General features: G+C 62.1%; 57 protein-coding genes, 1 tRNA gene and 1 pseudogene (2 of these 59 only partly in view). 25 read left to right on the top strand and 34 right to left on the bottom strand.

The genetic code is table 11. The features are described 5' to 3' along the window. From ACNFIC_RS13815 to ACNFIC_RS13805, 3 genes are all read left to right on the top strand, one after another. Positions 1-385, top strand: the final stretch of a protein-coding gene (locus ACNFIC_RS13815; protein ID WP_138219449.1) for a LysR family transcriptional regulator. The gene continues 572 nt to the left of window position 1, outside the view; 385 of the gene's 957 nt are visible here — the last part of the coding sequence; its start codon lies beyond the left edge, outside the window; it ends in the stop codon at positions 383-385. A gap of 56 nt (positions 386-441) precedes the next feature. Continuing rightward, positions 442-897: a MarR family winged helix-turn-helix transcriptional regulator gene (locus tag ACNFIC_RS13810; protein WP_138219450.1), complete on the top strand. Its 456-nt coding sequence runs from the start codon at positions 442-444 to the stop codon at positions 895-897. 130 nt (positions 898-1,027) lie between these two features. Then, a complete protein-coding gene (locus ACNFIC_RS13805; protein ID WP_138219451.1) occupies positions 1,028-1,456 on the top strand; it encodes an organic hydroperoxide resistance protein in 429 nt (142 codons plus the stop codon). Positions 1,457-1,544: 88 nt separating this feature from the next. On the opposite strand, the gene efp is transcribed toward ACNFIC_RS13805, so the two are convergent. Together efp and earP are read right to left on the bottom strand one after the other, a co-directional pair. Then, on the bottom strand, positions 1,545-2,114 hold the full coding sequence (gene efp / locus ACNFIC_RS13800; protein WP_013971530.1) for an elongation factor P: 570 nt from the start codon (positions 2,112-2,114) through the stop codon (positions 1,545-1,547). A 48-nt stretch (positions 2,115-2,162) separates the two neighbouring features. Beyond that, the gene (gene earP / locus ACNFIC_RS13795) at positions 2,163-3,296 is read right to left on the bottom strand and encodes an elongation factor P maturation arginine rhamnosyltransferase EarP (RefSeq protein ID WP_138219452.1); all 1,134 of its coding nucleotides are present in this window, start codon (positions 3,294-3,296) and stop codon (positions 2,163-2,165) included. Between the two features lie 128 nt (positions 3,297-3,424). Here earP and ACNFIC_RS13790 point away from each other — a divergent pair, with 128 nt between their 5' ends. Both ACNFIC_RS13790 and ACNFIC_RS13785 read left to right on the top strand, forming a co-directional pair. Then, complete coding sequence (locus ACNFIC_RS13790) at positions 3,425-3,829, top strand: hypothetical protein (protein WP_138219453.1); 405 nt, start codon at positions 3,425-3,427, stop codon at positions 3,827-3,829. A gap of 2 nt (positions 3,830-3,831) precedes the next feature. Next, the gene (locus ACNFIC_RS13785; RefSeq protein ID WP_138219454.1) at positions 3,832-4,314 is read left to right on the top strand and encodes a GreA/GreB family elongation factor; all 483 of its coding nucleotides are present in this window, start codon (positions 3,832-3,834) and stop codon (positions 4,312-4,314) included. A 250-nt stretch (positions 4,315-4,564) separates the two neighbouring features. Here the strand turns inward: ACNFIC_RS13785 and ACNFIC_RS13780 are convergent, their stop codons facing one another. After that, positions 4,565-5,497, bottom strand: coding sequence for a LysR family transcriptional regulator (locus ACNFIC_RS13780; protein WP_138219455.1), 933 nt, complete (start codon positions 5,495-5,497; stop codon positions 4,565-4,567). A gap of 110 nt (positions 5,498-5,607) precedes the next feature. On the opposite strand from ACNFIC_RS13780, the gene ACNFIC_RS13775 reads away from it, so the two are divergent. Continuing rightward, positions 5,608-6,357, top strand: coding sequence for a 3-oxoacyl-ACP reductase family protein (locus tag ACNFIC_RS13775; protein ID WP_416781221.1), 750 nt, complete (start codon positions 5,608-5,610; stop codon positions 6,355-6,357). Between the two features lie 25 nt (positions 6,358-6,382). Here the strand turns inward: ACNFIC_RS13775 and ACNFIC_RS13770 are convergent, their stop codons facing one another. Beyond that, complete coding sequence (locus ACNFIC_RS13770) at positions 6,383-7,261, bottom strand: LysR family transcriptional regulator (protein WP_416781220.1); 879 nt, start codon at positions 7,259-7,261, stop codon at positions 6,383-6,385. Positions 7,262-7,369: 108 nt separating this feature from the next. Between ACNFIC_RS13770 and ACNFIC_RS13765 the strand changes: the two genes are divergently transcribed. The 3 genes from ACNFIC_RS13765 (at position 7,370) to ACNFIC_RS13755 (ending at position 11,367) form a co-directional block, all read left to right on the top strand. Next, a complete protein-coding gene (locus tag ACNFIC_RS13765; protein WP_416781219.1) occupies positions 7,370-8,560 on the top strand; it encodes an MFS transporter in 1,191 nt (396 codons plus the stop codon). Positions 8,561-8,665: 105 nt separating this feature from the next. Beyond that, positions 8,666-9,043, top strand: a complete 378-nt coding sequence (locus ACNFIC_RS13760; RefSeq protein WP_138219459.1) for a hypothetical protein — start codon at positions 8,666-8,668, stop codon at positions 9,041-9,043. A gap of 194 nt (positions 9,044-9,237) precedes the next feature. Beyond that, positions 9,238-11,367: a TonB-dependent siderophore receptor gene (locus tag ACNFIC_RS13755; RefSeq protein ID WP_416781218.1), complete on the top strand. Its 2,130-nt coding sequence runs from the start codon at positions 9,238-9,240 to the stop codon at positions 11,365-11,367. Positions 11,368-11,479: 112 nt separating this feature from the next. On the opposite strand, the gene ACNFIC_RS13750 is transcribed toward ACNFIC_RS13755, so the two are convergent. Next, a tRNA-Ser gene (locus ACNFIC_RS13750) sits at positions 11,480-11,569 on the bottom strand. A gap of 289 nt (positions 11,570-11,858) precedes the next feature. Here ACNFIC_RS13750 and ACNFIC_RS13745 point away from each other — a divergent pair. The 3 genes from ACNFIC_RS13745 to ACNFIC_RS13735 all read left to right on the top strand — a co-directional run bounded on the left by ACNFIC_RS13745 (position 11,859) and on the right by ACNFIC_RS13735 (position 14,442). Then, the gene (locus ACNFIC_RS13745; RefSeq protein WP_138219461.1) at positions 11,859-12,548 is read left to right on the top strand and encodes a crotonase/enoyl-CoA hydratase family protein; all 690 of its coding nucleotides are present in this window, start codon (positions 11,859-11,861) and stop codon (positions 12,546-12,548) included. Positions 12,549-12,641: 93 nt separating this feature from the next. Then, positions 12,642-13,361, top strand: coding sequence for a lysophospholipid acyltransferase family protein (locus ACNFIC_RS13740; RefSeq protein ID WP_138219462.1), 720 nt, complete (start codon positions 12,642-12,644; stop codon positions 13,359-13,361). 109 nt (positions 13,362-13,470) lie between these two features. Beyond that, positions 13,471-14,442, top strand: coding sequence for a magnesium and cobalt transport protein CorA (locus tag ACNFIC_RS13735; RefSeq protein ID WP_138219463.1), 972 nt, complete (start codon positions 13,471-13,473; stop codon positions 14,440-14,442). 42 nt (positions 14,443-14,484) lie between these two features. Here the strand turns inward: ACNFIC_RS13735 and ACNFIC_RS13730 are convergent, their stop codons facing one another. Then, entirely contained in the window at positions 14,485-15,219 is a 735-nt protein-coding gene (locus tag ACNFIC_RS13730; RefSeq protein ID WP_416781217.1) for an amidotransferase, read from the bottom strand. A 528-nt stretch (positions 15,220-15,747) separates the two neighbouring features. Here ACNFIC_RS13730 and ACNFIC_RS13725 point away from each other — a divergent pair. Then, positions 15,748-16,551, top strand: a complete 804-nt coding sequence (locus ACNFIC_RS13725; protein WP_138219465.1) for a c-type cytochrome — start codon at positions 15,748-15,750, stop codon at positions 16,549-16,551. Positions 16,552-16,554: 3 nt separating this feature from the next. On the opposite strand, the gene ACNFIC_RS13720 is transcribed toward ACNFIC_RS13725, so the two are convergent. The 4 genes from ACNFIC_RS13720 to ACNFIC_RS13705 all read right to left on the bottom strand — a co-directional run bounded on the left by ACNFIC_RS13720 (position 16,555) and on the right by ACNFIC_RS13705 (position 19,996). Next, positions 16,555-16,887: a ribonuclease E inhibitor RraB gene (locus ACNFIC_RS13720; protein ID WP_138219466.1), complete on the bottom strand. Its 333-nt coding sequence runs from the start codon at positions 16,885-16,887 to the stop codon at positions 16,555-16,557. A 179-nt stretch (positions 16,888-17,066) separates the two neighbouring features. After that, on the bottom strand, positions 17,067-17,303 hold the full coding sequence (locus ACNFIC_RS13715; protein ID WP_138219467.1) for a hypothetical protein: 237 nt from the start codon (positions 17,301-17,303) through the stop codon (positions 17,067-17,069). Between the two features lie 266 nt (positions 17,304-17,569). Beyond that, positions 17,570-19,639, bottom strand: coding sequence for an LTA synthase family protein (locus tag ACNFIC_RS13710; RefSeq protein ID WP_138219468.1), 2,070 nt, complete (start codon positions 19,637-19,639; stop codon positions 17,570-17,572). A gap of 165 nt (positions 19,640-19,804) precedes the next feature. Further along, positions 19,805-19,996, bottom strand: coding sequence for a PLDc N-terminal domain-containing protein (locus ACNFIC_RS13705; RefSeq protein ID WP_138219469.1), 192 nt, complete (start codon positions 19,994-19,996; stop codon positions 19,805-19,807). Between the two features lie 124 nt (positions 19,997-20,120). Here ACNFIC_RS13705 and ACNFIC_RS13700 point away from each other — a divergent pair, with 124 nt between their 5' ends. Next, positions 20,121-21,056, top strand: coding sequence for a ZIP family metal transporter (locus tag ACNFIC_RS13700; protein ID WP_416781216.1), 936 nt, complete (start codon positions 20,121-20,123; stop codon positions 21,054-21,056). A gap of 67 nt (positions 21,057-21,123) precedes the next feature. On the opposite strand, the gene ACNFIC_RS13695 is transcribed toward ACNFIC_RS13700, so the two are convergent. Together ACNFIC_RS13695 and ACNFIC_RS13690 are read right to left on the bottom strand one after the other, a co-directional pair. Further along, positions 21,124-21,654: a hypothetical protein gene (locus ACNFIC_RS13695; protein WP_138219471.1), complete on the bottom strand. Its 531-nt coding sequence runs from the start codon at positions 21,652-21,654 to the stop codon at positions 21,124-21,126. A gap of 58 nt (positions 21,655-21,712) precedes the next feature. Further along, entirely contained in the window at positions 21,713-22,210 is a 498-nt protein-coding gene (locus ACNFIC_RS13690; protein ID WP_416781376.1) for an ankyrin repeat domain-containing protein, read from the bottom strand. Positions 22,211-22,500: 290 nt separating this feature from the next. On the opposite strand from ACNFIC_RS13690, the gene ACNFIC_RS13685 reads away from it, so the two are divergent. Continuing rightward, a complete protein-coding gene (locus ACNFIC_RS13685; protein WP_138219473.1) occupies positions 22,501-22,773 on the top strand; it encodes a DUF3509 domain-containing protein in 273 nt (90 codons plus the stop codon). 83 nt (positions 22,774-22,856) lie between these two features. Here the strand turns inward: ACNFIC_RS13685 and ACNFIC_RS13680 are convergent, their stop codons facing one another. The 3 genes from ACNFIC_RS13680 to aroC all read right to left on the bottom strand — a co-directional run bounded on the left by ACNFIC_RS13680 (position 22,857) and on the right by aroC (position 25,712). Then, on the bottom strand, positions 22,857-23,393 hold the full coding sequence (locus tag ACNFIC_RS13680) for an oxidase (protein ID WP_416781215.1): 537 nt from the start codon (positions 23,391-23,393) through the stop codon (positions 22,857-22,859). Beyond that, the gene (locus ACNFIC_RS13675; protein WP_416781214.1) at positions 23,393-24,541 is read right to left on the bottom strand and encodes an MFS transporter; all 1,149 of its coding nucleotides are present in this window, start codon (positions 24,539-24,541) and stop codon (positions 23,393-23,395) included. The genes ACNFIC_RS13680 and ACNFIC_RS13675 overlap by 1 nt, the downstream gene beginning before the upstream one ends. Positions 24,542-24,620: 79 nt before the next feature. Then, positions 24,621-25,712, bottom strand: a complete 1,092-nt coding sequence (gene aroC / locus ACNFIC_RS13670; protein WP_416781213.1) for a chorismate synthase — start codon at positions 25,710-25,712, stop codon at positions 24,621-24,623. A 170-nt stretch (positions 25,713-25,882) separates the two neighbouring features. Between aroC and ACNFIC_RS13665 the strand changes: the two genes are divergently transcribed. Both ACNFIC_RS13665 and ACNFIC_RS13660 read left to right on the top strand, forming a co-directional pair. After that, a complete protein-coding gene (locus ACNFIC_RS13665) occupies positions 25,883-26,845 on the top strand; it encodes an alpha/beta hydrolase (RefSeq protein WP_138219477.1) in 963 nt (320 codons plus the stop codon). A 121-nt stretch (positions 26,846-26,966) separates the two neighbouring features. Beyond that, positions 26,967-27,749, top strand: coding sequence for a hypothetical protein (locus tag ACNFIC_RS13660; RefSeq protein WP_416781212.1), 783 nt, complete (start codon positions 26,967-26,969; stop codon positions 27,747-27,749). A gap of 31 nt (positions 27,750-27,780) precedes the next feature. Here the strand turns inward: ACNFIC_RS13660 and prmB are convergent, their stop codons facing one another. Continuing rightward, entirely contained in the window at positions 27,781-28,689 is a 909-nt protein-coding gene (gene prmB, locus ACNFIC_RS13655) for a 50S ribosomal protein L3 N(5)-glutamine methyltransferase (RefSeq protein ID WP_416781211.1), read from the bottom strand. A gap of 179 nt (positions 28,690-28,868) precedes the next feature. Here prmB and ACNFIC_RS13650 point away from each other — a divergent pair, with 179 nt between their 5' ends. The 5 genes from ACNFIC_RS13650 to ACNFIC_RS13630 all read left to right on the top strand — a co-directional run bounded on the left by ACNFIC_RS13650 (position 28,869) and on the right by ACNFIC_RS13630 (position 31,725). Then, positions 28,869-29,459: a cysteine hydrolase family protein gene (locus ACNFIC_RS13650; RefSeq protein WP_416781210.1), complete on the top strand. Its 591-nt coding sequence runs from the start codon at positions 28,869-28,871 to the stop codon at positions 29,457-29,459. Positions 29,460-29,548: 89 nt separating this feature from the next. Then, positions 29,549-29,869, top strand: coding sequence for a hypothetical protein (locus tag ACNFIC_RS13645; RefSeq protein ID WP_138219481.1), 321 nt, complete (start codon positions 29,549-29,551; stop codon positions 29,867-29,869). A gap of 222 nt (positions 29,870-30,091) precedes the next feature. Continuing rightward, a complete protein-coding gene (locus ACNFIC_RS13640) occupies positions 30,092-30,652 on the top strand; it encodes a Smr/MutS family protein (RefSeq protein WP_138219482.1) in 561 nt (186 codons plus the stop codon). A 70-nt stretch (positions 30,653-30,722) separates the two neighbouring features. After that, positions 30,723-31,268, top strand: coding sequence for a GTP cyclohydrolase I FolE (gene folE / locus ACNFIC_RS13635; RefSeq protein ID WP_138219483.1), 546 nt, complete (start codon positions 30,723-30,725; stop codon positions 31,266-31,268). Between the two features lie 85 nt (positions 31,269-31,353). Beyond that, complete coding sequence (locus ACNFIC_RS13630; RefSeq protein ID WP_416781209.1) at positions 31,354-31,725, top strand: glutaredoxin family protein; 372 nt, start codon at positions 31,354-31,356, stop codon at positions 31,723-31,725. A gap of 66 nt (positions 31,726-31,791) precedes the next feature. On the opposite strand, the gene ACNFIC_RS13625 is transcribed toward ACNFIC_RS13630, so the two are convergent. After that, positions 31,792-32,394, bottom strand: coding sequence for a glutathione S-transferase family protein (locus ACNFIC_RS13625; protein WP_416781208.1), 603 nt, complete (start codon positions 32,392-32,394; stop codon positions 31,792-31,794). 146 nt (positions 32,395-32,540) lie between these two features. Between ACNFIC_RS13625 and ACNFIC_RS13620 the strand changes: the two genes are divergently transcribed. Beyond that, the gene (locus tag ACNFIC_RS13620; RefSeq protein WP_138219486.1) at positions 32,541-33,731 is read left to right on the top strand and encodes a benzoate/H(+) symporter BenE family transporter; all 1,191 of its coding nucleotides are present in this window, start codon (positions 32,541-32,543) and stop codon (positions 33,729-33,731) included. A gap of 291 nt (positions 33,732-34,022) precedes the next feature. Here the strand turns inward: ACNFIC_RS13620 and ACNFIC_RS13615 are convergent, their stop codons facing one another. From ACNFIC_RS13615 to ACNFIC_RS13605, 3 genes and pseudogenes are all read right to left on the bottom strand, one after another. Beyond that, positions 34,023-34,886 (bottom strand): methyl-accepting chemotaxis protein, encoded by an 864-nt coding sequence (locus ACNFIC_RS13615; RefSeq protein WP_416781375.1) that lies wholly within the window; start codon positions 34,884-34,886, stop codon positions 34,023-34,025. Further along, positions 34,884-35,072: pseudogene (locus ACNFIC_RS13610) on the bottom strand (HAMP domain-containing protein); the annotation flags it as partial. The pseudogene ACNFIC_RS13610 and the gene ACNFIC_RS13615, both read right to left, overlap by 3 nt. 1,164 nt (positions 35,073-36,236) lie before the next feature. Beyond that, on the bottom strand, positions 36,237-36,998 hold the full coding sequence (locus ACNFIC_RS13605) for an SDR family oxidoreductase (RefSeq protein ID WP_138219487.1): 762 nt from the start codon (positions 36,996-36,998) through the stop codon (positions 36,237-36,239). Positions 36,999-37,174: 176 nt separating this feature from the next. On the opposite strand from ACNFIC_RS13605, the gene ACNFIC_RS13600 reads away from it, so the two are divergent. Then, complete coding sequence (locus ACNFIC_RS13600) at positions 37,175-38,176, top strand: NADP-dependent oxidoreductase (protein WP_416781207.1); 1,002 nt, start codon at positions 37,175-37,177, stop codon at positions 38,174-38,176. A gap of 65 nt (positions 38,177-38,241) precedes the next feature. Here the strand turns inward: ACNFIC_RS13600 and pyrF are convergent, their stop codons facing one another. Next, entirely contained in the window at positions 38,242-38,943 is a 702-nt protein-coding gene (gene pyrF / locus ACNFIC_RS13595; protein WP_416781206.1) for an orotidine-5'-phosphate decarboxylase, read from the bottom strand. A gap of 184 nt (positions 38,944-39,127) precedes the next feature. Between pyrF and ACNFIC_RS13590 the strand changes: the two genes are divergently transcribed. Next, positions 39,128-39,295 carry a DUF2897 family protein gene (locus tag ACNFIC_RS13590; protein WP_138219490.1) on the top strand — a complete coding sequence of 56 codons (168 nt, stop codon included), beginning with the start codon at positions 39,128-39,130 and terminating at the stop codon, positions 39,293-39,295. Positions 39,296-39,369: 74 nt separating this feature from the next. Here the strand turns inward: ACNFIC_RS13590 and ACNFIC_RS13585 are convergent, their stop codons facing one another. From ACNFIC_RS13585 to ACNFIC_RS13525, 13 genes are all read right to left on the bottom strand, one after another. Continuing rightward, on the bottom strand, positions 39,370-39,702 hold the full coding sequence (locus ACNFIC_RS13585; protein ID WP_138219491.1) for a ComEA family DNA-binding protein: 333 nt from the start codon (positions 39,700-39,702) through the stop codon (positions 39,370-39,372). 176 nt (positions 39,703-39,878) lie between these two features. After that, positions 39,879-41,906 carry a polysaccharide biosynthesis protein gene (locus tag ACNFIC_RS13580; RefSeq protein WP_416781205.1) on the bottom strand — a complete coding sequence of 676 codons (2,028 nt, stop codon included), beginning with the start codon at positions 41,904-41,906 and terminating at the stop codon, positions 39,879-39,881. 91 nt (positions 41,907-41,997) lie between these two features. Continuing rightward, positions 41,998-43,008, bottom strand: a complete 1,011-nt coding sequence (locus tag ACNFIC_RS13575) for an MraY family glycosyltransferase (protein ID WP_416781204.1) — start codon at positions 43,006-43,008, stop codon at positions 41,998-42,000. Continuing rightward, positions 43,005-43,973 (bottom strand): UDP-glucose 4-epimerase family protein, encoded by a 969-nt coding sequence (locus ACNFIC_RS13570; protein WP_416781203.1) that lies wholly within the window; start codon positions 43,971-43,973, stop codon positions 43,005-43,007. Before ACNFIC_RS13570 ends, ACNFIC_RS13575 begins: the two co-directional genes overlap by 4 nt. A 9-nt stretch (positions 43,974-43,982) precedes the next feature. Further along, positions 43,983-45,110, bottom strand: a complete 1,128-nt coding sequence (gene wecB / locus ACNFIC_RS13565) for a non-hydrolyzing UDP-N-acetylglucosamine 2-epimerase (RefSeq protein WP_138219505.1) — start codon at positions 45,108-45,110, stop codon at positions 43,983-43,985. Next, positions 45,103-46,113, bottom strand: a complete 1,011-nt coding sequence (locus ACNFIC_RS13560) for a polysaccharide biosynthesis protein (RefSeq protein WP_416781202.1) — start codon at positions 46,111-46,113, stop codon at positions 45,103-45,105. Before ACNFIC_RS13560 ends, wecB begins: the two co-directional genes overlap by 8 nt. 239 nt (positions 46,114-46,352) lie before the next feature. Next, on the bottom strand, positions 46,353-48,848 hold the full coding sequence (locus ACNFIC_RS13555) for a hypothetical protein (protein WP_416781201.1): 2,496 nt from the start codon (positions 48,846-48,848) through the stop codon (positions 46,353-46,355). Positions 48,849-49,532: 684 nt separating this feature from the next. After that, positions 49,533-50,390 (bottom strand): dTDP-4-dehydrorhamnose reductase family protein, encoded by an 858-nt coding sequence (locus ACNFIC_RS13550; RefSeq protein WP_416781200.1) that lies wholly within the window; start codon positions 50,388-50,390, stop codon positions 49,533-49,535. Positions 50,391-50,417: 27 nt separating this feature from the next. Next, positions 50,418-51,899: an oligosaccharide flippase family protein gene (locus ACNFIC_RS13545; protein ID WP_416781199.1), complete on the bottom strand. Its 1,482-nt coding sequence runs from the start codon at positions 51,897-51,899 to the stop codon at positions 50,418-50,420. Then, positions 51,896-52,264, bottom strand: coding sequence for a hypothetical protein (locus ACNFIC_RS13540; protein WP_416781198.1), 369 nt, complete (start codon positions 52,262-52,264; stop codon positions 51,896-51,898). Before ACNFIC_RS13540 ends, ACNFIC_RS13545 begins: the two co-directional genes overlap by 4 nt. Positions 52,265-52,310: 46 nt before the next feature. After that, positions 52,311-53,537, bottom strand: a complete 1,227-nt coding sequence (locus tag ACNFIC_RS13535; protein ID WP_416781197.1) for a glycosyltransferase family 4 protein — start codon at positions 53,535-53,537, stop codon at positions 52,311-52,313. 15 nt (positions 53,538-53,552) lie between these two features. Further along, a complete protein-coding gene (locus tag ACNFIC_RS13530; protein ID WP_416781196.1) occupies positions 53,553-53,963 on the bottom strand; it encodes an FAD-dependent oxidoreductase in 411 nt (136 codons plus the stop codon). Beyond that, positions 53,960-54,793: the 3' portion of a glycosyltransferase family 4 protein gene (locus ACNFIC_RS13525; RefSeq protein ID WP_416781195.1), read on the bottom strand. The gene runs 381 nt beyond the window's last position; 834 of the gene's 1,215 nt are visible here — the last part of the coding sequence; its start codon lies beyond the right edge, outside the window; it ends in the stop codon at positions 53,960-53,962. The genes ACNFIC_RS13530 and ACNFIC_RS13525 overlap by 4 nt, the downstream gene beginning before the upstream one ends.

The following is a 54,793-nucleotide window of genomic DNA, read 5'->3' as shown; positions in this document are numbered from 1 at the left end:
CGAGCACGATGGCCTGGACTGGGACGGCTTGGCACCGCCCTTCGCCTGGCGCTTCACGGTAGGCGGCCAGGCCCGCCTGTACCGACCGGCGCGCATGCGCATGACCGCCAACAACGCCGAAACCCTGCTATTCGGCGCCCTCGCGGGCCTCGGGGTAGCGCACCTGCCGACCTGGCTGATCAGCGAGTACCTGCTGCGCGGCGAACTGATCCCGCTGTTCTGCGACAACGGCCTGCCAGCAGCGGAATCCACCGGCATCTATGCGCTGCGTCTTGAACATGAAACGAACTCTCGCAGCCGCTTGCTGCTCGAATTCCTCAAGAGCCGTTTCAGCCCGGTGCCGCCATGGGACCTGGCCCTGCGCAGCGAGCTGCGCTGGCAATGAGCACGTACGCGCATTGGCGTGCTAGATTTTTCACCTGACCGAATTCAAGGACCTGCATGAACGCCACCTCCCAAGCCCCCTGCGATGAGCTGCTGCTGGACAACCAGGTCTGCTTCGCCCTGCACTCCACTTCGCTGCTGATGACCAAGGTCTACAAGCCCCTGTTGCAAGCCCTGGGCCTGACCTACCCGCAATACCTGGCGATGCTGGTGCTGTGGGAACAGGACGGCCTGACCGTGGGCGATATCAGCCATCGACTGCTCACCGATCCCGGCTCGCTCACCCCACTGCTCAAGCGCCTGGAAAGCGAAGGCCTGCTCAAGCGCAGCCGCAGCCGCGAGGACGAGCGAGTGGTGCTGGTACAACTGACCGACAAAGGCCGCGACCTGCAGCAACAGGCCCAACAGGTGCCGCCGTGCATCCTCAAGGCCTCTGGGCACAGCGCCGAGCAGTTGCGCAAGCTACAAGCCGACCTCTTGAAACTGCGCACACATCTGCAAGAAAACCTCTGAGCACTATGCTGTGATGTGGCCGCTTGGATGAATGGTCAAACATTTATCTTGCGCACTAATTAATTGTGCGCTAAATTAAATCCATACCCACCTAGCGCCCCCGGCGCACAGCACACATGCGAGGCTCAAGATGCAAAAGGTCACTCCGCTGTACATCGCAGAAGCCACCTCCACTGGCGGTCGCGACGGCAAATCACGCTCCAGCGACGGCAAGCTGGAAGTCAAGCTGAGCACCCCCAAAGAGCTGGGTGGCGCAGGCGGTGAAGGCACTAACCCCGAGCAGATGTTCGCCGCCGGCTACTCGGCCTGCTTCATCGGCGCGCTGAAGTTCGTCGCCGGCCAGGAGAAAAAAGCCCTGCCAGCCGACGCCTCGATCACCGCCAAAGTCGGTATCGGCCAGATTCCGGGCGGTTTCGGCCTGGATATCGACCTCGCCATCAACCTGCCGGGCCTGGCCCAGGCCGATGCCGAGGCGCTGGTGGAAAAGGCCCACAAGGTCTGCCCTTACTCCAACGCCACCCGCGGCAACGTGGATGTGCGACTGCACGTAACGGTGTGACAAAAAACGCCGACGCAAATGCGTCGGCGTTTTTGCATGCACAAAAAAACCGGCCGAGGCCGGTTTTTTGTGCTCATCGCAAGAAGTCTTACTTCTTGGAACGGCCTTTGAAGCTGTTGTCGCGAGTGTCGATATCGATCCACTCGTCGATCTGGATGAAGTCGGCAACCGAGATCTCGGTACCGTTCTTCAGCTTGGCAGGCTTCATGACCTTACCGGAGGTGTCGCCACGGGCAGCGTTCTCGGTGTAGACAACCTGACGGCTGATGGTGGTCGGCAGCTCTACCGATACCAGGCGGCCTTCGAAGAACACGGCTTCGCAGACGTCTTCCATGCCTTCCTCGATGTACGGCAGAACGGCTTCGATGTCCTCGGCGTTCAGTTCGTACATGGTGTAGTCGGTGGTGTCCATGAAGGTGTATTCGTCACCGTTGATGAACGACAGGGTCGCTTCTTTGCGATCCAGGATCACGTCGTCCAGCTTGTCGTCTGCACCGTATACGGTTTCGGTCTTGTAGCCGGTCAGCAGGTTCTTCAGCTTGGTCTTCATGATCGCGCTGTTACGGCCCGACTTAGTGAACTCAGCTTTCTGTACCAGCCACGGGTCGTTGTCGATACGCAGTACGGTACCGGGTTTCAGTTCTTTACCAGTTTTCATTACGAAGTATCCGAATCTGGATGGATTTATAAAAATCGAGGCCGCGTATCATAGCGAATTTCGATAAAACTGTACCAGCTTCGTGGCAAGGTCCGGCTGAGCGGCCTGAACGGCGCACCATTGGCGCGCGTGCAGGCACAGCTCCGGCCAGTGCGCCTGCAGGGCTCGCCAGGCCTCGCCCATGCCCTTGTGCGTATTCCACGCCTGCCACAACCCAGTCAGCGCCTGCCCGGCAGCGTCCGACAAACCACGCCGATAAAGCGCCAGGAACGCGTCGAGCTTTTCCAAGTGGGCGTTTTCTTGCTGCACATAGATATGCCAGAGCATCGGCGCCGCGGCCCATTGGGCGCGCACGAACGAGTCTTCGCCACGCACGGCATTGAAATCACAACTCCACAGCAGACGGTCATAGTCGTCCTGGCTAACGAACGGCAGCACCTGCACGCTCAGAGCGCCGCGCCGATGCACCGCGCCCACCGGCAAGTCTGCCTGCCCCAGCCACTGGCCAAGGTCGCCCAGGATACGCCCATGGGGCACCAGCAGATGCGTCGGATCAGGCGCCGCTGCCAGCACATCGAGCCATTCGCCCAGTTGCGGGTTTTCGTAGGCGAACAACGAGATCAGCCGTGCTGCGCCCTGCACCTGCACGCCCAGCCCCTGGAGGAACGCCGTGCGCGCCTCAGGACTCTGGCAAAAGGCTTCACGCCGCGCGAGCAACGACGCCTCGCGCAACAGCCCGCCGGTTTTTTCGCTAAAGCCCGGGAAGAAGAAGATCTTGCGCAGGCCGTTGGCTTGAGGCGATGGCAGCCCATGGCAACCCTCGACCCAGGCCTCGGCGCTGAGGTAATCGAGATTCAGCCAAAGCGGCGGCTTGGGTTGCGCGGCCATGGATTGCACCAGGCCTTCCGGCAGTTGGCAGGCGAACGCCCCGATCACTACATCGCCAGGCACCTCGTCCTGCCAGCACGCCGGCCAACGGCGCACATCGACGCCCTGTTGCCACTGCTGGTCGGCATCGTTGTCGGCTTCAGGACACAGGCGCGTGAACGCTTGCAACTCATCCACCCACAGGCGCACCGCCAGCCCGTGTTCGTCTGCCAACTGGCGCGCCAGGCGCCAGGTGACACCGATGTCACCATAGTTGTCGACGACCGTGCAGAAGATGTCCCAGGTGGTTCTCATCGTGATACCTGCCAAAAAACGAGCGCGGATTCTGCGCACAAATGCCGACGGTTTAAAGCACCGCGCTGAAAATTCCTGCCACGCCATGCGACAATGCCGCCACCAAACTGCCTTGCCAGGAGGCCGCCATGGCCCGTCGCCGCGAACTTACGATCACCCTCAAGCCCGTGCAACTGATCCTGTGCGTCGCCTTTGGCCTGTGGCTGGGCGCCGTGGCCATTGCCTTGAGCCTGTGGCTGGCGCTGCGCCTTTGGCCCGAGCAGGTCCAGCCACTGGCCCAGGCCGTGGCACCGTCGGTCGTCCAACCCGCGACGGCCCCCACGGCAGCGCCCAACCAGACACAGGATGCCCAGGCGCAGATGTTCGAACGCTACAAGGACATCCTGCACAAGCAAGAACTGCAACAAGCCGCCGAAGCCGCCCAAGGTAACCCGCGTAACCTGAACGACCCCAAGTGCCAGTTCTGGCTGCAACAGAACCGCACCGCCCCGACGCCCAAGAGCCAGGCCAATGTGCTGGAGCTGTGCTACTGAACATGGACAAGGCCGCCCTGCTGCAACGCATCATCGCCACCCTGGAACACGACATGGACGTGTCGCGTCGCGCTGCGCAGACCGCCTACGAAGCGGCAACCGCCGAAGAGAACATCGCCGAGAACAAGTACGACACCCTCGGCCTGGAAGCGTCCTACCTGGCAACCGGACAAGCCCGACGCACCGCCGAGATTCGCCAGGCACTGCTGACCTATCAGCAATGGCGACTGCGCGACTACGATCCGGCGCGCGGCATCCAGATCGGCTGCCTGGTGACCCTGGAGGACCAGGCCGGGCAGCAGCGACGGCTATTCCTGGGCCCGGAAGGTGCGGGACTGAAGATCGGCGAAGGCGACACGCTGGTGACGGTGATCACCCCACGGGCACCGCTGGGTCAACAGTTGATGGGCAAAAAACCAGATGACGAAGTGAGCCTGGCAATCAATGGGATGGCCCAGGTTCAGTTCATCATCGATGTGGCCTGAACGCAGGATGCCAGTCAGTTAAGCCAATGGGGCCGCTGCGCAACCCATCGCGGCACAAGGCCGCTCCTACAGGTGCGGCGGTGGATTCAGGCTATGCACAATCCTGTGGGAGCGGGCTTGCCCGCGAAGCAGCCGACTCGGTGGGTGGCACCGGCTACGCCGGTGTTCGCGGTGGTCCGGCACTCCGGCCGGAAAGGGGCGCGCAGCGTCTCCAACTACTGCAAAAAAGGCTTGACTGGCTGGTATTAGCCTATGCCCCCTGCAACGCATCGAAGCGCTGCGCCAAGCCCTGCTCGGCAAAGCGCTCCACCACAAAATCGATGAACGCCCGAGTCTTGCCCGGCAGCAGCTTGTGCCCGGCGTAGTACAGGCTGATGTGGCCATCGTCCACGTACCAGTCGGGCAATACCCGCAGTAGCCTTCCGGCCGCCAAGTACGGCACGGCGAACGGCAGGCTCACCAGGGCGACGCCCAGGCTTTGCTCGGCCACCGCGCATGCCGCGTCGGAGTCGCTCATGGTCATTGCCTGGCGCAGTTGCAAGGGGCACTGCGCCTGCCAGCGGCTGGTCAACGGCCAAGCCCGTACCCGCCCCGTCTGCGGCGAGCGAATCAGGATACCGTCATGCCGTTGCAAGGCCTGTGGGTCGTCGATTGGACCATGCTCCTCGAGGTATCCGGGCGAGGCTACCAGGACGCGATGCGCCGGCGTCAGCTTGCGCGCCACCACACCCGGCGGCAGGTCGAAACCACCACCAATGGCGGCATCGAAGCCTTGCCCGATCAGGTCCACCTGGCGATTGTCGAAATGCCAGTCCGGGGTAATCGCTGGGTAACGGCGCAAGAAGTCGCCCAACAGAGGCAACACGTACAGCCGCCCGAACACCGTGCCCATGCTCACCCGCAACTGCCCGGCCGGCTGGCCCTCGGCACTGGCCAGATTGGCAACGGCGTACTGGATGGTGCGAAAACTGTCGCTGACCTCTCCCAGAAAGCGCTGCCCAGCTTCGGTCAAGGTCAATTTGCGTGTACTACGCTGGAACAGCCGCACGCCCAGGCGCACCTCCAACTGGGCAACGTTCTTGCCGACCGCCGCCGGGGTCAGCGACAAACGCCGGGCCGCTTCGGCGAAGCTGCCGACTTCGGCACTGCGGATGAAACATTCGAGGCTGCTGAACGATTCCATACCAAAAGTTTACTCTGATGATCCTGATTGCCATCTTATCAACAGGTAATCGACGATCGATACTGCGCCCATCCAAGGCATCCGGCCTTGCTCATCAGCAGGAGATCAGCATGTCCCAGCAACTTCCCCTCAGCGGTAAAGTGGCCCTCGTCCAGGGTGGTTCGCGTGGCATCGGCGCAGCCATCGTACGCCGCCTGGCCCGCGACGGCGCCAAGGTCGCCTTCACCTACGTCAGCTCCGCCGAAACCGCCAACACCCTGGCAGCACAGATCGTCGACGGCGGTGGCCAGGCCTTGGCCCTGCGCGCCGACAGCGCCGACGCCAGCGCCGTGCAGCAGGCCGTCGAGGACACCGTCAGCGCTTTCGGTGGCCTCGACATCCTGGTCAACAACGCCGGCGTGCTGGCGGTGGCGCCTGTCGCCGAGTTCGACCTGGTCGATTTCGACCGGATCCTGGCGATCAACGTGCGCAGCGTGTTCGTCGCCACCCAGGCCGCCGTCCGGCACATGGGCCAGGGCGGGCGCATCATCAACATCGGCAGCACCAACGCCGAGCGCATGCCCTTCGCCGGAGGCGCGCCCTATGCCATGAGCAAATCGGCACTGGTCGGCCTGACCAAGGGCCTGGCCCGCGACCTGGGTCCTCAAGGCATTACCGTCAACAATGTGCAGCCGGGCCCGGTGGATACCGACATGAACCCGGCCAAGGGCGAGTTTGCCGACAGTCTGATCCCGCTAATGGCCATCGGGCGCTACGGCCAGGTCGAGGAAATCGCCAGCTTCGTCGCCTACCTGGCAGGGCCTGAAGCGGGTTATATCACCGGCGCCAGCCTGCTCGCCGATGGGGGCTTCGCAGCCTGACCCACAGCGCCTGGCGGGCTGCGTATCAGCCTGCCATCAGGCGTTGCTCCAGCACCTCCAGGAACGCTCGCGCAGCAGGCGTGGGGCTTTGTGACCATACCGCATAAAGATGCCGTACCGGCGCATCCACCAGCGGTACGCTGATCACCCCCTGGAAGCCCCGAGCGATGCGCGCGGGCACCAGCCCCACTGCCATGCCGCGTTGCACGAACTTCTCCACCAGGCGGATATGGCCGATTTCGAACTGCACCCGACGCACCACACCCGCCGCCTGGAACGCCTCGTCGGTCTGGCGACGCGCGCCAGTGCCCTCGGGAAAATCCACCAGCACTTCATCGGCCAGCGCCGCCAACGCCAGTTGCCCCCTGCCCTGCAGCGGGTGTTCGGGGGCCAGCACCGCCACCAGTTCCTCGCGAGCCAACAGACGGTGCTGCACGCCCTGCAACACCTCGCCCTGCCACAGGCCAATGAAACCCACGTCCAAGCGCCGCTCGATGACATCGGCGACCAGCCGTTCGCTCTTGGCGGTCAGCCAACGTACGTCCACCTGCGGATGCCGGTCGTGGAACACTTCCAGCAACTCGACCAGATCGAGCGCTGTCAGCGAACTGATCTCGCCAATCGACAGGCGCCCGCGCACCTGCCCGCAGGCTGCCGCGACATCATCGGCGATACGCCGCGCCGCCTCTACCGCTGGGCGCGCACTGAGCACAAAGGCTTCACCGGCAGGGGTCAAGCGTACCCGCCGCGAACTGCGCTCGAACAGGCTCACCCCAAGCGTCGCCTCCAGCCGCGCGACCTGGTGGCTGAGTGCCGACTGCACCACATGGCAGCGCTCGGCGGCGCGGGTGAAACTGCCGGTGTCAGCTACGGCGAGGGCATACTCGAGCTGCTTGAGGTTCATGCTGCTATCTGCTTTCAAGATGGATACCGTGAAAACTATACATTGGCGTCATGCCTGACACTTCCTGATACTTGTGCCTATTCCCTTTTTTCCTGCCACGAGACACCCATGAACACCCCCACTCTCGGTCGCGCCCTGATCTTGCTAATGGCCACCGCCACTGGCCTGGCCGTGGCCAGCAACTACTACGCCCAACCCCTGCTGCACAGCATCGCCGAGCACTTCGGCCTGAGCACCGCCAGCGCCGGCAGCATCGTCATCGCCGCGCAGCTCAGCTATGGCGCCGGCCTGCTGTTGCTTGCGCCACTGGGCGATTTGTTCGAGCAACGCCGACTGATCGTGAGCATGACGCTGATCGCTAGCGTCGGGCTGCTGATCAGCGCCTGCGCGCAAAGCCTGCCCTGGCTGATCGTCGGTACCGCGTTGACCGGGCTGTTCTCGGTGGTGGCGCAGATCCTGGTGCCGATGGCCGCCGCCCTCAGCGCCCCGGAGCAACGCGGACGCGCGGTGGGTACACTGATGAGCGGCCTGCTGCTGGGCATCCTGCTGGCCCGCACCGCGGCCGGATTCATGGCCGTGCTGGGCGGCTGGCGCAGCATCTACATCCTGGCCGCGGTGCTGATGGCGATCACGGCACTGGCGCTGTACCGCAGCCTGCCGCAGCACCACAGCCATGCCGGGCTCAAGTATCCCGCCTTGATCGGCTCGGTGTTCCGCCTGTTCGCCGAGGAACCCGTGCTGCGCTTGCGCGCGTTGCTAGGGCTGCTGTCGTTCAGCCTGTTCGCCTTGTTCTGGACACCGCTGGCGTTTTTGCTGAGCAGTGCGCCTTACCACTATTCGGATGCCGTAATTGGCCTATTCGGCCTGGCGGGCGCGGCCGGGGCGCTGGCCGCCAACTGGGCCGGGCGTCTGGCCGACCGGGGCAAGGGCGCGCTGGGCACGACCATCGGGCTAACCGCGCTGCTGCTGTCATGGGTGCCACTGGGCTTCGCCCAGCAGTCACTGGCGGCGCTGCTGCTCGGGGTGCTGGTGCTGGACCTAGCGGTGCAACTGGTGCATGTGAGCAACCAGAACGCAGTCATCGCCCTGCGCCCCGAGGCGCGCACGCGGCTCAACGCCGGATACATCACCTGCTACTTCATTGGCGGCGCATTCGGGTCGCTGCTGGGCACCCAGCTGTTCCAGCGGTATGGCTGGGACGGCATCGTGGTCGCAGGGCTGATCATCGGCGCGCTGGCCCTGCTGGCGTGGGAAATCGCCCGACGCAGGCAGGTGAAACTGCCGATGCAGGCGACCTGACGCGACAAACAGCCACATGACCCTCCGTCGCCTGGGCGTTGACTTGCCAACGCCCCGGGCGCTCAGTAAGCGCTGGTCAAAGCCCTTTCCCGACAGGACGACACAATGACAAGACTCACGGTGCAATCCGGCGATTTCTTGCAAGGTGAAGGCGAGTATCGCAATGGAGCGCTCACACTCAAGACCCCGCGCAGCCCCTCGCCTGGCGAGCGCATTTCCCTGGCCCGCATCAAGGACCTCAAGCTCGCCAACCTCGAATCCACCCGCAGCCTGGGCAGTGCCCTCGGCTGGGGCATGGCCGGGGCGCTGGTGGCAGGCCCGGTGGGGCTACTGGCCGGGCTGCTGCTCGGCGGCAAGGAAGACGAGGTGACGTTCCTCGCCACGTTCAAGGACGGACGCAAGCTGCTGGCCATCACCGATGGCAAGACCTGGTCGAAGATCGACGACAACTGGCGCCAACATCAGCGCCCAGCCGCCGCCTGAATTCACCCGCGGCTTATTCGCTCCATTCCTGAAGTGCCCGCTTTATTGCAGGCACGCGTACCTGTGCGCCTGCTAACATGACGCCCCTTTTGACCGCCTGACCGGCGCAACGCCGGTGGCGCTCGCCTGCCTGCCGCATAACCGGCGACCACCGACCGATAACGGTGGCGCGTGCCTTTTCAAGGAGTCCCCGCATGACCCCGCTTCGCCCCCGCCTGCCGCTTGGCCTGCTCGGCCTGGGCCTTGCCCTGCACAGCACTCAAGGCCTGGCCGACGATAGCGTGACCCTGGCCCCGGTGCAGATTACCGAAGCCTACGCAAGCGAGGGCTACCCAGTGCACGAAGCACAGGTTGGCGGCCTGCACAGCGGCCCGCTACTGGATACCCCGGCTGCGGTCAGTGTGTTCAGCCGCCAGTTGCTGGACGACCGGCAGGTGCGCAACCTGAGCGAGGTGCTGCAAAGCGACGCCTCGGTAGGCGAAAGCTACGCCCCCATCGGCTACTACGAGAACTTCAACGTGCGCGGCTTCGAACTCAATGCCGCGAGCAGCTACCGGATCAACGGCCAGACCATCGCTGGCGAGCAGAACGTGGCTCTGGAGAACAAGCAGCAGGTGGAGTTGCTCAAGGGCCTGTCGGGGCTGCAAAGCGGTGTTTCCGAGCCCGGCGGGCTGGTCAACTACGTGACCAAGCGCGCGCAGGATGTGCGTAGCGTCAGCGTCTCGACCAACCAACAGGGCGAGCGCTACCTGGCCACCGACCTGGGCGGCTGGTTCGGCGCCGAGCGCCAGTTCGGCGTGCGGGTGAACCTGGCCCACGAGGACATCCGCTCCTACGCCGACCACGCCGATGGCCGACGCGAGTTCGCCTCGCTGGCCTTCGACTGGCAGATCAACCCCGATGCCGTACTGGAACTGGACGCCGAGTACCAGCACCGCGAGCAGTTCTCGGTGCCGGGCTATCAGTTGCTGGGCGGCACCGCCCTGCCCCACGCGGTCGACCCGAAGGACCACCTGGCCTGGCAGCCGTGGGCCAAGCCTGTACAGAACGACTCACTGAACCTGGGCGGGCGCTTCAAGTACCGGCTCAATGACAGTTGGAACAGCACCCTGAGCGCTTCGCGCAGCCAAGTGGTGATCGACGACTACAGCTCGTTCGCCTGGGGCTCGAGCCAAGGCGCGGTGTTCGGCAGTACAGGTGACTACGACATCTATGATTTCCGCAGCCCCGACGACACGCGCCGCACCGATGAAGCCCAGGCCATGCTGGACGGGCGTTTCGACGCCCTTGGCGTGGCCCACGAACTGAGCATTGGGCTCAGCGCACAACGCCGCACCCTGGACCAACGGCCGTACTACAGCGAATGGCGGGGCACCGGCAACATCGACACGGGCGCCCCCGCGCTGCCACCTTCCGACAAACCGGTCGGCGACAGCGAACGGCGCCTGGACAGCCGCCAGTACGGCCTGATCTTCAGCGACCGCATCACCTTCAGAGAACACTGGCAAACCCTGATTGGCGCCCGCGAAGTGCGCCTGGACGAGAAAGCCTGGGATCAAGACGGTGGCCTGAACCGCCACACCCGCCAGTACCAGTTGTTGCCCAACGCCGCGCTGATCTACAAACCGCAGCCCGACACCACGCTCTACGCCAGCTATTCCAAAGGGCTGTCCGCTGGCGGCACGGCGCCGTGGTACGCGTTGAACGCCGGCGATATCCTCGCCCCGACCCTGTCCCACCAACTGGAACTGGGCTTCAAACAGGACTGGCAGGGCATGAGCTTCAGCGCCGCGCTGTTCCAGATCCGCCAGGCCTACCAGTATTCACGCGCCGAAGGGTCTGACTTCACGTATGTGCAACAAGGCCAGCAGAAGAACATTGGCCTGGAACTGGGCGCCAGCGGCCAGGCGACCTCGAACCTGCAGATCCACGCCAGCGTCGCGGCGATCCGGGCCCGGATCAAGAACAGTGGCACCGACGCCTACGAGGATCATCAGGCGATCAACGTGCCGCGCCTGCGCGCCGCGTTGCAGGCCGAGTACAGCTTGCCCGTGCCAGGCCTGGCCCTGCTCGGCGGCGCCCGCTACAGCGCGAGCAAGTACGCCAGCCAAGCCGGCAATGTCGAGGTCGGCGGCTATACCGTGTTCGACCTCGGCGGCCGCTACCGCACGCGCATCAGCGGCTACGACACAACCCTGCGCCTGACCGTGGACAACGTTTTCGACAAGCGCTACTGGCGCGACGTGGGGGATTACCTGGGGGACAACTACCTATTCCAGGGCGCGCCGCGGACGGCGAGGTTGTCGGCTTCGGTCAATTTCTAATCGCCAGCGCGGAGCACGTCGACACCCCGACGTGCTCCGCGAACGCCGCCTGCATGACAGCTGAAAACAAAAAGCCCCCGAACCTTTCGATTCGGGGGCTTTTCGTAGAATGTGGCGGTGAAGAAGGGATTTGAACCCTTGATACGATTTCTCGTATACACACTTTCCAGGCGTGCTCCTTCGACCACTCGGACACTTCACCGTTTCTCTTCAAGCTATTCAGCCTGTCGAGGCGCGCTAATTTAGTCGAAGAGGTTTGCCTTGGCAAGTATTTTTTTCAGAATTTTCATGCGCTTAAGCCAATCCAGGAAAAGCCCGTAGGAATCAGGGCAATGCTGCCATTGTCGCCTGCGCTTTTACCGCGCGCCAAGCGCGCGCCCCGCTGCAGCGCGGGCTCAAGGGCGATGGCTGACCGACCAGTCAGTCTTGCTGCTTTACCTGACCGGTGGTGCTGGGTAACGTCGTGGCCACGCCACCTAAAGGACTCTGCCATGAGCGAGCTGATTACCTACCACGCCGAAGACGGCATCGCCACACTGACCCTGAACAACGGCAAGGTCAACGCCATCTCACCGGATGTCATCCAGGCGTTCAATGCTGCACTCGACCGCGCGCTGCAAGACCGCGCGGTGGTAATCATCACCGGCCAACCCGGCATCCTCTCCGGTGGCTACGACCTCAAGGTGATGACCGCCGGTCCCACGGAAGCGGTCAGTCTGGTCACCGCTGGCTCCACCCTCGCCCGCCGCCTGCTCTCGCATCCCTTCCCGGTGATCGTCGCCTGTCCGGGCAATGCCGTAGCCAAAGGGGCATTTTTGCTGCTGTCTGGCGACTACCGTATTGGCGTCGAAGGCCCTTTCAAGATCTGTCTGAACGAGGTGCAGATCGGCATGACCATGCACCACGCAGGTATCGAACTGGCCCGCGACCGCCTCGGGCGGGCGGCGTTCCAGCGCTCGGTGAACAACGCCGAGGTGTTCGACCCACAGGGCGCCTTGGCTGCCGGCTTCCTCGACAAGGTGGTGCCCGTCGAGCAATTGCAGGCCGCCGCGCTGGCCGCTGCCGCTGAACTGAAAAAACTGAACATGCTGGCGCACAAGAACACCAAGCTCAAAGTGCGCAAGGCCCTGCTCGAAGCACTGGACGAGGCGATCCTCGCCGACCAGAACTACCTGGGCTGAACCCAGCACCGCGCCACCCGGCTCACACGCAGGTTTGCCGCGCACAGTGCACAGTCGTACACTGCGCCGCGACTGTCTGGTGTGAGTCGTATCATGCTTTATATGTTCCGCATGCTCCTGCTGGCGCTGCACTTTCTTCTGGTGGGCGTGGTGGGCCTGTTGATCGGCCTGCTACGGCCTTTCAACCCCGACAACAGCCGCCTGTTCGCCCACCTCTACAGCGTGCCCGCCGCCTGGATCATGCGCATCAGGGTGAAAGCCGAAGTCGGCCCGCTGTGGGACCAGCCGCCCGGCTGTGTGATCATCGCCAACCATCAATCGAACTTCGATCTGTTCATCCTCGGCCAGGTCGTTCCACCGCGCACGGTGGCCATCGGCAAGAAGAGCCTGGGCTGGATTCCGTTGTTCGGCCAGTTGTTCTGGCTGGGTGGCAACGTACTGGTGGACCGCGGCAATGCCTATCAGGCGCGCCGTGCCATGCAGGCCACGACCCGCACGCTGCGCAGCGGCACCTCGATCTGGATTTTCCCCGAAGGCACGCGCAACCCCGGTGAGCAACTGCTGGGTTTCAAGAAAGGCGCATTCCACATGGCCGTCGAGGCTGGCGTGCCGATCGTACCGGTATGCGTGAGCCGCTATTCGCAACGCCTGGGCCTGAACCGCTGGCGCAAGCGCACGGTGATCGTCCGCTCCCTGGCCCCAATCGCCACCACTGGGCTGACCCAGCAGGACCTGCCGGCACTGATCGAGCAGTGCCGTACGCAAATGCAGCACTGCATCGACCACATGGAAGCTGAGCTGGACGAGGCGTGAGCGCAGCCCTCGGGCTCGACGACCGGATAAATCTTCATCCTGCCTGGTTGCTCCCTGTCGCCACTGGGCCCAAGCTGTCTGACGTGTTCAACCGGATAAGCGGACAGTCATGGGTCGAGTCGTCGCAGCGGCGGTGTACAGCGCCGGTCGCAAGGTCACCAATATCAGCATCGACGAGGGCGCAGAATGGGCACGCAAGCCCGGACACTTCGTATGGATCGGCCTGGAAGCGCCCAACGCCGAGGAACTGGCCAACTTGCAGCGCCAGTTCGGCCTGCATGAACTGGCCATCGAAGACGCCCTCGAAAAACACAGCCGCCCCAAGCTCGAAACCTTCGGCGACGCGTTGTTCATCGTCACCTATTCACCGGTTCGCCATGAGGGCCGGCTGGAGTTCATCGAAACCCATATTTTCGCGGGCAACGGCTACATCATCACGTGTCGCAACGGGCACTCCAAATCCTACGCCCTGGTGCGCCAGCGTTGCGAAGCGCGCCCGCTGCTGCTGGAGCACGGCGAAGACTTCGTGTTGTACGCCCTGCTCGACTTCGTGACAGAGAACTACCAACCGGTCAGCGAAGCGATCCATGGGGAAATCGAGACGCTGGAGCAAAGCGTGCTCAGCAACTCATTGCGTGAAGAGGATATCCAGCGTCTGCACAGCCTGCGTCGCGACACCCTGCGTCTGCGCCGCTACGTGGCGCCGATGGTGGAAATCAGCGAGGAATTGCAGCGCCTGAGCTTTCCGTTCATCGACAAGAACATGCGCCCCTATTTTCGCGATGTGCAGATCCACGTGACGCGGCAGATGGAAGACCTCGCCGGGATCCGTGATATCGCCAGCCAGACCATCGAAATCGGCATGCTGCTGGAGTCGTCGCGCCAGAGCATCACCCAACGCAAGTTCGCCGCCTGGGCAGCGATACTGGCGTTTCCCACGGCGATTGCCGGGATCTACGGGATGAATTTCCAGAACATGCCGGAGCTGGGCTGGCACTACGGGTATTTTGCAGTGCTGGGCGTGATCGGGTTGGGGTGCACGGGGCTCTACGCGAGCTTCAAGCGTTCGGGTTGGCTATAAACGCTCGAATCAAGCGCTGCGCCTGAACGGCCTTAGGCTTGATCAAACAACGTTGCCGCGGGCCCTGGCCGGCTGCTGAATGAACCTGAGCATCCACTCGCCGACCAAATCGCCTTGGTGCTCGCTGGCCAGGCTCGCCACGGCCTTCTGGTAAACGTCCTCGCCCAGAGACGCCTGGCGGGCATCGAGCAGCGCGCGCGAGTAGTCGTGGACGAACTCCGGGTGCCCCTGGAAACACAACACCTGATCACGGATATGGTAGGCGGCGTTCGGGCAGAAGTCGCTCGAAGCAATCACCGTCGCCCCCTCGGGCAATGCCGTCACCTGATCCTGGTGGCTGATCAGCAGGGTCAGTTCGCTGACCTGCGGGTCCATCCACGGCGCATGCGCAGCCAGGCTGTAGCGATGGATGCCCACGCCCCAGCCCTTGTCGGCCCGCTCGGCCTTGCCACCCAGGGTGAGCGCCAGCAACTGGTGGCCAAAACACACGCCCAGCAGTTTCTCGCCGCGCTCATAGAGCTTGAGCAGATAGGCCTTGAGGGTTTGGATCCAGGCATCGGTGCCGAAGGAGTCGGCCTTGCTGCCGGTCACCAAGTAGGCATCGAAACGCTCGGTGTCTGCGGGGTAGTCGCCGTTCATCACGTTGTACACGCAAAACTCGGCGGCGACCGGCTGACGCGAAAACAGCTGCTCGAACATCCTGCCGTAGCCCTGGTACTGCGCAACCAGTTCCGGTCGCAGGACATCGGTTTCAAGGATGCAGATGCGTAACGACATAGGGATAGTCCTGAACGACGTGGTGGGGATTTTTCGCTAAAGACTGACGCGAAAGCCCCGTACAAGCAAGTAGGATGTCCAGACGAACGGTAGGCCCTGTAACCCTTGGTAACTCCCTTCGCGCACTCGTCTAGCGAGAGCATGACAGCCAGGTGGCCAATGGCCTTGAAACCGCAGGAAATCAGATCGGTCACGGTTAGAACAAAGCGTTCTGAAACAAGGACGTCGCGCGCCCTACCTTTGGTTGTATACCCATCAATATGCGGTATGGAGGTACGGCACTGCATCACGCCGCTGTGATCGACCCGACGCCACGCAAGGAAGCCTAGGGTTTTTCAGGAATAACAACAATGAAGGCGGTCCGCCATGTTCAGACAATCAAAAGTACGCCAAGCCGGGCTCATACTCTTCGCCACGACGCTGCTGCTGATTTTGCCGAATCTTTCTCGGCTCTTTGGCTGACAGTGCCTGTGGTCTTTTCCCACGATGCGCAGGTAATCTTCTGACCTTGATGGTTGGAGATTACCTATGCGTCTGCTGTTCGCCCTGCTCTGCCTGCTGCCTGCGCTGCCGTCGGCGGCCGCATCACTGAACCTGCAAATCGGTGATCAGCCGCGCACCTGGCACACCGAACAGCTGCTAACGCACCCGCAGGCACGTGACATCACCATTGAACAGGACGTGGCCTACAAGCGCACCCTGCACTACCGCGCCGTACCCCTGGCCGCGCTGCTCGAAGGGGTAAGCGCGGACGATCACCTGCAGGCCGTGGCATTGGACGGGTTCGCCGCCGAGATGCCAGCCGGGCCACTGTTGCAGGCAGGACCGGCACGCGCATGGCTGGCCATCGAGGACCCGGCGCAGCCCTGGCCGCCACTGGCCGCAGGTAAGCCCAGCGCCGGGCCGTTCTACCTGGTGTGGACCGCGCCACAGGCCAGCCACATCCGCCCGGAACAGTGGCCCTACCAGATTGCCTCGATTCGCCGCCTGCCCCCGGTAGCGGCACGCTTTCCCGCCCTGTTACCGGACCCGACCCTGGCCAAGGACAACGCCATCCGCCAGGGCTTTGCCCTGTTCCAGCAGAACTGCCTGGCGTGCCATCGCCTCAACGGCAGCGGTGATGCGCAGTTCGGCCCCGACTTGAACCTGCCACACAACCCTACCGAATACTTCCAGCCAGCCTACCTGCGCCAGTACATCCGCGATCCACAGAGCCTGCGGCACTGGCCGCAGGCGAGGATGCCGGGATTCCCGGTGCAGGTCCTGAGCGATCCGGAGCTTGATGCGTTGTTGGCCTACCTGAAGCACATGGCAGGGCGCAAGGCGCAATGATCGCTAGGCGATCTGCCGCTCCTGCCTGACGCCCCAGCCTTCCACCTCGCCGCCACAGGGCGAGACGACCCGCTCGAACGACGCTTCGAACGCGCCGATGCCCCGGTAGGTGGCGTACATCACCTTGCTCAGCTCCAAGTGCCAGGCGCCATCGTCGCGCTCGCTCACCTGGGCATTGATGGACTCGCCGCGAAATTGCCCAGCCGCACGACGGGCGCCAGCCTCGTCAGGGAACACCGCATAGAACTCGATGGGGTGGATTTGCGTGAAGTCGAAACCGCCAGCTTTCATCTGGCGAAGGACACTGCTGCTGATGTCATCGTTCTGGCTGCTCATGAAACGTCCTCCTGAAATGCAATGGATAGACTTTCCGTGCACACGACACACCCGTCCGGCACGCACAGGCGCAGGGCGGTTCGAGCTGATGCAAGACGCGAATGAAAGCGGCGCAGGTCCGCAGAGTAGACCGGCGCCAGATACCAGCTTAGTGCCTGCGCAGGCACCTTGCCAGAAGCTCAGCACACCTCGCGGATCGCGCTGATCACCACGCCGTTCTGTTCCTTGAGCCAGCGCGCGGTGGGGGAATGGCTACGCCCCTGGAAGTCGTTGAGGTCCAGCTCATCCATGACCGGGAACAGATGCGAACGAATGGCCCGCGCCGCGTCCTCCTCACTGGGGCACTGCTCGGCGGTGAGCAGCAGCGACGACGGTTCGCCCTTCTGGTCGGCAAAGATGACTTCCCACTCTTTCATCGATCAACCCTCGCTCGCAACGCAATGGTGAGTGACATCCGTAATAGCTGACCGCCACGCACCCGCATTGTTCAGCAGCGCCCACCTGCGAACGAAAAAAAGCCCCGTGTCCACCCTGGACTGGGCTGCTACGCAGTCCGTATACGACACAAGGCCGCGCCTGCAATGACCGCGCAAGCCCAGTTCGAGCGGGCACAGCGGTCATTGCAGGGGCGGCCTTGTAACGCGAATGGGCCGCACAGCGGCCCCTGGCGATCTGGAACGGGTTACTTGGGCGTGCCGTGCACCACCCCGGCGGTGTTGTCCAGCAGGCTCTTGGTGGCGGTCTGGATGTAGGCTTCCAGTTTCTTGAGCATCGCCGGCTGGTCTGGGCTGTCGATCAGTTCGGCCTTGAACTGGCTGCCCAACTGGTAGCGGTACAGACGGGGCGTCATGTCCTTGGACTCGATCAGGATGCGATCACCCTGTACCAGCCCCACCACCTGCTCACTGCCCGATGGTTTGATCATCCCCACGCCCTGGTCGCCCTCAGGCAGGTTGAGCAGGTCGCGCCCCCAGCACTGGTGACGGGTCTGGCCACCGAGGCGGCCCATGATGGTCGGCACGATATCGACCTGGGTACCGACGGTGTGGTTGACCGCGCCGAACTTCTCCTGGATGCCAGGGGCGATCAGCAGCAGCGGTACGTTGAAGCGGCCCAGGTCCAGTTCGGTGACCTGCTCATGGTTGGCGAAGCCGTGGTCGCCGACGATGACGAACAAGGTGTCCTTGAAGTACGGCTCCTTGCGCGCCTTCTCAAAGAACTGGCCCAGCGCCCAATCGCTATAGCGCATGGCAGTCAGGTGCTCGTCCAGGCGGCCTTGGCCGGTCACCTTGTCCACCGGCAAGTCCTTGGGCAACGCGTACGGCGTGTGGTTGGAGAGTGTCTGCAACAGTGCGTAGATCGGTTTCTTGCCGTCGTGCTTGGCCAGTTCCTGGTTGCCACGCTCGAACATGTCCTGGTCGGAAACACCCCAGGTCGGGTCCGAGAACACTGGGTTGACGAAGTCGTTACGCCCGATGAAGGTGGTCATGCCCTGGTTGCCGAAGAACCCCGACTGGTTGTCCCAGGCGAAGTCACCGTTGTAGACGTAGACATCGTCGTAATCACGGGCGCTGAGCAGTGCAGGCAAGCCGGACAGCTTGTGGCCGCCTTCGGGGGTCTGCATCAGGTATTCGAAGCCCGGCAGGTTGGGGAAGCACGCCATGGTGGCGAACATGCCCTGATGGGTGTGGGTGCCGTTGGAGAAAAAGCGGTCGAACAGCAAGCCTTCTTTGGCCAGCTTGTCGAAGTAAGGCGTGATGTTGTTCGGGCTGCCCAGCGCGCCCACGGAGTGGCCGGCGAAGCTTTCCATGAGAATCACCACCACGTTCTTGACCGCCAGGGTCCGTGCCTGTGGCGGCAGGAAGTCGCGGCGGATGGCCGCTTCGTCGGCGTCGACCAGGGTGTCGTGGGGCGTCAGCAACTGCTCGCGCACGGTCTGGGTCGCTTCGTTCTGTTCAAGCACCGGCTTCCAGAGATTGGCGCGGTCCTCGCCGTAGCGACTCTTGGCTGCATCGATCAAGGTCAGGGTGCCGTTCAGGCCCAGTTGGTTGACGAAGTTCGAATCCGTGGTGAAGGCATCGCCCCAGCGCATCGGCGGGCCTTGGCGCAGGGTGCCACGGGCGGCGATCACCGCCACCAGCAGGATCACCATGAACACCGCCAGACGCCCGTACCACGGCGCTGCCGAGCGACTGCCCAGGCTTGGCGCACGGCCCCGGGTCAGGCGATCAATTCCCTTGAACAACAGGCTCAGCAACCAAGTGCCGAACAACCAGGCCAGCAGATAGCGCACCACCGGGAAGCCATACCAGAGCATGCTCAGGACGGTCTTGGGATCCTCGTTGATGTATTGGAACACCAAGCCGTTCAGACGCTGGTGGAATTCGCGGTAGAAGTCCATCTCCATCAGGCCGAGGAACATCACCACGCTCGAGGCGACGGTCAGCCACAGGCGAAATGCCCCGCGCCGGGCCATAGCCCACGGGCTCAGGATCGCCAGCAGCAACGGGATGCTGATGTACACCACCACACGCAGGTCGAAGCGCAGGCCGTTGAAGAAGCCTTCGGCGACGGTCGAGTAAGGCGTCTGGCCGATCATGTCGCTGTTGTAGACCAGCAGCGCCAGGCGCACCAGGCTCAACATGAACATGATCACCAGGCCGCTGAGTAGCGTATAGAGCAGGTGGGATTTGAGGGTTGGCGAGAACGCGCCTCGCGCGCCCTTTTGCTTCAAGGCGTCCGTGTTGGCCATGAATGGAGAGATCCTAGGATTGCTGGTTTGCGAAAAAGGCGACGTCGCCGACAGCCGGAAGGCCCCACCGCCTTAGGTGGCGTGGTGCCCATGCAGCATTGTGCGGCGCGGATTCTCGAAAATCGAGTGTGAAAATTATGTCGACAGAACCGCTGCGGGTATTTGTCAGAGCCGCACATTACCCCGTGGCCCGGCGATGGCCCAGATGATCAGCCCGAGTACCGGCAGCAACACGATTAGCAGGATCCACAGCACCTTGATGCCGACTTCAGCACCGCTCTTGAGTACATTGAGGACTGCCCAGATGTCCAAGGCGAGAATGATCAGGCCCACCAGCCCGTTGAATGTCGATCCCATGTCAGCATCTCCTGCGATAAATATCGCCAGAGCATAGCCGTCTATCGCGACCATAGAAGGGAATCCTTGGTCAGGGCCATCGGTCACTGGATAGACTGCCTACACAGACTGATCCGAGGTTCCAATGCCACCTGCACACACACCACACGTATCCGCCTCCCTGTTCGCCGCTTGGCGGCAACAGGCGTTGAACACCCCCTGGCTCAGCGCAGGCCTGGGCTTGAGCCTGCTGGCCATCGTCGCGCTGTTGCTGGCGAGCCTGTGGAACGCGGTCAGCGGCGAGCATGCCGATAACCTGCACCTGGCCGCGCTGGGCGGACTTGGCGGCTTTGCCGCCACCGCGCTTGGTGCGGTGCTGGCGGTGGTGCTGCGCGATGTGAGTGCCCGAACGCAGGATGTGATGCTTGGCTTTGCCGCCGGCATGATGCTCGCGGCCAGTTCGTTCTCGCTGATCCTGCCTGGGCTGGAAGCTGCCCGTGCGATCACCGGGAATGGCCCGGCGGCGGCGTTCACCGTGGTGCTGGGCATGGGCCTTGGCGTCTTGCTGATGCTTGGCCTGGACCGATTCACCCCCCACGAACACGAAAGCACTGGCCCTTGCGGCCCGGACGCTGAACGCATCAACCGGGTGTGGCTATTCGTGCTGGCAATCACCCTGCATAACCTGCCCGAAGGCATGGCCATCGGTGTCAGCTTTGCCACTGGCGACCTGAACATCGGCCTGCCGCTGACCAGCGCAATCGCCATCCAGGACATCCCCGAAGGCCTGGCCGTAGCCCTAGCCCTGCGTGCCACGGGCCTGTCCAACCTCAAGGCCGCGCTGGTGGCCATCGGCTCCGGTCTGATGGAACCGTTGGGGGCAGTGATCGGCCTGGGGATTTCCACCGGCTTCGCCTTGGCCTACCCCATCAGCATGGGGCTGGCGGCCGGAGCGATGATCTTCGTGGTGTCCCACGAAGTTATTCCAGAAACCCACCGCAATGGGCACCAGACGGCAGCAACCCTGGGGCTCATGGGAGGATTCGCGGTGATGCTGTTTCTGGATACGGCATTGGGCTGAACAACATCGCCGCGCAGCTCGTAGCGGCGAATCAGTGCCAGGTCGGTAACGTGCGCGGTAGCCGTCCTCAGACGTGAACGGCCACCTTCAACGCTTCCAGCGCCGGCTCGACCTTGATCCCGAGCGCCTCACCCAGCTCCAGCACACGCGCCAGGTCATGCTGGCCGACCATCACCATCTGCAATTCATCATCGAGCAGTTGGCTGAAGTTCAGCAGCACATAGCCGCCGGCCTCTTTGTTCAACGCGCCCATCTGCACCTGGATGCGATTGAGGGCGGTCAGCGGCTCGGTGCGAGCCAATTGCTTGGCCTTAAGGGTAAACGGCACGCTCTTGTCGAACGAGTCGCTGATCTGCTGGAACAGGTCCTGGTAGCTGTCGGCCTGGAACAAAACCGTGTCAGGCAGGCTGCCGACCACGACCCACTCCCCCAGCGCGAACGGGAAGCTGTCGTCGTAGTTGATGTCGGGGTTGGCTGCGAGGAAGGCGGCTGGATCCGCGTAAGCTTGGATGGCTTCTTCAGCGATGCGCTCGATCTCTTCGTCGCGCATGCAGCCTGCGCCGATCAGGCGGATGAATTCGAGCAACTGGTCTTTCATGGGGGCCCTGCGCATTGGCGTAAAAGGCGCCAAGGATAGCCGCAAACGCCCCCGACCGCTAACCGGCAAGCGCCTCCAGACGCGCCGCCGCCTCGACCGCCCCCATGGTGCGAGCAGCCAGCAAGGCATTGCTGCCGGCTGCATCGAGGTGCATCGGATCAGCACCCTGGCCCAGCAGGTAGTCCAGCATCTCGACGCGGTTGAACATCGCCGCCAGCATCAACGCCGTGCGCCCATCGGCGGCGGCGGCATCTACCGGCACGCCATGCTCGAGCAGCAACCGAACCATTGCCAGGTCGCCTTTGAAAGCAGCGCCTGCGATAGGCAACTGACCGTTGTCATTGGCGATCAGGGGGTCAGCACCATGAGCCAGCAATACCCGCACCGCCTCATGATGGCCATGGTAGCTGGCCAGCATCAGCAAGGTGTCACCCTTGTGATTGCGCAAGTCAGGCGGTAAACCGCTGGCAAGCAACCGTTCGAGCATCGAAGCATCGCCGCGGCGGGCGCGCTCGAAGACTTCATCGGCAAATGCGGCCCTCTCTTCGGCGGTCATGCTGAGGGATTGTTGATCGGACACGGGGAACCTCCTGGCAGTTGATAGGCCCAATTGTTGGTCAGGCATTGCTCGTGGCGCAAAGGTTCAGAATCTATCGACAGGCAAGGCCCACGCTATCACCGTGCATTTTGCACTGTGCAAAATGCACGACCTTGCAGAATGCAAGGAAGTTCGACAGCAAAGGCATCGCAAATCATTGTTTTTAAAGGATTTTTAATAGCGAAAAATCTGGCACGGTCGCTGCAACCATCAACTCATGTCTGCCAACACAACAGTCAGGAGTTGATATGGACCTTATCCAGGAAAAATTCGCCTCGGTCTTCAGCGCCTATCAGGTGGCGACCCAGCCCCGCCCGGACGGCGGTGTGCTGCTTACGCTGCGCGCTGTCGACGGCAAGGTGACTCGCCGCGTGCTGACCTACGGCCAGTTGCACAGCGCAGAGCAGCTGTCCTGGGCAATCAGCGCCATTCGCCGTGACCTGGCCGAGCAAGCCAGCGAACTGCCGGTGATCTCGATGCTACAGAGCCAACAGCGTTTCGCGCTACCGACCTATCGCTGATCGCTGCACCCTTTCGCGGGGCGCACTTTTTTCATGTAGGGACTGCATGAAAAAAGCGCGCCCCGCGAACCGTTTACCGCCCCTCAAAGCTCATCGATGCCAGCGAACGCGTGCGCAGTGGCGTCGCCGGTCAAACGTGGCGTCATGCCTTGCTCATTGGCAAACAGCCGCACGGCCAGGCAGAACGGGCTATCGCCCAAGTCGAACCAGCGCGGGGTCGCGCCGGGCACCACCAGCACATCGCCTTTCTCGCACAGCACCGCGTACACCTGATCGCCAAGGCGCAGGCTCAGTTGCGCCCGCCCACTCAACAGCGCGAAGACCTCGGCACTGTCATGTACGTGCTCTTCGCGCAGGTCTTGCTGGGCGGGATCGACAGCATCGCAGCTCACCACACTGACGGCCTGGCAGCCGTGCTCGGTCATCAGCCGGTCCAGCGGCGCGCGGCAGGCGTCGAGCACTTCCTGCGCGGGGCTACCAGGACGCAAACGCACGTCTGGTTGCCATCGGGCAAAACGCACGCCCTGCTCGGCCAAGGTTGCGACGATATCGTCGTGGTGGGTCAGCACCTTGTACGCAAGCTCAGGGCTGGCGACGTGGAAAACGCTGAGAATGCTCATCAGGGGTCGTTCCTGCGGTCAGTCAAACGAAGGCCAATGATAACGGCTGCCGCCAGCGCGGCGACGCTGGCTATACCAAAGGTGAAGTGCGGGCCCAGCCAGTTCCAGCTGTAGCCCGAGTAAAGTGCGCCTAACGCACCACCGGTGCCGGACAACGCCGCGTACAGTGCCTGGCCCTGACCTTGCTGCCGGGCGCCGAAGCTCCCCTGCACGAAGGCGATGCAGGCGGCGTGGAAACAGCCGAAAGTGGCCGCATGCAGCACTTGGGCGAACACCAGCACCACCGGCTCGCCGGCCAGGTTACCCAGCAGCAGCCAGCGCAGGGCTGCGAGCAGGAAGCTGGCCAGCAGGACCTGACGCACCGAAAAGCGCGTGAAGATCCGCCGCATGGCCATGAACACCAGCACTTCAGCCACCACGCCCAGGGCCCACAGCAAACCGATCGCACCACGGCTATAGCCAAGGTGCTCCAGGTGCAGGGTGAGGAAAGTGTAGTAAGGGCCGTGGCTCAGCTGCATCAGCGCCACGCAAAGGTAGAACGCCACCACCCCCGGCGCCGCCAACTGCTTGAGAAAGCCGCCTGCCGCCTGCCGCTCGGCGTGCTCCACCGGCTGTGCATTCGGCACCCAGAGGCTGGCGGCGACGATACCGGCCATGATGGTCACCAGCGCCACCGGGTAGATATCCAGGCTCAGCCACTCGAACAACCGGCCCAGGCCAACCACGCTGAGGATGAAGCCGATCGAGCCCCACAACCTGACCTGGCTGTAGCGCGAGGTCTGACCGTGCAGATGGGCCAAGGTGATCACCTCGAACTGTGGCAACACCGCATGCCAGAAGAACGCGTGCAGGGCCATTACCAGCGCCAGCCAGGCGTAGCTCTTGCCGAAGAAGATCAACGAGAAGCTCGCCAGAGTCGATAACGCCCCCAAGCGCACGATCAGCAGGCGTCGGCCGCTGCGGTCGCCCAGCCAGCCCCACAGGTTGGGGGCGATGCAGCGCATCAGCATGGGAATGGCCACCAGCTCGCCGATGCGGGCCGGGGAAAAACCCAGATGGTCGAAGTACAGCGCCAGGAACGGCGCGGTGGAACCGAGCAGGGCGAAGTAGAACAGGTAGAAGCTGGACAGGCGCCAGTAGGGAATCATCGCAAGGTCCGCTCAGGGGTTCCCGGCCTGTCGCGGGGCACCGGCGCTTGCACGGTGCCTCGCGAGCAGGCCAGCACGGTCACAACTGGCGCAATACCGGGGTGGCGACCTTCACATCGGCATTCTGCGCACGGTGACGCAACAGGTGGTCCATCAGCACGATGGCCATCATCGCCTCGGCGATGGGCGTGGCACGGATGCCCACGCAGGGGTCGTGACGGCCCTTGGTGATCACGTCCACCGGATTGCCATCGATGTCGATCGAGCGGCCCGGAGTGGTGATGCTGGAGGTCGGTTTGAGCGCTAGGTGGGCGACGATCGGCTGGCCCGACGAAATACCACCGAGGATGCCGCCTGCGTTGTTGCTGAGGAACCCCGCCGGGGTCAGTTCGTCGCGGTGCTCGGTGCCGCGCTGGGCGACGCTGGCGAAACCTGCGCCGATCTCCACGCCCTTGACCGCGTTGATGCTCATCAGCGCGTGGGCAAGCTCGGCATCGAGACGGTCGAAGATCGGCTCGCCCAGACCAGGCATGACGCCTTCGGCGACCACGGTGATCTTCGCGCCCACCGAGTCCTGGTCACGCCGCAGTTGGTCCATGTAGGCCTCAAGCTCAGGCACCTTGGACGGGTCAGGGCTGAAGAAGGCGTTCTCTTCGACCGAATCCCAGGTCTTGAAGGGGATTTCGATCGGACCCAGCTGACTCATGTATCCGCGCACGCGAATGCCCTGGGTTGCCAGGAACTTCTTGGCGATAGCGCCAGCGGCCACGCGCATGGCGGTCTCGCGCGCCGAACTGCGGCCGCCGCCACGGTAATCGCGGGTGCCGTACTTGTGGTGGTAGGTGTAGTCGGCGTGGGCTGGGCGGAACAGGTCCTTGATCGCCGAGTAGTCCTTGGACTTCTGGTCGGTGTTGCGGATCAGCAAGCCAATCGAGCAGCCGGTGGTACGCCCCTCGAACACACCGCTGAGGATCTCCACCTCGTCGGCTTCCTGGCGCTGCGTGGTGTGACGGCTGGTGCCGGGCTTGCGCCGGTCGAGGTCGCGCTGCAGGTCAGCCAGGGAGATTTCCAGGCCCGGTGGGCACCCGTCGACAATGGCGACCAACGCCGGGCCGTGGCTTTCGCCAGCGGTGGTGACAGTGAACAGCTTGCCGTAGGTATTGCCGGACATGGACGCTCCGCGAAATCTGCCTGAGATGAACGAAAGCGGCAGTATACGTAAATCAGGCTGGCCTGTGCGTGCGGACTTACGCCCCGAGCAGGCCGTGACGGGCGGTTGCGCGCGAACCTTCGCCTCCAATCCCGGTCTTACGTTCACCCTCCCCACGCAGTACCTCGCCCATGAAGCGCCGCCTCACCGCCCTGCTCCTGCTGCTGTGCGCCAGCCTTGCGCAGGCCGCCGCCCCTACCGTGCTGCAACGCCCCATCGACTTGGACACTGGCGCAGGCGTGCTGCACGGCAGCCTGCTGCTGCCCCAGCAGGACACGCCACCACCGGTAGTGCTGATCATCGCCGGGTCCGGCCCCACCGACCGCGACGGCAACAATCCCGCTTCGGGGCGTATCGACAACCTCAAGCGCCTGGCCCTGCTGCTGGCCAACGCGCACATCGCCAGCGTGCGCTTCGACAAACGCGGCGTCGCTGCCAGCCAGCCGGCCACCCCCGATGAGCGCGACCTGAGTGTCGAGCGCTATGTCGCCGATGTGGTGGCCTGGGGGCAACTGCTGCGCCACGACCCACGCTTCGGCCCGCTGATTCTGGTGGGCCACAGCGAAGGCGCGCTGATCGCCTCGCTGGCCGCCGAGCAGGCCGGCGCCAGCGCCGTCATTACCCTCGCCGGCAGTGGCCGTCCGGTCGCCGATGTGCTGCGCGAGCAACTCGCCCAGCGCCTTCCGCCCGCACAACTGGCCGCTGGCGTGGCAGTGATCGACCGGCTACAGGCCGGGCAGACCAGCCTCGAGGTGCCAACGTTGCTGCGCCAGGTGTTTCGCCCCAGCGTGCAGCCCTACCTGATCACCCTGCTGCGCCAGGACCCGGCCGCCGCCTTCGCGCGCTTGCAGATGCCGGCTTTGATCGTCCAGGGGCGCAACGATGTGCAGGTGGAAGTGGCCGACGCCGAACAGCTCAAGGCCGCCAAGCCCGATGCCCAACTGGCGCTGATCGATGGCATGAACCACATGCTGCGCATCAGTCCTAAGGATATGAGCCAGCAGCGCGACAGCTACCGTAACCCCGAATTGCCCCTGGCGCGCGAGCTGGGCGAGCAGATCGTCACCTTTATCCGCCGCCTGCCGGCCGCCTGAGACCTGCGCCGCACGAAAGCTCACGCTTTTACCCGCGCTGCCGATAAGGGTGCTGACAAAGCGGTGATTCTGCGCCTACAGGCAGTGATCACCCGGCCGCCGTGCACTTGAGGATGCCCTGATGACCGATGCCCCCGCCGCCGAGGCGACCGAAGAACAAGCCCCGGAAAGCGCCCCGCAGCCGTGGGCAGACCTTGCCACCGAACATTTCCAGTTGCTGCGCCTGGCGCCGCTGCCCACCGACCGTAACAGCGGCGCGCGCCCGCTGCGCTTCGTACGATTCGGCTATGCCGAGCGCCACGACAAGGAACACAGCCTGCTGCGCTTGGAAATTCACCTGCCAGGGCAAAAAGTGCGCAAGGAGCAGAACCGCCTGGACATCCGCGTCGACCACGCGCAACAGCGGGTGAGCATCGGCGCGGACGCGGGCATGCAGATCGAGCCGCTCAACCGCGGCTTGGGCCGCTACCTGCTGGCACAGGCCGTGCAGTGGTTGCAACAGCGCTGCGCGCACTACCACATCGAGGGCATGAACCTGCCGAACAAGGACGCACTCAACGAAGACACCCGCCTGCGCCGCGACCACGTGCTGCACAGCGTCGGGCTCGAAGTGGAGTATCTTGAGGGGCAGTTGCTCAAAGGGCGCGTCAAGGACACCTCGGTAAGCAAGCTCAAAGGCGGCTGGAATACCGAGAAAGTCCAGCGCGTCGACATGCTCGAAGCCGCCGGCATGTTGCAACAGGCCGAGCAGAACCTGCTGGAAAAAGAAGCCCAGCTGCGCGAGCGTGACGAACGTGTGGCCAAGTACCGCCGCGAGGACGGTGGATTGCGCTTCACCATCACCTGCCTGGTGGCCTTTGCGCTGTTCCAGACCGGCTTGCTGATCTGGATGGCGACGCGCTGAAACCTGATGGGGCCGCCGCGCGGCCCCGCACTCACACCCGTGAGGCGAACAGCGCCTGATGCTGGCGGCACTGCTCGGCAGTGAGCATGAATACGCCGTGTCCGCCACGCTCGAACTCAAGCCAGGCGAAGTCGACCTCCGGGTACAACGCCTCGACATGCACCTGGCTGTTGCCCACCTCGACGATCAGCAAGCCTTTCTCGGTCATGTGCTCAGCCGCCTCGGCCAGCATCCGCCGCACCAGATCCAGCCCATCGTTACCGCAGGCCAGGCCCAGCTCGGGCTCGTGGTGATATTCCGCAGGCATGTCGGCGAAATCTTCGGCATCGACATACGGCGGGTTGGACAGGATCAGGTCGAAGCGCTGCCCCGGCAAGCCTGCGAAACCATCGCCCTGCACGGTGCAGACGCGCTGATCCAGGCCATGCCGCTCGATGTTCTGGTTGGCCACCTCGAGCGCATCGAAGGACAAGTCGGCCAGCACCACTTCGGCCTCCTGGAACACATCGGCGGCAACGATGCCGATGCAGCCAGAGCCGGTGCACAAGTCAAGGATGCGCGCAGGCTCTGCCGCCAGCCAAGGCTCGAAGCGCTTTTCGATCAGTTCGCCAATCGGCGAGCGCGGCACCAGCACGCGTTCGTCGACGATGAACGACATGCCGCAGAACCACGCTTCACCCAGCAAGTAGGCGGTGGGCACACGGTCTTCGATACGGCGCTTGAGCAGGTGCTGCAAACGGACCCGTTCGTCATCTTCGAGGGCGCAGTCCAGGTAGCTGTCGGCCACTTCCCACGGCAGGTGCACGGCACCCAGTACCAGCAGGCGAGCTTCGTCCCAGGCATTGTCGGCGCCATGGCCGAAGAACAGCTCATGCTCATGGAAGCGGCTGACCGCCCAGCGGATATGGTCGCGCAAGGTGCGCAAACGGGATGTGATCACGGGGGACTCCTTTTCAGACAGGACAAAAGTCTAACAGCCCACACCACACAAATGTTCCTTCCGATAGCCAGACAGGTAGCCCTAAGCCAGTAACCATGCTGCTTGCAATGTCAACCATTCACATTGACGCCAAGGCAAGGGAGAATAGGTATACAAAAGCCCTATCCGAGGAGCCCTTGATGTCTGTTCCAACCACGATGTTCCGCCTCACGGGCCGTGACTACCCGCCGGCCAAACTCGGCCAGGCCAGCCTGATCGTCATCGATGCGCAAAAGGAATACCTGAGCGGTCCGCTGACGCTATCGGGCATGGACGAGGCCGTGGCGAACATCGCCCGGTTGCTCGACGCCGCACGCAAGGCCGGGCGCCCGATCATCCATGTTCGCCACCTCGGCACCGTGGGTGGCCGTTTCGACCCTCAGGGGCCTGCCGGGGAATTCATCCCAGGTCTTGAGCCACGCGACGGCGAAATCGTTATCGAGAAGCGCATGCCCAACGCGTTCAAGAACACCAAGCTGCATGAAACGCTGCAAGAGCTTGGCCACCTCGACTTGATCGTGTGCGGCTTCATGAGCCATTCGAGTGTCAGCACCACCGTGCGTCGTGCCAAGGACTATGGTTACCGTTGCACCTTGGTAGAGGACGCCTCGGCAACGCGCGACCTGGCCTTCAAGGACAGCGTGATTCCGGCCGCACAGATCCACCAGTGCGAAATGGCCGTAATGGCCGACAACTTTGCCTGCGTCGCCCCAACCGCCAGCCTGGTCTGAGCTCTACCGCCCGGCGAACGGGCGGAACCCTGGCCCTGAGCACCGGTCCAAACGCGGATAAGCGACAGCAGAATCCGAGGAAAACCCCCATGAAGCTCAAGGGCAGTTTCAATGCAAGGCGCCTGCGCCAGCGCGAACCCGGCCAGTGGCGCGCGCGCATGGCCGCCGCCTTTGCCGTACTGCTGGCGACATTGGGTATCCTGCTGGCAATGGCCGGTGTGGCGGGCCTGCTGGGCAACTACCCGGCCTTCGCCGAACTCAACGCCAACCGCGCGCTGTCGACAGTGTTCGCAGGCGCTGGGCTGTTGCTGCTGTACCTGGGCGTACGCGCCTGGCGACGCAGCCGCATCCGCTTGCGCCGTGGGCGCGACCTGAACCTCTCGCCGCACCTGATGAAAAAGCACCACTGAACGCACAGTCCTTTGCGGCAGCCCTGTGCCCCGGCCTCATGGAACTGCACATAACTTGCTGATTTAGCCGCTCCCACAGGGTTAGCGTCGCGCTTGCGAAATCAGTTCTCTACACCACAGCGCAGCCCAAAGAGCTGGATGATCTCCATGCAGAACTCCCCTGCACGGATAACACAACCCCGCCCCGCTCGCGTAAACTACGCCGCCCACAGTGGAGGCAGCATGCAGGACGACGACTTTTCTCTGTTCAGCGCCGAGGTGCGCGGCGTCAAGCCGATCAAGCACGATCGCGCCGATGTCGGCAAGCCCAAGGCCGATCGCAAGCAGCTGGCCGGCCTGCGCCAGGCCGCGACCGTGCGCAGCGACAAGACCTTGGTAATCGACGGCCTGTCCGACCAGTTCGTCATCGACGTTGCCGCCGAAGACGAGCTGATGTGGCGCCGTGACGGCGTGCAGGAAACCCAGATCCGCAAACTCAAGCTTGGCCAGATCGCCTTCGAGGGCAGCCTCGACCTGCATGGCATGAGCGTCGAGAAAGCCCGCGAGACGCTCTGGGCCTTCATCGCCGAAGCCACCCAACTCGAAGTGCGCTGCGTACGCGTCACCCACGGCAAGGCCGCCCGTATCGACGGCAAACGCCCGATGATCAAGAGCCACGTCAACACGTGGCTGCGCCAGCACCCGCAAGTGCTCGGTTTCGCCTCGTGCCAAGCACGTCATGGCGGCACCGGTGCGGTGTACGTGATGCTCAAGCGAACCATGCTCGAAGGCCGCGACGAGTGACATCGCGCTTGCAGCGCTGACGTTGCCGCCGTACCCTTCGCCTTTGCGAAATTTTTCCACAGGTAGATCCATGTCCCTGGAACAGAACTACACCGAGATCCTCAGCCAACTGGGCGAGGACGTCTCCCGCGAAGGCCTGCTCGACACGCCGAAGCGGGCAGCGAAGGCCATGAAGTACCTTTGCCGCGGTTATGAGCAAACGCTCGAAGAAGTCACCAACAATGCGCTGTTCAGCTCCGACAACAGCGAGATGGTGCTGGTCCGGGACATCGAGCTGTATTCGATGTGCGAGCACCACATGCTGCCGTTCATTGGCAAGGCACATGTCGCCTACCTGCCCAAGGGCAAGGTGCTGGGCCTGTCGAAGGTCGCGCGCATCGTCGACATGTACGCCCGTCGCCTGCAAATCCAGGAAAACCTCAGCCGCCAGATCGCCGATGCGATCCAGCAGGTCACCGGCGCTGCCGGGGTTGCCGTGGTCATCGAAGCCAAGCACATGTGCATGATGATGCGCGGTGTCGAGAAACAGAACTCCAGCATGCTCACTTCGGTGATGCTGGGCGAGTTCCGCGAAAACGCCGCGACCCGCAGCGAGTTCCTCAGCCTGATCAAGTGATCGGCGCGTAATCCTGGCCGGCCCGCCTGATGGCCTGTTTCAAGACAGGCATCGGGGTCGGCTTTTTCATGTTCAGGAGTTGCCCATGATCGTCAAAGCCCTGCGGGTCGGCCTCGGCCAGCTCATCGTATTCGGCGACTGGATCAGCCGCCCGGCGAAAAAAAAGCGTGATGCTTCGGCCCAGGCCGCCGTCGAACAGCAGGCCAATGGCCTGACGCTGTACCAGTTCCATGCCTGCCCATTCTGCGTGAAGACCCGTCGTACCCTGCACCGGCTGAACGTGCCGGTGGCGCTGCGCGATGCGAAGAACGACGCGCAGCACCGCCAGGCGCTGCTCGAAGGCGGTGGCCGGGTGAAAGTGCCGTGCCTGCGCATCGAGGAAGGCGACAAGGTGACTTGGATGTACGAATCCAAGGACATCATTGCCTACCTCGACAAGCGCTTCGCCAACGCCTGACCGGGCGGCATCGCCTGCTGCGCAGGGTCTGCACGGTACTCGATACCTGTGCAGACCCGCGCAGGCTCAATCGACCATTGGCACATGCCGTGGATGACTCGCCACCCGCGCCAGCCACGCCCGCACTGCCGGGTAGTCGGCAAGGTCGAAGCCGCCCTGGTGGGCCACATGGGTGTAGGCGTACAGTGCGACGTCGGCGATGGAATACTGCTCACCGACCAGGTACGGCGTCATCTGCAACTGCCGCTCCATCACCTTCAGGGCCTTGTAGCCGCCTTTGTGCAACTTGCGGTACTCCTCCAGCCGCTCGTCCGGCAACCCCAGGTAGAACTGAATGAAGCGCGCTACAGCGATGTAGGGCTCGTGGCTGTACTGCTCGAAGAACTGCCACTGCAACACCTGGGTGCGCAGGCGCGGCTCGCTGGGCAGGAACTCGCTGCCATGGGCCAGGAAATTGAGAATCGCGTTGGACTCCCACAAACAGGTGCCATCTTCGAGCTTGAGCACCGGCACCTTGCCGTTGGGGTTCATGGCTAGGAATTCGGGGGTCTCGGTCTGCCCCTTGAGAATGTCCACCGGATGCCATTCATACGGGCGATCGAGCAAGCTGAGCATCAGCTTGACCTTGTAGCAGTTACCCGATTGGTAATCCCCATACACCTTGTACATCGCCCCTCCCCTTAACACGCAGTTGCGAAATCGCCGCCCATAGTTGGCGACTGTACGGCTAATTGCAATGCCTGCTGTATCGCAAAGATCACGCCAGGGCACGGTAGCCTGAAAAAAAAGCTTACACCTGTACAAGGATTCACCCCATGACCGATGTCACTTCTGCCCGCTTGCGCCCCCTGGCAGACAGCTCTCCCTCGGCGGTGGTCGCCGGCTTCATCGCGATGCTCACCGGCTACACCAGCACCCTGGTACTGATGTTCCAGGCCGGCCAGGCCGCAGGCCTGACCCAAGGGCAGATTTCTTCGTGGATCTGGGCCCTGTCGATTGGCATGGCGGTCTGCACCATCGGCCTGTCGCTGCGCTATCGCACCCCGATCACCGTGGCCTGGTCGACCCCCGGGGCGGCGCTGCTGATCACCAGCCTGGGCGGCGTCAGTTATGGCGAGGCGATTGGTGGCTACATCATCTGTGCCCTGCTGGTGCTGATTTGCGGTGTGACCGGTAGTTTCGAGCGCCTGGTCAAGCGCATCCCGGCATCTCTGGCCTCGGCGCTGCTGGCTGGCATCCTGTTTCGCATCTGCAGCGAAATTTTCGTTGCCGTGCAACACCAGACGTTACTGGTACTGAGCATGTTCATCAGCTACCTGGTCGCCAAACGCCTGGCCCCACGCTACTGCGTACTGGCCGCGCTGTTGGTGGGTACGGCCCTGTCCGGCGCCCTCGGCCTGCTGGACTTCAGCGGGTTCCACCTGGAGGTCGCGACCCCAGTGTGGACCACGCCCAGCTTCTCGCTGGCGGCGACCATCAGCATCGGTATTCCGTTGTTCGTGGTGGCCATGACCTCGCAGAACATGCCAGGCGTTGCCGTGTTGCGCGCCGACGGCTACGCGGTCGCGGCTTCACCACTGATCTCGGCCACCGGCCTCGCCTCGCTGTTGCTGGCCCCGTTCGGCTCGCACGGGATCAACCTGGCGGCGATCAGCGCGGCCATCTGCACCGGGCCACATGCCCATGAAGATCCGACCAAGCGCTATACCGCAGCAGTCTGGTGCGGGATCTTCTACGGTATCGCCGGCATCTTCGGAGCCACCTTGGCCGCACTGTTCGGCGCCCTGCCCAAGGAACTGGTGCTGTCGATCGCTGCCCTGGCGTTGTTCGGCTCGATCATGAACGGACTAAGTGTGGCCATGGGCGAGGCCCGTGAGCGCGAGGCAGCGCTGATCACCTTCATGGTGACCGCCTCGGGGCTGACCCTGTTCTCCATTGGTTCGGCGTTCTGGGGAATCGTCGCGGGGGTGATCACCTTGCTGATCCTGAGCCCGCGCAAGGGCTGAGAGGATGGCACCGGCTACGCCGGTGTTCGCGGGACAAGTCCGCTTCTACGGAACAAATCATAACTATCTGATTTAACAGAGAACTCTGTGGGAGCGGGCTTGCCCGCGACCACCGGCGAAGCCGGTGCCATGCACCGAGTCGCCTTCTTCGCGGTGGTCCGGCACTCCGGCAAGCCCGCTCCCACAAGGTACGTGGCGTACCTGCAATAGCAGTTCTATGCGCGACAGCGCGGCCCTAAAGGGCTGGGTGATCTCCTACAGGCGCAGCGTTGGATTCAGGCTTCACGCCTGTCAAAGCCGGAAGTGCCCCACCATCCCCTTCAGGTCATCGCCCAAGCGCGCCAGCTCGATGCTCGAACGGGCGTTGTCCTGCATCGCCAGCGCTGCCTGATCGGCGCTGCCACGAATCTGCGTGACGCTGCGGCTGATCTCCTCGGCCACCGAACTCTGCTGTTCGGCCGCAGCGGCAATTTGCTGGTTCATCTGCTGGATCACTTGCACCGCAGCGGCAATGCTGCCCAACGCGCTCTCCGTCTGTAGCGCATCGGCCACCGCCAGGCGCACCAACTCGGTACTGCCACGGATCTGCGTCACCGACTGTTGCGCGTTGCCGCGCAAGCTCGCGACCAGCCGCTCGATCTCCTCGGTAGACTGCCGCGTGCGTCGCGCCAGGGCCCGCACCTCGTCGGCCACCACCGCGAAACCGCGCCCCTGCTCACCTGCCCGCGCCGCTTCGATGGCGGCGTTGAGCGCCAGCAGGTTGGTCTGCTCGGCCACGCTCTTGATCACCTCCAGCACATCGCCAATGGTGTGGATCTCGGCGCTGAGGTTGTCGATACCACTGCTGGCCGTTTCGGCAGCGCTCACCAGTTGCTCGATCCGCTGCATGCTCTGGCGCACCACCTCCTGCCCCGAGCCGACCTTGTCGTCAGCAGCCTGGGCGGCTTGAGCCGCCTGCTCGGCATTGCGCGCCACATCATGCACGGTGGCGGTCATCTGCTGCATGGCGGTGGCTACCTGTTCGGTTTCATCTTTCTGGCTACCCACCTCGCGATTGGTCTGCTCAGTCACGGTCGACAGCGCCTGGGCGCTGCCGGCCAGTTGCTCGATGCCCTGTTGCAGGCCGCTGACGATACCGGTCAGGCCTTCGGCCATCTGCTGCATGGCTTGCAGCAGTTGCCCGACTTCGTCGGTACGCGGCGCCTCGGCTTCGATGCCCAGCTCGCCGGCTGCGATGCGTCGAGCACGCTCGATCACCCGGCGCAGCGGCGCGACCACCGCACGGGTGATCAGCCAGGCCGCCAGCACGCCGACCAGCAGCGCCAGCCCCGTGGCCCCCATAATCGCCAAGGCATTGCGCGCAAGCTCACCCTGCATGGCCTGCTCCTGGGCTGCATAGGCGTGTTCGACCCGCGCGGTGACCTGGTCGGCGCGGGCTTGCAACTGCGTCTTGATGCCTTGCTCCTGGCCGAGCAGGTCGGTGTATTCGTTGAGCTTCTCGGAGAAGCTGGCGATATGCCCGGCCACCTCGCCCAGCACACTCTGGTAGCCCGGATCGGCGATACTGCCCTTGAGCTGCTCGACCAACTCGGCCGCCTCGACGGTCTGGGCGATGCGGCCTTGTTCGAGTTCCTCGCTGCCTTTGCGGCTTTGCTCCAGGCGCACGCGGGCTTGATCCATGGCCTGCAGCATCAGGCGCGAGACCTGCGCCACCTGCGCCGACTGCTCCAGAAACTCACTGCCCTGCTGCCCCTGGGACTGCTTGAGGGTGTAGGCACCGTCGTCGGCAAGCCCTGCCTGCAAGACATCCAGGTTGTTGGCGACACTGGAGACCGCCCAGCTAGCCGTATCCAAGGCCAGCTCCTTGGCCTGCACGGCCTGGACGAACTGCTCGAACGCCTGGGCGTAGGCCGTCAGGTCTTGCTCGGCGGCCGCAAGCGCCGGCAGACCGCGCGCGCGCTCGGTCAGCGCTTGCACGCCAGCACGCAGGGCGTCGGCCTCCTTAGTGTCCGAACGCAGGGCGAAGCCTTGCTCGTGCTGACGCAAACGCAGCAGATCGGTATTGAACTGGGTCATCTGGCGCAACCCGTCGAAACGCTGGCCGACGTGGGTCAATGCGTACACCCCAAGGGCCGCCACCACCAAGGTCAGCAACAGGACCAAGGCGAACCCAAGGCCAAGCTTGCGGGCCATGCCCAAGTTGGCCAGCACCCCGTACCTGGTCTTCGTCACCATCAGCGATTCCCCCTTGCCGTGTCGGGCATGTCCAAGTAGCAAGAGTGACAACCGCCAGCGCCCCCTCACAAGGCCCTGGCGCCAGAATGGTGTCATTTAGCTATGAACGTGTCGTTTTCAGGCCAATGTAGGTCGTCCTACATACCGGAAGAACGCTTGGGCACGCACGTCCTGTGCATAAGCGACATTGATCCGAATACCCAGCATGCCTGGGCGCAATGCTCAAGCGCCGCAACAAGGGCTACTTCGCTTAATGCAGCCCAGGCAGCCTCAGATCGCCAGCGCGCCACCGTCGACGGTCAGGCTATGCCCCGTGGTGAAGGCAGCACCGTCGCTGCACAGATACAACACAGCGCTGGCGATTTCCTCGACCTTGCCGATACGCCCGACCGGGTGCATCGCCGCCGCGAATTCGGCCTTGCGCGGGTCAGCCTCGTAGGCGCGGCGGAACATGTCGGTGTCGATCACCGCCGGACACACGGCGTTGACCCGAATACCCTTCTTGGCATATTCAATGGCCGCCGACTTGGTCAGGCCGATCACTGCATGTTTGGAGGCGGCGTAGATGCTCATCTTGGGCGCTGCCGACAAGCCCGCCACAGACGCGGTGTTGACGATCGCGCCGCCGCCTTGGGCCACCATCAGCGGCAATTGGTACTTCATGCACAGCCACACGCCCTTGACGTTGACCCCCATGATGGCGTCGAACTGCGCTTCACTCCCCTCGGCCAGGCGCCCCTGCTCGATCTCGATGCCCGCGTTGTTGAACGCATAGTCCAGGCGACCATACGTCTCGATGACCTGCGCGTGTAACTGGCGCACGTCGCTGTCCTGGGTGACGTCGCAGGCCACGAACAGCGCCTGGCCACCGGCCTCACGGATCAGCGCCACGCAGGCTTCGCCACCGGCCGCGTCACGGTCGGCCACCACCACCTTCAGGCCAACGCCTGCGAATGCCAGGGCCGTCGCCCGGCCAATACCGGCTGCACCACCGGTGACCAGGGCAACCTGGCCAGAGAAAGTCATGCTCATCACGGGCTCCTGCTGTGGACTGTCGGATCGAGGCTGAGTCTAGTCAGGCGCCTCTCGAGCTGGGCAGCATCATCAGGGTTGCGGTTAGACTACTATCGTTTGCGGTGATCTTGCGTGACGCAGCCCATCAGTAAGGTCGATCATCACCGCCCATGCTTTGTTCAGGAGCCTCCAGCATGTCCTACAGCAACCGACGTTTTCTGCTCGCCAAGCGCCCGGTGGGCGCGGTACGCCGCGACGATTTCAGCTACGAACAGGTGCCTGCCACCGAGCCCGGCGCAGGCCAGGTGCTGGTGAAGAACCTGTACCTGTCCCTGGACCCCGCCATGCGCGGCTGGATGAACGAAGGCAAGTCGTACATACCGCCAGTGGGCCTTGGCCAGGTCATGCGCGCACTCGGCGTCGGCGAGGTGATCGCCTCGAACCACCCTGACTACGCGCCCGGCGACCACGTCGGCGGCGCCCTCGGGGTGCAGGACTATTTCACTGGCGAGCCCCAGGGGCTGCACAAGATCGACCCACGCCTGGCGCCCCTGCCGCGCTACCTGTCCGCCCTGGGCATGACCGGCATGACCGCCTACTTCGCCCTGCTTGACGTCGGCCAGCCCAAGGCCGGTGACACCGTGGTGCTGTCCGGCGCCGCAGGCGCGGTCGGCAGCATCGCCGGGCAAATCGCCAAGATCAAAGGCTGCCGCGTCGTCGGTATCGCGGGGGGCGCACAGAAGTGCCAATACCTGATCGATGAACTGGGCTTCGACGGGGTCATCGACTACAAGGCAGAGGAGGTGCTGGCCGGCCTCAAGCGCGAATGTCCCAATGGCGTGGACGTGTACTTCGACAACGTCGGCGGCGAGATTCTGGATGCGGTACTGTCACGCCTGAACTTCAAGGCGCGCGTGGTGATCTGCGGCGCCATCAGCCAGTACAACAACAAAGAAGCAGTCAAAGGCCCTGCCAATTACCTGGCACTGCTGGTCAACCGTGCGCGTATGGAAGGCTTCGTGGTGATGGACTACGCCAAGGAGTACGGCAAGGCCGCACATGAAATCGCCGGCTGGCTGGCCAGTGGCAAGCTCAAGAGCAAGGAAGATGTGGTGGAGGGGCTGGAAACCTTCCCCGAAACGCTGCTCAAGCTGTTCAGTGGTGAAAACTTCGGCAAGCTGGTGCTCAAGGTGTGAAACCCGTACCGAGGTACGCCGGCACCCTAGCGCGGGTGCCGACCTGAGCCGCGGTCAGCGCAGGCTCAGCCGCGAATTTCGGCGACCACCGCCGCCAGTGCTTGGGCAGGATCCGCCGCCTGGCTGATCGGGCGACCGATTACCAGGTAGTCGGAGCCAGCATCCAGCGCCTGGCGCGGGGTGAGGATACGGCGCTGGTCGTCCTGGGCACTGCCCGCCGGACGGATGCCGGGAGTCACCAATTGCAGGGACGGATGCGCAGCCTTGAGCGCCGGAGCTTCCAGGGCCGAGCACACCAGACCGTCCATGCCGGCCTTCTGCGCCAGCGCCGCCAGGCGCAGCACCTGCTCCTGCGGGTCGACGTCCAGGCCGATGCCAGCCAGGTCCTCGCGCTCCATGCTGGTGAGCACGGTCACGCCAATCAACAGAGGCTGTGCACCGCTGCGCTTGGCCAGCTCTTCACGGCAGGCCGACATCATGCGCAAGCCGCCCGAGCAGTGTACGTTGACCATCCACACGCCCATTTCAGCGGCAGCCTTGACGGCCATCGCGGTGGTGTTGGGAATGTCATGGAATTTCAGGTCGAGGAACACCTCGAAGCCCTTGGCGCACAGCGTCTCGACGATCCCGGAGGCGCTGCTGGTGAACAGCTCCTTGCCGACTTTCACCCGGCACAGCGCGGGATCGAGTTGGTCGGCCAGCTTCAGGGCGGCGTCACGGGTGGGGAAATCCAGGGCGACGATCAGGGGCGTCTGGCAGGCGGACATGGGCAGCGGTCTCTTGGCAAGTCTTGAACGGCGCGCATTGTAAACGAAGTGGCGCAGGCTTTGGGGGCCGTGGGTCACGAGAATTGGCTGGGCCAGTGGCCACTTCTATAATGGAACCATCCCGCGCAGGCATGGCTCGAATGTCATGAAAGCGCCGCCCTACATGCTCTGCAGGAGAACTTCGATGCCTTGGTATGCCTGGTTGATACTGTTGGTTGCCCTCGGCTCCATCGTCGGCGGCTTGATGATGCTGCGTGATACGGCCAAGAAACTGCCGTTGACCGAGGAGCAGTTGCGCAAGGTGCATGAGCGCAATGCCGAGGCCGATGCCAAGGATGCGCAGGATCGATAACGTTTGCGTGACGGCAAAACGTGAAACCGGTTGGCACGAGGCCAACCGGCAAGCACATCATACAGCCGTGTGTATCACTTCACTTCAAGCTTGCCGCGGTTGCGCTCAAGCAGGGCCTTGCCAATGCCCTTGATCTCCAGCAGCTCATCCACCGAACCGAAAGGCCCATTGGCTTCGCGATAAGCGACGATGGCTTCGGCTTTGGCTTTACCGATGCCGTTGAGCTCTTTTTGCAGCGTCGCGGCGTCTGCATCGTTGAGGTCGATCAACCGCTGTTGAACCTGCGGCATAGCCGGTGCGACCTGCTCGGTAGGCGGCGTCAATGCCGTGGCGGGCGCCGCAGCAACCGAAAGGGATAGACACGAGAAGAGCGGCAGCAGCAGATAGCTCAGTACGGTGTTTCGCATGGTGAACTCCTTGATCGATGATGAAGATTGCAGCGTTCCGTGGCTGCACGTGAACCCTATACCTTCGGATCTCAGAATCAACACCAAACGGCCAAACGCAGTGTTACCAGATCATACTTTCCCTTCACGACCCCCGCCGCGGGCCGCTCTGGGTCAATCAGGCAATATGTAAGCAATCATTCGGGCAAGCTTGTTTTCTGCCAGCCGTATACCTCTTGGCAACGTTGCTGATAGATCAAATCGACGATTTCTCCGTCCGGCGTATAGCCGCTCACCATCTCACGCAGCAACTGCCGCGCCCGAACGTAATCGTCTTCCTGGACCGAGGCCAACAACAGCACCAAGCGCTCCTTGAGCACCTCCCAAGCCAACAGGTCCTCTTGCGCACTCATGATCATCGGGTGTTGGGTCGACTCGACGTTATCGCCGATCAATAACTCCTCATAGAGCTTTTCGCCTGGGCGAAGACCCGTGAATTCGATAGCGATATCACCTGAAGGGTTGCGCTCACTGCGAACACTCAATCCAGACAGGTGAATCATTTTCTCCGCCAGCTCGACGATTTTGACCGGCTCGCCCATGTCCAGCACGAACACATCGCCGCCCTGCCCCATCGAGCCGGCCTGAATCACCAACTGCGCAGCCTCGGGTATGGTCATGAAGTAGCGGGTGATTTTCGGATGGGTCACGGTGAGCGGACCACCGGCCTTGATCTGCTGACGAAACAGCGGGATGACCGAACCAGAAGACCCCAGCACGTTCCCAAATCGCACCATGGTGAAACGGGTAGCGTTGACGTGCGGGACCTTGTGACTATCGCCCAGCAGCACTGGCGAACTCTCACGGCTGAGGGCCTGAAGCACCATCTCGGCCAAGCGCTTGGTACTGCCCATCACATTCGTAGGGCGCACCGCCTTGTCGGTGGAGATGAGCACGAAATTGGCGACCCCGGCTTGCAAGGCCGACTGCGCAGCGTTGAGAGTACCCATCACATTGTTGAGCACACCTTCTGCAATGTTGTGCTCGACCATGGGAACATGCTTGTAGGCTGCGGCGTGGTAGACGGTTTCGACACGCCAGGTATTCATCACGTGCAACAGCTTGGCGGCGTCACGTACCGACCCGAGAATCGGCAGCAAACGCAGGTTCATCGACTCGCGTCGGCAGCGCTCTTCAAGTTCACCCATAATACTGTACAGGTTGAACTCACTGTGTTCGAACAACAGTAAAGTGGTCGGCCCCAATCCCATGATCTGGCGGCACAACTCCGAGCCGATCGACCCGCCCGCGCCGGTGACCATGACCACCTTGCCGGTGATGCAGCGCTGCAACAGGCCAGCCTCTGGCGGCACGGCGTCGCGCCCAAGCAGGTCTGCGATATCGACCTCCTGGATGTCATCCACCTTGACCACACCACTGGCCAGGTCCATCAGGCCTGGCACGCTGCGCACATGCAGCGGGAAGCCTTCCAGGTAGGCCAGGATCTCACGGCGGCGAACCCGACTGGCCGACGGAATGGCCATGAGAATCTCCTGGGCGCCCGTCGACTCAATCATGTGCTCGAGCCTACTCGGCTTGAACACCTGCAAGCCGGAGATCACTCGCCCCGCAATGTCTGGGTCATCGTCAATGAAGGCAACCGGCCGCATCGAACGCCCCATACGCAACGCGGCCAGCAGTTGATTGCCTGCCGCACCTGCACCGTAGATCGCCACTTTCGTCAAATGGTCATCTTTGCTGGTGAACGGAACATGCTGGGCCGCAGCGAACCAATCCCCCAGGAAATACTGACGCATCAGCAGGCGCAGGCCGCCCAGCATCACCAGACTCAGCCACCAGTAATTGAAGACGATCGAGCGCGGCACCAGGGTCGCGTGATTGCTGTACCAGTAGACGATCAACGCCAACAGCAGGGAGGACAGCCCGACCGCCTTGAAGATGACCATCAGCGCATCATTGCCGAAATAGCGCATTACCGCCCGATACATACCGAAACGGATGAAGATCGGGATGGCGATCACCGGCGCGGCTAGAAATAGCCAAGGGTGGTGTCTCAGCGGATTACCGGCGTCGTCCAGCCCGAGTCGAACCACAAATGCCATCCATAACGCCACCCAGACCAACACTAGGTCGGTGACCACTTGTAGTGCGCGCTTTTGGCGGCGCGGCAGGCCTAGCAGGCCGCTTCTCAATTTTTCGATCATCAGACTTGGTTCCGCCTCCGCGTCCCGCGGATATGACGTTAACTCCAGAAAACCAGGCTTGTAACGACGTGCAGCTCAGCGCCGCACCCCCTCAAGACTCGCGCTCGCCCGCGCGGTAGAACAGCGCCAGGACCAGTAATGGCAGGTAGGCAATCAGCAGGCCCAGCAGACCGTCGACACGCTGCAACACCACGGCAGTTGCAATCGGCAACAGCCAGAACAGGTTGATTACCAGCACGCCCAAGGTCACCGGCAGATGCCGCCTGTGGCGCCGCGAGGCGAACTGGTAGGCATGACTGCGGTGCGCCTCGTAAACCTTGTCACCGCGCAGCAGGCGCCGCAACAACGTGTACGTGGCGTCCACCACGAACACGCCGAGCAGGATCAACCACGCCCACAACAATACACTCGACTGCCAGGCAGCGATGAGAGTCAACACGCCGAGCACCATACCGAGGAAACCGCTGCCCGCATCGCCCATGAAAATACGCGCAGGCGGGAAATTCCAGAACAGGAAGCCAACCACGGCACCTGCCAGCAGCAACGGCGCCCAGATCAACGTGAACGCCCCCGACAGCCAGTACAACAAGCAGGCCCCCAGACAGGCGGTAATCGCCTCTACGCTGGCGATACCGTCGATGCCGTCCATGAAGTTATACAGATTGAGCATCCAGACCAGGTACAAGGCAGCCAGAACATGACCGAGCCAACCCAGCGACACAGTGCTGCCAAAGACCTGCAACGGTGGTAACCCGCCGATCCAAGCCAGCGCCCAGCCTGCGGCACAAAAGTGCCCAAGCAAGCGCCACCGTGCGGCTATGTGGCCATGGTCATCCATGAAACCGATGATCGCCACCAATAACCCCGACCCAAACAGCGCCATCAGCGCCGCATTGTCGAGCAAACCCGCCCACGCCAACAGCGGCTGCACCAACAGGAATGCGGCCACGATCGCCACCCCACCGCCGCGCGGCGTAGGCAGTGTATGCGAGCTGCGTGCATTGGGGATGTCGATGATGCTGCGGGCAAGCGCATAACGGCGCAACAGCGCTGTCATCGCCAACGAAAAGACCACGACCAGAGGAAACAACCAGTAGATCATTTGCGAACAGAATCCTGAAAGTGCCGCGCAGTAGCCACCAGCGCGGCATCAACGCTGACCGGAGGTACCCAGCCCAGCAGTTGGCGGGTTTTATCGATATTCACCACCAGCGAACCACACAGGCGCTGCGAGAGCGCCTTGCGCCCCACGCAAGTCGCTCCCAAACGCAGCAACCAGGCAGGAACGGGCAGCAGCCAGGCACGCTTTCCCAGCGCAGCGGCCATGCGCTGTAACAGTTGGGTGGTCGACAGATCCTCACCGTCGCTGGCCAGGAACACTTGATTGGCCGCTGCCGGGTGCGCCAGGCACGTCACCACCAGATCCACCAGATTGTCCAGGGCGACCAGACTTCTGCGGTTATCGATGGCCCCGAACGGCAACGCCACGCCTCGATTGAGCCAACGCATCATCGACAGGAAGTTGGCTTTCACACCGGGCCCGTAGACCAGTACCGGGCGAACGATCACCACTTCGATCAAACCTTCGGCGGCCAACTGCAACAACTGCTGTTCGGCCTCATGCTTGGAGACTCCGTAAGGATCTCGTGGCGCTGGCACATCGTCAGCACGGTACGCACCGCTCGGAGCGGTTTCTTCACCATTGACCTTGATCGAGCTTATGAAAACGAAGCGTCGCACGCCGGCGGCGGCTGCCTGACGGGCAAGGTTGAGGGTACCGCCGACGTTGACTTGGCGAAATGCCGCAAGCGGATCCTTCTCGGTATCGTTCATTACATGCACGCGCGCAGCCGAATGGACGACCACGTCGACCCCAGACAATGCTGCCTGCCAGCCATCGCTTACGGCAAAATCCTGGCATACCACCGTCTGCGCAGCAGCCGGTACGCTCGCCGCAGCACTGCGCACGGCACACACCAGCGCGCAATCGCCATCAGCCAACAAACGCCGGGCAAGTGCCGAACCGACAAAGCCGGTCGCGCCGGTGAGAAAAACCCGCCGAGCCATACCCGCCACTCAGGCTTTACGCCAGACAGTACGATTGATGTAGTCGGTATAGCTGAGCACCACCCGCACTACCTGCTGCGAAACCGGGCCGCCTTCATAGTCCGGGACCACAGGAATCTGCCGCTGACCTGCCTGGTGCTGGCTGGTGATCACCTTCACTGCGCCCAGCACCGAATCGGCCTTCAACCCACTCATGATCAACGTGCCCTCATCCATGCCCTCTGGACGCTCATGGGCGTTGCGCAGCGTTACCGCCGGCAGGTTGAGCAGCGAAGCCTCTTCGGTGATGGTGCCGCTGTCAGAAAGTACGCAGAATGCCGACATCTGCAACTTGATGTAATCCAGCAAACCGAATGGTTTGACGAATCGAATCAAGGGGTGGTCGAGGTTCTCACCGAGGCTTTCCAGGCGCTTGCGCGTGCGCGGATGCGTCGAGACGATGACCGGGTAACCATACTGCTCTACCAGGGCACGCAAGGTTGCCAGCAAGTCACGCAGGTTATCCGGGCTATCGACGTTCTCTTCGCGGTGCGCGCTGACGATGAAGAACTTGCCCGCTTCCAGACCACTACGTACCAGAACGTCAGACGCCTCGATCTTGGGCATGTAGTAGTCGAGCACTTCATGCATGTGCGAGCCGGTCTTGATGATGGTTTCCGGGCGGATACCCTCGGCGATCAGATAACGGCGGGCATGCTCGGTCAACACCATGTTGATGTCAGACAGGTGGTCAAGGACCTTGCGATTGAGTTCTTCCGGCACCCGCTGATCGAAGCAACGGTTGCCCGCCTCCATGTGGAACACCGGGATCTTGCGGCGCTTGGCCGCGATCACCGCAAGACAAGTATTGGTGTCACCGTACAGTAGCAGGGCGTCGGGCTGCTCCAGCTCGAACACCGCGTCGGCCTTGGCAATCACTTCGGCGATGGTCTGAGCCGCGGTTTCACCGGCAGCGCCCAGGAAGTGGTCGGGCTTGCGGATTTCCAGATCGTCGAAGAACACCTGGTTCAATTCGAAATCGTAGTTTTGCCCCGAGTGTACCAGCACGTGATTGACCTGACGGTCGAGTTCGGCAATCACTCGGCTCATCTTGATGAGTTCGGGGCGAGTGCCGACCAGCGTCATGACCTTAAGCATTCAGTTGCTCCTTGATGTAGTCCAGCTTCAGCAGCAACTGCTTGACGCCTTCGACGTCCAGGCGCTCGGTATTGTGCGAGGTGTAGTCTTCCAGCTCGGAGATCTTCTCCTCGCCCTCGACGAAGTACTTCTTGTAGTTGAGGTCGCGATTGTCGGCGGGGATGCGGTAGTAGCGTCCCATGTCCTCGGCCTTAGCCATCTCCTCGCGGGAAACCAGGGACTCGTAAAGCTTTTCACCATGACGCGTGCCGATCACGCGCAGCGCACTGTCGCTGGTGAACAGTTCCTTCAGCGCCTGCGCAAGATCACCGACCGTCGAGGCCGGCGCTTTCTGTACGAACAAGTCGCCCTGCTGGCCGTACTCGAAGGCGTGCAGCACCAGGTCGACAGAGTCTTCCAGCGACATCAGGAAACGGGTCATGGCAGGATCGGTAAGGGTCAACGGCTCACCGCTGCGCATCTGCTCGATGAACAACGGAATCACCGAGCCACGCGAGGCCATCACATTGCCGTAACGGGTTGAGCACACCACCGTGCCGCCCTGCGGGATCATCCGCGACTTGGCCACCACGAGTTTCTCGGCCATGGCCTTGGAGATGCCCATGGCATTGATCGGATACACCGCCTTGTCGGTAGACAGCACCACGACCCGCTGCACACCGCAGGCGATCGCAGCGTTTAGCACATTTTCAGTGCCGATGACGTTGGTGCGCACGGCCTCCATCGGGTAGAACTCGCAGGAGGGTACCTGCTTGAGCGCCGCGGCGTGGAAGATATAGTCGACGCCAACCATCGCCTGCTTCAGGCTGTCACTGTCACGGACATCACCGATGTAGAACTTGACCTTGTCATTGGCCAGGGCGATACGCATGTCTTCCTGCTTTTTCTCGTCTCGGGAGAAAATGCGGATTTCACGCACATTGGTATCGAGAAAGCGCCGCAACACCGTATGGCCGAAGGAGCCGGTGCCTCCGGTGATCATCAATACCTTGTCATCGAACATAAAACCTTCCCAACTGGTGCGTGCAACCGTCGAGGTGCACGGAATGAAATGAACGCATGTCGATTTTGATGCCAGACATGCCCAGGGCGTCACCCAGGCTTGAACAAAGCCTTGCACACCAACCGAACGGACAACGCGGTGCCATGCGGCCACTCATGGCGCACCTGGCGTCGTCACGAGCGCCACATGATACAGGCTGTTGCATGGGCTTTGCGAAGCTCGCCGCAACATCGTCGAAATCAACCGCGATAACCCCATGCGTAGCGCCATGCTGGTCGATCCACGTGCGAGCCAGGGGCCTGCGTCAAGCGCCACAGCCAGGCCAGTAGCATCCCCCACAGGAAGAATGAAACGATCCCAGGGTAAGGCTGGCGCATGCCGACCTTGAAAGAGTTGTCGACCAGCAGTGTAAAGAGCAGCACACCCACGACTGCCAAAACACCGGGTTCGGCAAAGATACCTCGTCGATTTTTCCAGACACCGTGCAAGGTATACAGCATTAGCGTAAGTAACGGCAGCAAAGCCAAGAAGCCAAAATTATACACAAAATCGAGATAGTAATTATGCGCGCTCGGGTAAGACTTCCTCTCAGGCGGATGCTCGTGACCCAACAAAAACGCACGCCAACTCTCACTTACTCCGATGTAATAGAACGTCCAGTACTTGAGGCGCTCCTGCACATTGGGCGGTATGCTTGCCTGCGGCGGCAATGGTGCTTGAGCCACTGGAGCAGCCGGAGCAAGTTCAGCAACAGGAGGCAAAAGGTTGTACTTGACGGCGAACAGCTTGCTGCCAGCGGCGTGCGAGAGCCCCAAAGCCATGCCTACCGCCACTAGAATACCCAGCAGCAAAGACCGCAAGTAATCGATGCCGAGCAAAAAATTAACCGCGATAAAAATCAAAACCCCTACCGGCAGCAACACCAACGCCAGCATTGAGAACGAAAGTGCTACATAAAGCCCCATCAGCCCACCCAGCACGAGTAGCCAGCCATACAGGGAGGTCTTGCTCCAAAGCGCATAAAGTGAAATTAGATAGCCACCAGCAAACACCACCGGGACATATTGCAAGTTTTGATAAACACTGAAAAACATGGCCGAATGACTCAGGATACGCTGAGACGACGACAAAGTAGCCACCACCTGCAGCGTGGCGACCACCAGCAAGACAGCGAGCAGCCCAAGCGCAAGACACTGCAACGCATCCTTCGCACTGCCCACCTGCACACCCAGTACCAACGCAAACATGGGTAGTACATACTGGACCAGCAGCAAAAGCTTGCCAACCTGGCTACCTGACTCGAAATTCTCTGCCAGCGACAAGACGCTCACCCACATCCCGATGAACGTGAAAAACACCACCACCAATACCCTGCGCGCCTGTGCATAGCGCCCAACGAGCAGCACGCCTAGATAGCAAAACACGACAGAAACGGGGACTGGGACCGACATCAGCTGAGAGCCGCTATCCTGATAAAGCCCCCCTTGATAAATACCACCGCCGAGCTGAATGAACATTGGCGTGAACAACCCCAACACCAAGAGGATCATCACACCTCTTACCACCTGCTTGCGGGTGCAGACGTCAGCAAGGCGGGTTGAGAGTCGAGCACCACCGACCTTACCCAAGGCGACAAACCAATCTTCGCTTAGATAGAACGCGAGCGAAAGAATCGCTCCGATCAGATACAAGCTCACCAACGCGGCCTCGCCACCGGCGAGAAACAATAGCGGCACGCATCCAACCAGCAGCATGTTCGCCAGAACATCAGAGCCAAACACATCACGCCCCTCGTGTGCCTGCAGCCACTGCAAGCGCACACGCTGAGCCAATACCATGACCGCCCCTCCCACCAAAGAGCAACTGACAGCCATCCAGAAAAGATCACTCTTGGCAGTCCACGCCAACAGATCCGGCACCCACCACAAGACAAGCGCCAAACCGGCCCCAGCCAGGAACACGGTCATCAGGAGGATATTGAAGAACCTGATGAAACGCCCATTCAACAGGGCTCGCTCGTTACGCACCATCGTAGGCCCCAGCGCCTGAGCGAATACCGAGCCCATGATGCCGCCGAGGGCGAACGCCGCAAAAAAATCACCGGCCACTTGCTTGCCAACCAGCAGGATGATGAACAAGCGGAAAACATAAACAGAGACACCGATTGCCAACGTCGAACCGAAGTGAGGCAACAAACCGCGCAAGCTTCCAGACAGTGACGCGTCGCGTGTAAACGCCTGCCGAAGTAAATCACTACCGAGGCAACTCAGCAGAGGCGAGCATGCCCAGATGAACATCGCAGCAGTTACGGCAACATCCAGAACAATCGCCAGCGACACGCCCACCAACGTAAGGCATTGACAGACGATGAAGGAAAACGCACTGCCACGCTCGTTGTAACACTCCCGCTCACTCAAAAATACCTCAGCCAGCCACTCCGAGGCCCGCCGCAGAATAAGCAGAGCTATGAACGCTGCGCCACCTTGCGCACCACCAACGCAGGCCACCCACGCTAAAAGACACAGCGGCAGCAGCAACCACAAGCGCAGGCGCAGAACCCGCGCCGCCCAGGGAACGGCGGAGTCCGACAGGATCAAACTACGGGCATTACCCGAGAACGAGTAGAACAAGGCAACAGTTGCGCCATGCACCAGCCCCACTTCGGCTGCCAACTCCGACTGCCCAAACACACTGAGCACGATGGTCAGCACCATCATGGCAAACAGGTTGGTCATTATTGCTAGCGAATATGAAAGCACGGGCATTAAAACCTTCTCCGAGCCATAAATTTCCCCATGACCACCTGCACAACACGCCAGCCATCCCCGACCACAGGACATTAAATTTATAGAGCCAATCCACTGGGCGCTTAAGCCAAGAGTACTTCCCTCTTAAAAACGACCAAAACAACAAAGATCGAAAACAGAAAGCCCAAGCAATAAAAAGCCACTGACGGATTACTCATAACGAGACCCGGCACAATGAAAGCAACTGAAAACCTATCAGACACAAAAGTTTCAGCAGACCGAAATAAGCGGACAGCCATCGAGAAATTTAGTTTAAAAACACAGCAAACTTAGCTGTACAGGCCGACAAATATACACGCATAGCCCGACACATCCATGCAGCACGGATAAAATCAGAAGTTTCCTACGCGATCGGGCTTTTCGCTGCACCAAGGCCTATTCAGATCGCCCACACCACGCTTGCTTAGCAAAAAAGCAATATGGGCGACGGGGGGGCATTGACACGCCAACCGGTAACAGGCTGCCCGGCGCGCACAAAGGAAAGCGAAACTATTCTGCAGTGCAGACGCGGCGTAGCGCCAAGCACTTACCACGCAACCCGCAAGTAAGGGGACAACCTGCTGGTGCGCTTGCAAAGAGGCGCCACAGCAGGTCGAAAATCAGCGGAAACAGTCAACGCCCGGCGTGCATCCGACGAATCAACTCTGGCCACTGCGGCGCAACATACCCGGTCGCTTGCTCGAAACGACTGCCGTTCAGCGAGCGGTCGATCACCAAGCCTGCATCCGGCCGAATATCGATCTGCTTGCCATATTCAGCAGCCACCAGCGCCAACAGATCAAACTTGGCAATCGGCTGCGCGGCAACGTGGTAAAGCCCATGGAGCGCCGGGTTCGGCACCACGAAATCTTTCATTACCCGTGCCAGTTCGACAGTCGGCAAACCGGAGAATATGGCCTTGGTGAACCCTCTCACGCTACCTTGCTGGGACAGGAACCAGTCGACCAGCGCATGGCTGGAGCCCAGCTCATGCCCGATGATTGAGGTGCGCAGGGTGATCGCGTTGGGCGCGTCATGCAGTTCGCCGATATACTTGGATTTACCGTACAGGTCCTGCGCATTGGAGAGATCGCTTTCCAGGTAGTTGCCCTGGCGCCCGTCGAACACGCAGTCGGTACTGACGTGGATCAGCCGCGCGCCAGCCAAATTGCACATCCGAGCCAGGCGGTGAGGCAACATGGCGTTGATGGGCAGCGCAGTAAGCGGGTCCTTGGCATCGGCCAACTGCTTGATCAGGCCGACGCAGTTGATCACTACATCGGGACGTATCTTGCCCAGCACCGCCGCCAGGGCATCCTGGTCGAGTACATCGATACCGCTGATCAGGCGATCTTGGCTGACCTGGGGAAAGTGACGCAAGGCCGCCTGGCCGCGCAATGAGCCCCATGTTTCGTGCGCTGGGTCTGCACCAAACACACGAAAAACGGCATTGCCCAGCATGCCGGTTACACCCAGAACCAGAATTTTCATCGCTTCCCTCAAAAAACTGAGGCCGGCTCAGCGCCGGCCAGTAAACCGCTTCAAACGCCCCAACGCTTGAGTGACCAGGTGCCGAGCAAAATCGCGCTCGGCTCGCTGCATGATGCTCCAGCTGAACAGGCAAGCCGGAATGATCATCAGCATCGACCAAGAGAGGATCTGTCGCTCATGCCAGCACAGCCAGGAGGCCAGGATGATCAATGCCAGCGCGGCAAACCACTGGCCGACCCGACGCACTGGAAGCCTTGCGCCATATACTCGCCACAAGCGCCAGCCAAGGAATACCAGGTACGCGATATAGGCCAGCAGATAAGCCACGCCGACCCACTCGATGCCATAGGGCAGCAACAGCAGCGCGACAGACACAAAGACCAGGCTCCAGAGCCCTGCGGCCAACGAATAGCCTTTCATGTCGGCGCGGGCCATCAGCGCCGTAGACATGACCCAGCCCAACACTCGCACAAAGTCGCCTAGCAGCACCCAGCGCAACACGTCGAGCGCCGGCATGAACGCCTTGCTGAACAACAGGTTCATCACCAGCGGCTTGAATACCACCAAGCTGACGACCAGCGGCAAGGATAGCATCAAAGCAAAGTGGAATGCCTTGGACAGTGCGGCGTGCAAGGCATGGCCATTCTCCGTCTTGCTCAACTCTGGCAGTAGGTAGCTTTGCAGCGAAGTCAGAAACAATGCCAGGTACATGGCACTGATGCTCCACGCCGCATCGAACTGGCCGGCCCCTTCCAGGCCATACAAGTGCACGGCACTTGCCCGGACCACCAGGATGCACCCCATGGTCAGCATCAGCGATAACAGCGACGGCAGTGCCACCTGCAAAAAACGTATAGTCGACTCACGGCTGGCGCCTCTGGGCGCAAGCTTGGCGAGGCTGTCGAGGTAGCCGAGCCGACGCACATCGACAAGTGCGACCAGCAGTGCCGGCACCAGCCCCCCTCCCACCATCAGCACCAGCAGTTCCGGGTATCCCCGACTGAAAGCCAGCCCCGCCGGCAAAGCGACCAACGCCGCCCCCAGGCCGGTGAGCAGGTTGATCAGCGCCACCGAGCCGTACTGCATGTCCGCCGTCAGTACCCCTCGCAGGAAGAACAGCAGCGTTCCGAGTGTGATGGGAATCACCAGCCAGCGCACTGCCGAGGCATAATCCCCGGCCAGCGCAAAATCGGCGATCAGATCAGCACCGGCAAGCACCGCACCGCCGATGAGCAGGCTCATGGCCAGGAACACGTAAAGCGTGGAGAGGAAAAAGCGCTGCCGGGCAGTTCCGGTGTGGCTGCTCATGCCCTGCACAACGGCGTTCTGCCCGCCTACCGAGGCCGCCGACGAAAGCATTTGCTGCAGTTGACGCAGCATCGAATACAGCCCCACACCCGCCGGCCCAGTGAGGACTGCCAGCAGCTTGACAGCCAACGCGCCGAACAGCAGGCCGAAAAACTGCCCGCTTGCGGTCTTGAACGTCGAAATCACCATCCCAGGCCTCATCGCGCGGTCTCCTGGCCGGCAATACTGCGGTTTGAAGGCGTGCCTGTCAGCCGTGACAACACCACGTAGATAAATAGCCCACCACTGAGTAGTGTCGCGGTAAACGAACTGACCGAAGCAACTAGCAAACAGACAATGCTTGCCAGGATCAGTGCACGACGCGCCATGGAAAGGTAGAGCCGGGAAAAATAAGGAAAACTAATGCCGTAAGACAAAATGAAAAGAAACAGCAAGACCAGGAAATCCCGAGAGGATTCATCTCTGAACAGGTAATGCCCCAAACATGCGGCAGGCAGGTAGATCGCCAATATTAATAATATTGGCATATACCTTTTAACTTGCTCCGAAACAAAAAACGAAATCATTTAAATACACTCATACATGAAAATCGCTTGCCAAACATTACCGCTATCATTCTTGCGCAATGGTACCTGAAAGGATATGTACTAGCCTTTGAACTTGGGCGCTCATCTCGAAATGTTGGTCGAAGTAGGCCCGCCCGGCGCTCCCCATCTGTTCGCGAGCGGATGTATCCATGGCCTTGAGCTGACGCAGGTTATCCACCAGTGCACTGGCCTGCTCGGCCGCCGACGCCATACCGGCGCCGGCCTCGATCACCACCCGTGCACCTTCGCCATTGAGGCTGGCCGCTATCGGCCGACCAGCGGCCAGGTATGCCTGGATCTTGCTCGGTACGGTCTGGGCAAAGATGTCCTGGTCGCTCAACGAGACCAGCAGCACTGCAGAGCGCTCAAAGATCGCCGGCATCACCTGCATGGGAAACCGCCCCGGCAGAATCAGATTATCAAGGCCCAGAGCCTGCTTACGCTCCTGCAACCAGGCCAGCCTGCTGCCGCTTCCCACCAGGACCAGGCGCAGGTCGCTATCGTCGCGCAGTTGCACGGCCGCCTCGACCAGGGTATCCAGCGCCTGGGCGGTTCCCAGGTTACCGGCGAACACCACGCAGAAATGGTCAGCTAACACCTCAGTCAATGGCTCGGGTAATGCCGAGTTTTGCGCCATGGCGCGTGAATCCATGGAGTTGGGAAAGTAGAGGATCTTGTCGCGGGCCGCGTAGCGCGATACCGGTTCGACGAAGGCACGCGACTGCACCAGCAAGGTGTCGCAACAGCGGTAAATACCGCGCACCAGCCAACCGACCAGGCGCAGGGCATGGCGGTTGCGCACGAAACCGGTGGCCGCCAGGCTCTCCGGCCACAAGTCCTGCACCCACAATGCCAACCGGGCCCCCTTGAGCCACTTCAACGGTATCGCTGGAATGGCCTGGAGTATGGGCGACGGCGCGAACACTAGGATCGCGTCGAACTGACGCTTGCGCAGCAACCAGGGGAGGCAGAATAGCCCCGCCAGGACGAACGACAGGTAGTTGAGAATGAGGTTCTTCGCCCCACCCGCCCCCCGGGGCCACAGCGGTACACGTACGACATCGACACGGTCGAGGTAGCGCTCGCGCTGCGTGCCTCCCGCCTGGTAGCCATCGAAGATGTCGCCATCCGGATAGTTGGGCTTGCCGGTTGCCACAACCACTTCATGCCCCTGCTCGTCGAGGGTGCGCACGATGTCGTTGATGATGAAACTTTCAGGCCAGAAATATTGCGAGAGAACGAGGATCTTCATGGGGCGCCAGGAAACTCAGTCAGATAGCCGGGAAACATGCTGTGCAATTGCAAGGCTTGCTGTCAGCCCGGGTGATTCAATTCCGTAAAGATTAACCAACCCAGGCAAACCATATACTTCTGGCCCCTGGATCATGAAGTCCGCAGCTGGCTGGCCTGGAGCGGAAAATTTAGGCCTTATCCCACTGTATCCGGGAAACAGCTTCTTCTTATCAATAGAAGGGAAATATCTCTTGATAGCGTAGAAAAATCCCTCGCAAAGAGACTTGTCCACCCGGTAGTCCAGCGACTGCGTCCAGGCGACATCAGGCCCGATCCGGCACTGCTGCTCGACCAGCATGACGCTGTTGCCCTGGCGGGCCATCTGCGCGGCGCAGGCCAGGCCGATGACGCCCGCGCCAATGACCAGGCAATCGATATCTGTCATTTACTTTTGTCCGGTTCCGGGCTCGAAGGGTATGGCACGAGTTGCAGGTACAGCTGATGCACTCGCTCGGCGTTAGGCAGGATCGCGAAGTTGTCCTGGGCCCATTGCCGAGCCTGACGCCCCAGGGCCAGGCGAAGCGCCTCGTCTTCGACCAGGCGTTGCAAGGCATCGGCCAGTAATTCAGGGTCGGGCCGGGCAATGGCCAGACCGGTAACCTCGTGGATGATTGCGTCCTCCACTGGGTTAGCGACTGCCACCACACTGGGAATCGAGTAGAACGCCGCCTCGAAAACCGGTCGGCCTGCCGCATCCAGATGCGATGGAAAGCACAGGATGTCGAGCTGCGGATAAAGGGTCCGCACATCCCCCACGAAGCCCAACAGCCGAACATGCTCATGCAGCCCATGCTGCTCGACAAGACGCTCGAGGTCAGCCCGGACATCACGGGCAAAACCCAACCGCGCGAGCACCCATGCCTTGAGCCCTGACAGCTCTCGAGCGTTCTCCCCAGCGATTAGACACTGCAGCCTGACACCCCGTTGCTTGAGTATGCGCATGGCCTCAACCAGCTCGTAGACCCCCTTGAGGGCAATCAATACACCAAGGAACCCCACGCTCACGGGCTGCGCGGCTGCGCGCGGAACAGGGCCTGCGACAGGGCCATCGATACCCAAGCCATTGTGCACCACCGTGACCGGCAAGCACGGGTCCAGCGTCGCAGCCACGGTATGGTCGATGGCAACCACGGCGTCGGCGAAGCGATGCAGCCAGCCATTGATGACCCGGGTACGCAGATCCGCCCCCGGTGCCCGTTGTAGTGAACGAACGTG

It is taken from the genome of Pseudomonas sp. NY15463 (assembly GCF_048068415.1).
GTDB lineage: Bacteria > Pseudomonadota > Gammaproteobacteria > Pseudomonadales > Pseudomonadaceae > Aquipseudomonas > Aquipseudomonas mosselii_C.
Note: the sequence above shows the minus strand (reverse complement) of the source record. Positions and strands in the feature narration are given on the sequence as shown.

Excerpts from the sequence above, each read along its gene's own strand:
- ACNFIC_RS13710 (WP_138219468.1), bottom strand. The coding sequence starts at position 19,639 with ATGGCCAACACGGACGCCTTGAAGCAAAAGGGCGCGCGAGGCGCGTTC.
- ACNFIC_RS13570 (WP_416781203.1), bottom strand. The coding sequence starts at position 43,973 with ATGGCTCGGCGGGTTTTTCTCACCGGCGCGACCGGCTTTGTCGGTTCG.
- ACNFIC_RS13675 (WP_416781214.1), bottom strand. The coding sequence starts at position 24,541 with ATGATTCCCTACTGGCGCCTGTCCAGCTTCTACCTGTTCTACTTCGCC.
- ACNFIC_RS13605 (WP_138219487.1), bottom strand. The coding sequence starts at position 36,998 with ATGAGCATGACTTTCTCTGGCCAGGTTGCCCTGGTCACCGGTGGTGCA.
- ACNFIC_RS13780 (WP_138219455.1), bottom strand. The coding sequence starts at position 5,497 with ATGGAATCGTTCAGCAGCCTCGAATGTTTCATCCGCAGTGCCGAAGTC.
- ACNFIC_RS13640 (WP_138219482.1), top strand. The coding sequence starts at position 30,092 with ATGCAGGACGACGACTTTTCTCTGTTCAGCGCCGAGGTGCGCGGCGTC.
- ACNFIC_RS13575 (WP_416781204.1), bottom strand. The coding sequence starts at position 43,008 with ATGATCTACTGGTTGTTTCCTCTGGTCGTGGTCTTTTCGTTGGCGATG.
- ACNFIC_RS13645 (WP_138219481.1), top strand. The coding sequence starts at position 29,549 with ATGAAGCTCAAGGGCAGTTTCAATGCAAGGCGCCTGCGCCAGCGCGAA.
- ACNFIC_RS13600 (WP_416781207.1), top strand. The coding sequence starts at position 37,175 with ATGTCCTACAGCAACCGACGTTTTCTGCTCGCCAAGCGCCCGGTGGGC.
- ACNFIC_RS13560 (WP_416781202.1), bottom strand. The coding sequence starts at position 46,113 with ATGTTCGATGACAAGGTATTGATGATCACCGGAGGCACCGGCTCCTTC.
- wecB (WP_138219505.1), bottom strand. The coding sequence starts at position 45,110 with ATGCTTAAGGTCATGACGCTGGTCGGCACTCGCCCCGAACTCATCAAG.
- ACNFIC_RS13685 (WP_138219473.1), top strand. The coding sequence starts at position 22,501 with ATGGACCTTATCCAGGAAAAATTCGCCTCGGTCTTCAGCGCCTATCAG.
- ACNFIC_RS13580 (WP_416781205.1), bottom strand. The coding sequence starts at position 41,906 with ATGATCGAAAAATTGAGAAGCGGCCTGCTAGGCCTGCCGCGCCGCCAA.
- ACNFIC_RS13530 (WP_416781196.1), bottom strand. The coding sequence starts at position 53,963 with ATGACAGATATCGATTGCCTGGTCATTGGCGCGGGCGTCATCGGCCTG.
- earP (WP_138219452.1), bottom strand. The coding sequence starts at position 3,296 with ATGAGAACCACCTGGGACATCTTCTGCACGGTCGTCGACAACTATGGT.
- ACNFIC_RS13730 (WP_416781217.1), bottom strand. The coding sequence starts at position 15,219 with ATGTCGTTACGCATCTGCATCCTTGAAACCGATGTCCTGCGACCGGAA.
- ACNFIC_RS13695 (WP_138219471.1), bottom strand. The coding sequence starts at position 21,654 with ATGAAAGACCAGTTGCTCGAATTCATCCGCCTGATCGGCGCAGGCTGC.
- ACNFIC_RS13720 (WP_138219466.1), bottom strand. The coding sequence starts at position 16,887 with ATGAGCAGCCAGAACGATGACATCAGCAGCAGTGTCCTTCGCCAGATG.
- ACNFIC_RS13665 (WP_138219477.1), top strand. The coding sequence starts at position 25,883 with ATGAAGCGCCGCCTCACCGCCCTGCTCCTGCTGCTGTGCGCCAGCCTT.
- pyrF (WP_416781206.1), bottom strand. The coding sequence starts at position 38,943 with ATGTCCGCCTGCCAGACGCCCCTGATCGTCGCCCTGGATTTCCCCACC.
- ACNFIC_RS13690 (WP_416781376.1), bottom strand. The coding sequence starts at position 22,210 with ATGACCGCCGAAGAGAGGGCCGCATTTGCCGATGAAGTCTTCGAGCGC.
- ACNFIC_RS13810 (WP_138219450.1), top strand. The coding sequence starts at position 442 with ATGAACGCCACCTCCCAAGCCCCCTGCGATGAGCTGCTGCTGGACAAC.
- ACNFIC_RS13585 (WP_138219491.1), bottom strand. The coding sequence starts at position 39,702 with ATGCGAAACACCGTACTGAGCTATCTGCTGCTGCCGCTCTTCTCGTGT.
- ACNFIC_RS13625 (WP_416781208.1), bottom strand. The coding sequence starts at position 32,394 with ATGTACAAGGTGTATGGGGATTACCAATCGGGTAACTGCTACAAGGTC.
- ACNFIC_RS13705 (WP_138219469.1), bottom strand. The coding sequence starts at position 19,996 with ATGGGATCGACATTCAACGGGCTGGTGGGCCTGATCATTCTCGCCTTG.
- ACNFIC_RS13555 (WP_416781201.1), bottom strand. The coding sequence starts at position 48,848 with ATGACCAACCTGTTTGCCATGATGGTGCTGACCATCGTGCTCAGTGTG.
- aroC (WP_416781213.1), bottom strand. The coding sequence starts at position 25,712 with ATGTCCGGCAATACCTACGGCAAGCTGTTCACTGTCACCACCGCTGGC.
- ACNFIC_RS13765 (WP_416781219.1), top strand. The coding sequence starts at position 7,370 with ATGAACACCCCCACTCTCGGTCGCGCCCTGATCTTGCTAATGGCCACC.
- ACNFIC_RS13745 (WP_138219461.1), top strand. The coding sequence starts at position 11,859 with ATGAGCGAGCTGATTACCTACCACGCCGAAGACGGCATCGCCACACTG.
- ACNFIC_RS13590 (WP_138219490.1), top strand. The coding sequence starts at position 39,128 with ATGCCTTGGTATGCCTGGTTGATACTGTTGGTTGCCCTCGGCTCCATC.
- ACNFIC_RS13770 (WP_416781220.1), bottom strand. The coding sequence starts at position 7,261 with ATGAACCTCAAGCAGCTCGAGTATGCCCTCGCCGTAGCTGACACCGGC.
- ACNFIC_RS13535 (WP_416781197.1), bottom strand. The coding sequence starts at position 53,537 with ATGAAGATCCTCGTTCTCTCGCAATATTTCTGGCCTGAAAGTTTCATC.
- ACNFIC_RS13740 (WP_138219462.1), top strand. The coding sequence starts at position 12,642 with ATGCTTTATATGTTCCGCATGCTCCTGCTGGCGCTGCACTTTCTTCTG.
- ACNFIC_RS13785 (WP_138219454.1), top strand. The coding sequence starts at position 3,832 with ATGGACAAGGCCGCCCTGCTGCAACGCATCATCGCCACCCTGGAACAC.
- ACNFIC_RS13755 (WP_416781218.1), top strand. The coding sequence starts at position 9,238 with ATGACCCCGCTTCGCCCCCGCCTGCCGCTTGGCCTGCTCGGCCTGGGC.
- ACNFIC_RS13615 (WP_416781375.1), bottom strand. The coding sequence starts at position 34,886 with ATGGCCGAAGGCCTGACCGGTATCGTCAGCGGCCTGCAACAGGGCATC.
- ACNFIC_RS13735 (WP_138219463.1), top strand. The coding sequence starts at position 13,471 with ATGGGTCGAGTCGTCGCAGCGGCGGTGTACAGCGCCGGTCGCAAGGTC.
- ACNFIC_RS13620 (WP_138219486.1), top strand. The coding sequence starts at position 32,541 with ATGACCGATGTCACTTCTGCCCGCTTGCGCCCCCTGGCAGACAGCTCT.
- folE (WP_138219483.1), top strand. The coding sequence starts at position 30,723 with ATGTCCCTGGAACAGAACTACACCGAGATCCTCAGCCAACTGGGCGAG.
- ACNFIC_RS13545 (WP_416781199.1), bottom strand. The coding sequence starts at position 51,899 with ATGAGGCCTGGGATGGTGATTTCGACGTTCAAGACCGCAAGCGGGCAG.
- ACNFIC_RS13775 (WP_416781221.1), top strand. The coding sequence starts at position 5,608 with ATGTCCCAGCAACTTCCCCTCAGCGGTAAAGTGGCCCTCGTCCAGGGT.
- ACNFIC_RS13660 (WP_416781212.1), top strand. The coding sequence starts at position 26,967 with ATGACCGATGCCCCCGCCGCCGAGGCGACCGAAGAACAAGCCCCGGAA.
- ACNFIC_RS13760 (WP_138219459.1), top strand. The coding sequence starts at position 8,666 with ATGACAAGACTCACGGTGCAATCCGGCGATTTCTTGCAAGGTGAAGGC.
- ACNFIC_RS13540 (WP_416781198.1), bottom strand. The coding sequence starts at position 52,264 with ATGATTTCGTTTTTTGTTTCGGAGCAAGTTAAAAGGTATATGCCAATA.
- ACNFIC_RS13700 (WP_416781216.1), top strand. The coding sequence starts at position 20,121 with ATGCCACCTGCACACACACCACACGTATCCGCCTCCCTGTTCGCCGCT.
- ACNFIC_RS13790 (WP_138219453.1), top strand. The coding sequence starts at position 3,425 with ATGGCCCGTCGCCGCGAACTTACGATCACCCTCAAGCCCGTGCAACTG.
- ACNFIC_RS13725 (WP_138219465.1), top strand. The coding sequence starts at position 15,748 with ATGCGTCTGCTGTTCGCCCTGCTCTGCCTGCTGCCTGCGCTGCCGTCG.
- ACNFIC_RS13805 (WP_138219451.1), top strand. The coding sequence starts at position 1,028 with ATGCAAAAGGTCACTCCGCTGTACATCGCAGAAGCCACCTCCACTGGC.
- ACNFIC_RS13680 (WP_416781215.1), bottom strand. The coding sequence starts at position 23,393 with ATGAGCATTCTCAGCGTTTTCCACGTCGCCAGCCCTGAGCTTGCGTAC.
- ACNFIC_RS13550 (WP_416781200.1), bottom strand. The coding sequence starts at position 50,390 with ATGAAAATTCTGGTTCTGGGTGTAACCGGCATGCTGGGCAATGCCGTT.
- ACNFIC_RS13630 (WP_416781209.1), top strand. The coding sequence starts at position 31,354 with ATGATCGTCAAAGCCCTGCGGGTCGGCCTCGGCCAGCTCATCGTATTC.
- ACNFIC_RS13650 (WP_416781210.1), top strand. The coding sequence starts at position 28,869 with ATGTCTGTTCCAACCACGATGTTCCGCCTCACGGGCCGTGACTACCCG.
- efp (WP_013971530.1), bottom strand. The coding sequence starts at position 2,114 with ATGAAAACTGGTAAAGAACTGAAACCCGGTACCGTACTGCGTATCGAC.
- ACNFIC_RS13715 (WP_138219467.1), bottom strand. The coding sequence starts at position 17,303 with ATGAAAGAGTGGGAAGTCATCTTTGCCGACCAGAAGGGCGAACCGTCG.